This is a genomic window from Kitasatospora sp. NPDC023176 (genome assembly GCF_055560495.1).
In genome coordinates, this window is the sequence record NZ_JBVHIP010000053.1 from 1 (window position 1) to 42,511 (window position 42,511).

The 42,511-nt window shown below is 73.7% G+C and carries 39 protein-coding genes, 1 pseudogene and 1 riboswitch; of the genes and pseudogenes, 18 read left to right on the forward strand and 22 right to left on the reverse strand.

Annotated features, from left to right (window positions below; translation table 11 throughout):
• From ACZ3YL_RS39175 to ACZ3YL_RS39210, 8 genes and pseudogenes are all read right to left on the reverse strand, one after another.
• Nucleotides 1-186 (reverse strand): annotated as a pseudogene (locus ACZ3YL_RS39175) (hypothetical protein); the annotation flags it as partial.
• 170 nt (nucleotides 187-356) lie between these two features.
• Complete coding sequence (locus ACZ3YL_RS39180) at nucleotides 357-848, reverse strand: hypothetical protein (RefSeq protein WP_188304595.1); 492 nt, start codon at nucleotides 846-848, stop codon at nucleotides 357-359.
• A gap of 88 nt (nucleotides 849-936) precedes the next feature.
• Nucleotides 937-1,257, reverse strand: coding sequence for a DMT family transporter (locus tag ACZ3YL_RS39185; protein WP_188304596.1), 321 nt, complete (start codon nucleotides 1,255-1,257; stop codon nucleotides 937-939).
• Nucleotides 1,258-1,264: 7 nt separating this feature from the next.
• Entirely contained in the window at nucleotides 1,265-2,014 is a 750-nt protein-coding gene (locus tag ACZ3YL_RS39190) for an HAD family hydrolase (protein ID WP_465662357.1), read from the reverse strand.
• A 63-nt stretch (nucleotides 2,015-2,077) separates the two neighbouring features.
• Complete coding sequence (locus ACZ3YL_RS39195) at nucleotides 2,078-3,163, reverse strand: ABC transporter ATP-binding protein (RefSeq protein ID WP_188304598.1); 1,086 nt, start codon at nucleotides 3,161-3,163, stop codon at nucleotides 2,078-2,080.
• Between the two features lie 35 nt (nucleotides 3,164-3,198).
• Nucleotides 3,199-4,008 (reverse strand): ABC transporter permease, encoded by an 810-nt coding sequence (locus ACZ3YL_RS39200; RefSeq protein ID WP_411292946.1) that lies wholly within the window; start codon nucleotides 4,006-4,008, stop codon nucleotides 3,199-3,201.
• Complete coding sequence (locus tag ACZ3YL_RS39205) at nucleotides 4,008-5,030, reverse strand: ABC transporter permease (protein ID WP_465662359.1); 1,023 nt, start codon at nucleotides 5,028-5,030, stop codon at nucleotides 4,008-4,010. The genes ACZ3YL_RS39200 and ACZ3YL_RS39205 overlap by 1 nt, the downstream gene beginning before the upstream one ends.
• 6 nt (nucleotides 5,031-5,036) lie before the next feature.
• Complete coding sequence (locus tag ACZ3YL_RS39210) at nucleotides 5,037-6,206, reverse strand: ABC transporter substrate-binding protein (RefSeq protein ID WP_188304600.1); 1,170 nt, start codon at nucleotides 6,204-6,206, stop codon at nucleotides 5,037-5,039.
• Nucleotides 6,207-6,592: 386 nt separating this feature from the next.
• Here ACZ3YL_RS39210 and ACZ3YL_RS39215 point away from each other — a divergent pair, with 386 nt between their 5' ends.
• Nucleotides 6,593-7,372 carry a GntR family transcriptional regulator gene (locus tag ACZ3YL_RS39215; RefSeq protein WP_317621030.1) on the forward strand — a complete coding sequence of 260 codons (780 nt, stop codon included), beginning with the start codon at nucleotides 6,593-6,595 and terminating at the stop codon, nucleotides 7,370-7,372.
• 119 nt (nucleotides 7,373-7,491) lie between these two features.
• On the opposite strand, the gene tmpA is transcribed toward ACZ3YL_RS39215, so the two are convergent.
• Nucleotides 7,492-9,090: a 2-trimethylaminoethylphosphonate dioxygenase gene (tmpA, locus tag ACZ3YL_RS39220; RefSeq protein ID WP_465662362.1), complete on the reverse strand. Its 1,599-nt coding sequence runs from the start codon at nucleotides 9,088-9,090 to the stop codon at nucleotides 7,492-7,494.
• Nucleotides 9,091-9,660: 570 nt separating this feature from the next.
• Here tmpA and ACZ3YL_RS39225 point away from each other — a divergent pair.
• Nucleotides 9,661-11,301, forward strand: a complete 1,641-nt coding sequence (locus tag ACZ3YL_RS39225) for an APC family permease (RefSeq protein WP_188304602.1) — start codon at nucleotides 9,661-9,663, stop codon at nucleotides 11,299-11,301.
• Nucleotides 11,302-11,366: 65 nt separating this feature from the next.
• Here ACZ3YL_RS39225 and ACZ3YL_RS39230 read toward each other — a convergent pair whose 3' ends face one another.
• Together ACZ3YL_RS39230 and ACZ3YL_RS39235 are read right to left on the reverse strand one after the other, a co-directional pair.
• Nucleotides 11,367-13,475 (reverse strand): transglycosylase domain-containing protein, encoded by a 2,109-nt coding sequence (locus ACZ3YL_RS39230; RefSeq protein WP_317621032.1) that lies wholly within the window; start codon nucleotides 13,473-13,475, stop codon nucleotides 11,367-11,369.
• A gap of 265 nt (nucleotides 13,476-13,740) precedes the next feature.
• Entirely contained in the window at nucleotides 13,741-14,826 is a 1,086-nt protein-coding gene (locus ACZ3YL_RS39235; protein ID WP_465662365.1) for a pyridoxal-phosphate-dependent aminotransferase family protein, read from the reverse strand.
• Between the two features lie 175 nt (nucleotides 14,827-15,001).
• Here ACZ3YL_RS39235 and ACZ3YL_RS39240 point away from each other — a divergent pair, with 175 nt between their 5' ends.
• From ACZ3YL_RS39240 to ACZ3YL_RS39270, 7 genes are all read left to right on the forward strand, one after another.
• Nucleotides 15,002-16,093 carry an amidohydrolase family protein gene (locus ACZ3YL_RS39240; RefSeq protein ID WP_188307619.1) on the forward strand — a complete coding sequence of 364 codons (1,092 nt, stop codon included), beginning with the start codon at nucleotides 15,002-15,004 and terminating at the stop codon, nucleotides 16,091-16,093.
• 93 nt (nucleotides 16,094-16,186) lie between these two features.
• Nucleotides 16,187-16,864, forward strand: a complete 678-nt coding sequence (locus ACZ3YL_RS39245; RefSeq protein ID WP_188307620.1) for a uracil-DNA glycosylase — start codon at nucleotides 16,187-16,189, stop codon at nucleotides 16,862-16,864.
• 278 nt (nucleotides 16,865-17,142) lie between these two features.
• Nucleotides 17,143-18,084 carry an SCO1860 family LAETG-anchored protein gene (locus ACZ3YL_RS39250; RefSeq protein ID WP_465662367.1) on the forward strand — a complete coding sequence of 314 codons (942 nt, stop codon included), beginning with the start codon at nucleotides 17,143-17,145 and terminating at the stop codon, nucleotides 18,082-18,084.
• A 265-nt stretch (nucleotides 18,085-18,349) separates the two neighbouring features.
• Nucleotides 18,350-19,372, forward strand: coding sequence for a glutamine synthetase (gene glnII, locus ACZ3YL_RS39255; RefSeq protein ID WP_188306523.1), 1,023 nt, complete (start codon nucleotides 18,350-18,352; stop codon nucleotides 19,370-19,372).
• A 118-nt stretch (nucleotides 19,373-19,490) separates the two neighbouring features.
• Nucleotides 19,491-20,024 (forward strand): hypothetical protein, encoded by a 534-nt coding sequence (locus ACZ3YL_RS39260; protein ID WP_465662368.1) that lies wholly within the window; start codon nucleotides 19,491-19,493, stop codon nucleotides 20,022-20,024.
• Nucleotides 20,021-20,563, forward strand: a complete 543-nt coding sequence (locus tag ACZ3YL_RS39265; RefSeq protein WP_465662369.1) for a hypothetical protein — start codon at nucleotides 20,021-20,023, stop codon at nucleotides 20,561-20,563. The genes ACZ3YL_RS39260 and ACZ3YL_RS39265 overlap by 4 nt, the downstream gene beginning before the upstream one ends.
• Entirely contained in the window at nucleotides 20,557-21,351 is a 795-nt protein-coding gene (locus ACZ3YL_RS39270) for an MOSC domain-containing protein (protein ID WP_465662370.1), read from the forward strand. Before ACZ3YL_RS39265 ends, ACZ3YL_RS39270 begins: the two co-directional genes overlap by 7 nt.
• Here the strand turns inward: ACZ3YL_RS39270 and cobC are convergent.
• Together cobC and ACZ3YL_RS39280 are read right to left on the reverse strand one after the other, a co-directional pair.
• Entirely contained in the window at nucleotides 21,338-22,384 is a 1,047-nt protein-coding gene (gene cobC, locus ACZ3YL_RS39275) for an Rv2231c family pyridoxal phosphate-dependent protein CobC (protein ID WP_465662372.1), read from the reverse strand. The two genes, ACZ3YL_RS39270 and cobC, sit on opposite strands and share 14 nt — an antisense overlap.
• Nucleotides 22,381-23,835, reverse strand: coding sequence for a cobalamin biosynthesis protein (locus tag ACZ3YL_RS39280; protein WP_465662374.1), 1,455 nt, complete (start codon nucleotides 23,833-23,835; stop codon nucleotides 22,381-22,383). The genes cobC and ACZ3YL_RS39280 overlap by 4 nt, the downstream gene beginning before the upstream one ends.
• 242 nt (nucleotides 23,836-24,077) lie before the next feature.
• Between ACZ3YL_RS39280 and ACZ3YL_RS39285 the strand changes: the two genes are divergently transcribed.
• The 4 genes from ACZ3YL_RS39285 to ACZ3YL_RS39300 all read left to right on the forward strand — a co-directional run bounded on the left by ACZ3YL_RS39285 (nucleotide 24,078) and on the right by ACZ3YL_RS39300 (nucleotide 28,371).
• Nucleotides 24,078-25,019: an alkaline phosphatase family protein gene (locus ACZ3YL_RS39285; protein WP_465662376.1), complete on the forward strand. Its 942-nt coding sequence runs from the start codon at nucleotides 24,078-24,080 to the stop codon at nucleotides 25,017-25,019.
• Between the two features lie 5 nt (nucleotides 25,020-25,024).
• Entirely contained in the window at nucleotides 25,025-26,389 is a 1,365-nt protein-coding gene (locus ACZ3YL_RS39290; RefSeq protein WP_465662378.1) for an MFS transporter, read from the forward strand.
• A gap of 22 nt (nucleotides 26,390-26,411) precedes the next feature.
• Nucleotides 26,412-27,446 carry a TolB-like translocation protein gene (locus ACZ3YL_RS39295; RefSeq protein ID WP_317621364.1) on the forward strand — a complete coding sequence of 345 codons (1,035 nt, stop codon included), beginning with the start codon at nucleotides 26,412-26,414 and terminating at the stop codon, nucleotides 27,444-27,446.
• A 97-nt stretch (nucleotides 27,447-27,543) separates the two neighbouring features.
• Nucleotides 27,544-28,371 carry a hypothetical protein gene (locus ACZ3YL_RS39300; protein WP_465662380.1) on the forward strand — a complete coding sequence of 276 codons (828 nt, stop codon included), beginning with the start codon at nucleotides 27,544-27,546 and terminating at the stop codon, nucleotides 28,369-28,371.
• 83 nt (nucleotides 28,372-28,454) lie between these two features.
• Here ACZ3YL_RS39300 and ACZ3YL_RS39305 read toward each other — a convergent pair whose 3' ends face one another.
• Nucleotides 28,455-29,381, reverse strand: a complete 927-nt coding sequence (locus ACZ3YL_RS39305) for an EamA family transporter (protein WP_465662382.1) — start codon at nucleotides 29,379-29,381, stop codon at nucleotides 28,455-28,457.
• Nucleotides 29,382-29,530: 149 nt separating this feature from the next.
• Between ACZ3YL_RS39305 and ACZ3YL_RS39310 the strand changes: the two genes are divergently transcribed.
• Nucleotides 29,531-30,040: a MarR family winged helix-turn-helix transcriptional regulator gene (locus ACZ3YL_RS39310; RefSeq protein ID WP_188306193.1), complete on the forward strand. Its 510-nt coding sequence runs from the start codon at nucleotides 29,531-29,533 to the stop codon at nucleotides 30,038-30,040.
• A gap of 76 nt (nucleotides 30,041-30,116) precedes the next feature.
• Entirely contained in the window at nucleotides 30,117-30,569 is a 453-nt protein-coding gene (locus ACZ3YL_RS39315) for a hypothetical protein (RefSeq protein WP_465662384.1), read from the forward strand.
• 19 nt (nucleotides 30,570-30,588) lie between these two features.
• Here the strand turns inward: ACZ3YL_RS39315 and ACZ3YL_RS39320 are convergent, their stop codons facing one another.
• Nucleotides 30,589-31,245, reverse strand: coding sequence for a class I SAM-dependent methyltransferase (locus tag ACZ3YL_RS39320; RefSeq protein WP_465662386.1), 657 nt, complete (start codon nucleotides 31,243-31,245; stop codon nucleotides 30,589-30,591).
• A gap of 108 nt (nucleotides 31,246-31,353) precedes the next feature.
• On the opposite strand from ACZ3YL_RS39320, the gene ACZ3YL_RS39325 reads away from it, so the two are divergent.
• Both ACZ3YL_RS39325 and ACZ3YL_RS39330 read left to right on the forward strand, forming a co-directional pair.
• Complete coding sequence (locus ACZ3YL_RS39325; protein ID WP_465662388.1) at nucleotides 31,354-31,587, forward strand: hypothetical protein; 234 nt, start codon at nucleotides 31,354-31,356, stop codon at nucleotides 31,585-31,587.
• Nucleotides 31,588-31,633: 46 nt separating this feature from the next.
• Entirely contained in the window at nucleotides 31,634-33,328 is a 1,695-nt protein-coding gene (locus ACZ3YL_RS39330) for a serine/threonine-protein kinase (protein WP_465662390.1), read from the forward strand.
• An 11-nt stretch (nucleotides 33,329-33,339) separates the two neighbouring features.
• On the opposite strand, the gene ACZ3YL_RS39335 is transcribed toward ACZ3YL_RS39330, so the two are convergent.
• The 7 genes from ACZ3YL_RS39335 to ACZ3YL_RS39365 all read right to left on the reverse strand — a co-directional run bounded on the left by ACZ3YL_RS39335 (nucleotide 33,340) and on the right by ACZ3YL_RS39365 (nucleotide 41,112).
• Nucleotides 33,340-33,810 (reverse strand): OsmC family protein, encoded by a 471-nt coding sequence (locus ACZ3YL_RS39335; protein ID WP_188306188.1) that lies wholly within the window; start codon nucleotides 33,808-33,810, stop codon nucleotides 33,340-33,342.
• Nucleotides 33,811-33,878: 68 nt separating this feature from the next.
• The gene (locus ACZ3YL_RS39340) at nucleotides 33,879-34,421 is read right to left on the reverse strand and encodes a phosphotransferase-like protein (RefSeq protein WP_188306187.1); all 543 of its coding nucleotides are present in this window, start codon (nucleotides 34,419-34,421) and stop codon (nucleotides 33,879-33,881) included.
• A 9-nt stretch (nucleotides 34,422-34,430) separates the two neighbouring features.
• Entirely contained in the window at nucleotides 34,431-35,834 is a 1,404-nt protein-coding gene (locus ACZ3YL_RS39345) for a cobyrinate a,c-diamide synthase (RefSeq protein WP_465662392.1), read from the reverse strand.
• A gap of 4 nt (nucleotides 35,835-35,838) precedes the next feature.
• Entirely contained in the window at nucleotides 35,839-36,444 is a 606-nt protein-coding gene (gene cobO, locus ACZ3YL_RS39350; protein WP_465662394.1) for a cob(I)yrinic acid a,c-diamide adenosyltransferase, read from the reverse strand.
• A 6-nt stretch (nucleotides 36,445-36,450) separates the two neighbouring features.
• Entirely contained in the window at nucleotides 36,451-38,541 is a 2,091-nt protein-coding gene (locus tag ACZ3YL_RS39355) for a putative cobaltochelatase (protein WP_465662396.1), read from the reverse strand.
• Complete coding sequence (locus ACZ3YL_RS39360; RefSeq protein ID WP_465662398.1) at nucleotides 38,538-40,076, reverse strand: cobyric acid synthase; 1,539 nt, start codon at nucleotides 40,074-40,076, stop codon at nucleotides 38,538-38,540. Before ACZ3YL_RS39360 ends, ACZ3YL_RS39355 begins: the two co-directional genes overlap by 4 nt.
• A 73-nt stretch (nucleotides 40,077-40,149) precedes the next feature.
• On the reverse strand, nucleotides 40,150-41,112 hold the full coding sequence (locus ACZ3YL_RS39365) for a cobalamin biosynthesis protein (RefSeq protein WP_465662400.1): 963 nt from the start codon (nucleotides 41,110-41,112) through the stop codon (nucleotides 40,150-40,152).
• Between the two features lie 99 nt (nucleotides 41,113-41,211).
• Nucleotides 41,212-41,339, reverse strand: a riboswitch (cobalamin riboswitch).
• 196 nt (nucleotides 41,340-41,535) lie between these two features.
• Here ACZ3YL_RS39365 and ACZ3YL_RS39370 point away from each other — a divergent pair.
• Nucleotides 41,536-42,228, forward strand: a complete 693-nt coding sequence (locus ACZ3YL_RS39370) for a transcriptional regulator (RefSeq protein ID WP_465662402.1) — start codon at nucleotides 41,536-41,538, stop codon at nucleotides 42,226-42,228.
• The last annotated feature ends 283 nt before the right edge of the window (nucleotides 42,229-42,511 follow it).

Consider the following 42,511-nt stretch of genomic DNA (forward strand, 5'->3'; position numbering starts at 1 on the left):
CGCGAACTCGTTGCCCTGCTTGTCGCCGCCCCACGGGCTGCCGGCCTCGGTGAGGCTCTTCCTGAGCTTGTCGAGCGCCTCCTTGAGCGCCTTGCCCTGGTTCTCGAAGGTCGGCGCGGCGTCCTTCAGGTCCCCCGGCCGGAGCTTGAACTCCGGGCCGCCGGCCTTCGCCGCGTCATCTCCCATGGCGTCATCCCCCCGTTCCGTCGGTGCGTCAAAAGGCCGAGGTGGGAGACGTACGACGGAAGCGGCGGGGTTGCGGGCGGCGTGGGTGACGGGTGTCACGCTTCACGGCGGGGGGTGCCGGGACCGGCCGGGCGGGACTCCGGCCGGTGCGCTGGTGTCGCCGTGGTGGGTCAGCGGCGCCAGAAGCCGCGCTTCTTGGGGGCGGTGAGCTCGATGACGGCGGCGATGAAGAGGTCGGCGGTGGGGGCGGGGCCCTGGCCGTGGTTGAGGTGGTTCTGGGTGGTCCATTCGCCGAGGACGGTGCCGGGGGTGCCGTCGAAGGGGTTGATCGCGTGTTCCAGGGTGAGGTAGCGGACGGCGTCGGCACCCTTGGGCAGGACGGAGGCGCAGAAGTACGCCTCGGTGGTGCCGACCGGGGTGGGCAGGGTGACCAGGAGCAGGCGGTGGCCGTCGACTTCGACGTGGCGGCAGTCGAGGCCGTGGCTGGGCAGCCGGTCCTCGGGTGGGAGGGTTTCGCCGAGGCTGTCCCAGAGCTTGGTGAAGGCGGGCACCAGGCTGCCGCCGTTGGGGGCCGGGCTGGTCATCTGCGGGCCGAACTGCAGGAGGTGGCGCGAGAGTTCGCGGTGCACGAAGCGGTAGTGGTGCGGCCTGGGGTTCGTCATGGGGAACACCGTAGCGAACGGGCCGGAGCGGTGGCGCCGGTGTGTCCGACGTTCCGCTCCGGCCCGAGGTAAGAGAACTGACTGGTCGTCAGTGGCCGCCCTTGAGGTTGAGCACGATCACCCCGACGATCACCAGGGCGAGTCCGAGCCACTGCAGTCGCCCGAGCGACTCGCCGAAGGCGACCACGCCTATCCCGGCGACGGCCGCCGTGCCGGCTCCGGACCAGACCGCGTAGGCGACCGAGACCGGGATGTGCTTGAGTGCGCGGCCGAGCAGGTAGAAGGACAGCGCGTAGCCGATCCCGACTCCGAGGCTGGGCCAGAGGCGGGTGAATCCCTCGGTGAGTTTGAGGCAGCTGGTGGCGCAGACCTCGCTCAGGATGGCGAGGGTGAGCAGAACGTAGGGCATGTCGCTGTCAAACGGCCGGGGCGGTGCAGAGCTTCCCGAGCAGCGCGGGGTCGACCTGCTCCAGGCTGTCCAGCAGGGTGATCCGGTCGCCCTCGGGCATCGGGACGGCGGCGGACGGCACGGCGAGCACCGCGCAGCCGGCCGCGGCGGCGGAGGTGACCCCGGTCGGGGTGTCCTCGACGGCCACGCAGGCGGCCGGATCGAGGCCGAGCCGCTCGGCGGCGGCCAGGTAAGGGTCCGGCGCGGGCTTGGTGCGGGGGGTGTCCTCGGCGGCCAGGGTGACGGCGAACCAGTCGCGGCCGATGGACGACAGGACGAGGTCCACCACCAGGCGCGGGGAGGCGGAGACCAGCGCGGTGGGCACCCGGGCCTCGCGCAGTGCGGCCAGCAGGGCGAGCGCGCCGGGGCGGGGCACCGTCTCGGCGGCGACCTTGGCGGCGAAGGACTCGCCCAGCCGGGCGGCGAGTTCGGCCTCGGGGCGGCTGGTGCCGCTGACCTGGTGCAGGTGGGCGGCGGTGTGCTCGACGGCCTGGCCGAGCACCTCGGGGGCGTCCTGGTCGGTGAGCGGGTGGTCCAGCTCTTCGGCGAGTTCGGCGGCGGCCTTCCACCAGAGCTGCTCGGTGTCGACCAGGGTGCCGTCCATGTCGAACAGGACGGCGGCGGGGAGCGCGGACTCGGGGAGTACGGATTCGGACCGGACGGGTTCTGACCGGACGGGTTCGGACCGGACGGATTCGGACGGGACGGATTCAGGCATGGCGGTACCTTCGGTGGTTCTTCGGCGGGTGCAGAGGCGGTACGAGAATCCCAGACGGGCTTCTCAGGCGGCGCGGCGGTCCACCAGTACCGGGCGCTCCGGCAGCGTGAGCTCGGCGCGCGAGCCGGCCGGGAGGGCGGCGGCGGCCTCGGTGGGCAGGTCGGCCTTGACCTCGGTGCCGTCGTCCAGGCGGACGGTGAGCCGGGTGACGGCGCCCAGGAAGGACGCGGTGATGACCAGCGCCGGGCCGTTCTCGGCCGGGGTGAGGATGACGTTCTCCGGGCGGACCAGCACCTGCAGTTCGCCGTCGGCCGGGGCCTCGCCGTCCACCGCGTGCCGGCGGCCGAGCACCTCGACGCCGTCCGAGGTGCGGGTGCAGGGGATGCGGCTCATGGTGCCGACGAACTCGGCGACGAAGGCGGTGGCCGGCCGGCCGTACAGCTCGGACGGGGTGGCGCACTGCTCCAGCTTCCCGGCCCGCAGCACGGCGACCCGGTCGGCCATGGACAGCGCCTCCTCCTGGTCGTGGGTGACGAACAGGGTGGTGATGCCCAGTTCCTGCTGGAGGCGGCGGATCTCCTCGCGCAGCTGGAGGCGGACCTTGGCGTCCAGCGCGGACAGCGGCTCGTCGAGCAGCAGGACGCGCGGCTGGAGGGCGAGCGCGCGGGCGAGCGCGATGCGCTGCTGCTGGCCGCCGGACATCTGGTGCGGGTAGTGCTCGGCGCGGTGCGGCAGGCCGACCAGCTCCAGCAGTTCCTGGGCGCGCCTGCGGCGCTCGGCCTTGCCGGTGCCGCGCATCCGCAGCCCGAACGCGACGTTGTCCAGCGCCGTCAGGTGCGGGAAGAGGCTGTACGACTGGAACACCATGCCCGCGTCGCGCTTGTGGGCGGGGATCGAGGTGATGTCCTGGCCGTCGACCAGCACCTCGCCGGAGTCGTGCTGCTCGAAGCCGGCCAGGATGCGCAGCGCGGTGGTCTTGCCGCAGCCGGACGGGCCGAGCAGGGCGAGTAGTTCACCGGGGTGGACGGTCAGGTCCAGGCCGTCGAGGGCGGTGGTGGCGCCGAACGCGCGGCGCAGCGAGCGGAACTCGACGGTGGCGCTGCCGGGGGCGAGCGAGACGCCGTTCGCGAGGGCGGTGGCCGTGGTCATGGCTGGTAACTCCTGGAGAACAAAGGGGGGTTGGATCAGGACCGGGCGGCCTTGCGGCCACGGCCGACGGCGGACATCAGCAGCAGGACGAGCCAGACGATCAGCAGGCTGAGCATCGACACGGCGACGGACATCTGGCCGTCGCTCTTGCCGTTGGAGTTGATCCACACCGAGAAGGGGGTGAAGCCGAGGATGGAGGCGGTGGTGAACTCGCCGAGCACCAGGGCGACGGTGAGGACGGCGGCGTTCAGCAGCGAACTGCGCAGGTTCGGCAGGACGACGGTGAACACCGCGCGCAGCCAGCCGGCCCCGCAGTTGCGGGCGGCCTCGACCAGGGTGACCACGTCCACGCCGCGCAGTCCGCCGTCGATGGCCCGGTAGGCGAACGGCAGCGCCATCAGCACGTACGCGATGATCAGGACGATCGGGAAGTTCGGGTCCTGGATGGCCACGATGGTCTGGAAGAGCGGGGTGTCCTGGAGGTAGTCCGGGCCCCAGCGCAGCACGCCGATGATGCCGGTGGTGAGGGCGACGACCGGGACGACCAGCGGCATCGAGCACATGACCTCGATCACCGGGCGCAGCTTCGGCGCCCCGAGCCGGGCGGCGAGCACCGCCGGGACGAGCAGGAGCAGCAGCACCACCACGGTGACGGCGGCCAGTTCGAGGCTGAGCACCAGGCTGTCGGTGAAGCCGGGGGCGTTCAGCAACTGGGTGTAGGCCCGGAAGGTGGTGCCGCCCTTGTTGTCGTCGATGCTGAACCACAGCGAGGCGGCCATCGGCACCGCGAAGTAGATCCCGCAGATCAGCAGGACCAGGCCGCGGCCGAAACGGATGCGATCGATCAGGCGAGCCACTTGGCACTCCGGCGCTGAAGGGGCAGGTACACGGCCATCACCAGGCAGGCGACCACGATCATGTCGAGGCCGAGGGCGAGGGCGAGGTTGCCCTGGCCGACGAGCACGTTGCCGGACAGCGCGTCGCCGATCTGCATCGAGATCAGCGGCACCGAACTGCCCACCATGGCCTCGGCGGTGGCGTACGCGGCGAAGGAGGCGCCGAACAGCAGCACGAAGCCGCCGAGCAGCGAGGGCAGCAGGACGGGCAGCGCCACGTGCAGCCAGTACTGGAGTCCGGTGGCGCCGTTGTTGTACGCGGCCTCGCGCCACTGGGACTTGAGGCCCTCCAGGGCCGGCGTGATGGTGATGACCATCAGCGGGACGAGGAAGTACAGGTAGACCACGGACAGGCCGGTGAAGGTGTAGAGGTTCCAGCCGTGCTTGGTCAGGCCGAACTGGGTGGTGACCTCGCCGGCGTTGCCGAGGGTGGCGACGAACATGAAGGCCAGCGGCACGCCGCCGAAGTTGGCGAGCACGCCGGAGACGGACATCACGGCCTCGCGGAAGGCGCGGAACCGGGAGGTCGCCACGGCCTGGGCCAGCGGCAGGCCGACCACGGTGGCGATCAGCGCGGTGAGCAGGGAGAGCTTCACACTGCCCCACAGGGCCGTCCAGTAGGCGCCCTGGAGCGAGCCGGTGAGGTTGTCGGTGGTGAAGGTGCCGCCGCCGTCGGGGGCGTCCGTGGAGGTCGTGAACGCGCCGATGGCGATGGCGACGGCCGGCAGGCCGAAGCCGATCACGAAGAAGAGGATCAGGGGGAGGGCGGCGAGCCAGGCGCGGCTGCCGCCGACCCGGCGCTTGGCCGGGTTCTCGGCCGGGTTCGCGGCCGGGCGGGGGGCCTGGGCGGCCGTCGCGGTGGCGACGTCGGCCGGGCCGGTGGTGGGGGAGGCGGTGACGGGGCCGGGGGCGCCCCCGCCGCGCTGGGCGGCGGAGGCGTTGGCCGGCACCGGGGTGGGAGCCGTGGTCATCTCAGGTCAGCCCGCGATCGCCTTGGCCCAGTTCTCGGTCACGGTCTTCTTGGCCGTGTCCGTCTGGTCCTGGGTCGGGAAGGTGGTGAAGGGCTTCTCGACGGTCGGCAGCTTGGCGGCGGCCGTCGCGTCCAGGGTGCCGGCGGTCTTCATGGCGTCGAACAGGGCGGGGGTGGCGTAGCCGCCGAGGAAGCCGTTCTGGCCCTGGGTGCTGTAGAGGTACTCCTCCCACAGGCGCGCGGCGGCCGGGTGCGGGGCGTCCTTGTTGATCGCCTGGTTGTAGTACTGGGCGTAGGAGCCGTCCGAGGGGATGGCCACCTGCCAGTCGATGCCCTTGTCCTTGAACTTGTCGCTGTAGCCGGCGTTCAGGTACGACCAGTCGATGCTGATCGGGGTCTCGCCCTTCTCGATGGTCGCCGGGGTGACCTCGACCGGGTTGAAGTTGCCGGCCTGCTTGACCTTGCCGAAGAAGTCGATGCCGGGCTGGATGTTGTCCAGCGAGCCGCCGTTGGCGAGCGCGGCCGCGTAGACGGCGCCGAAGGCGGCACCGGCCTTGGTCGGGTTGCCGTTCAGGGCGACCATGCCCTTGTAGTCGGGCTTCAGCAGGTCGGCGAAGGTCTTCGGGCAGACGGACACCTTCTTGGCGTCGCAGCCGATCGACATGTAGCCGCCGTAGTCGTTGTAGCTCAGACCGTTGGCGTCCTTCATGGTGGCCGGGATCTTGTCGAAGTCGGTCACCTTGTAGGGGGCCAGCAGGCCCTGCTTGCCGGCGCTGATGGCGAACGCGGAGCCGAGGTCGACGACGTCGGGGGCGCGGTCCTGGCCCTTGCGGGAGGTGACCGCGTTGATCTCGTCCTGGCTGGAGCCGTCCGGGTTCTCGTCCTCGATGTCGATGCCGTACTTCGCCTTGAAGTCGTCCATCAGCTTGCCGTAGTTCGCCCAGTCGCGCGGCAGGGTGATGACGTGCAGCTTGCCTTCCTTCTTGGCGGCGGCGACCAGGGCGTCCATGCCGCCGAAGTCGGCGACCGAGGTGGCGGTCTTGGCGCTCTTGCCGCCCGCGGCGTCGCTGCCGGACTTCGCGGAGGAGGAGCCGGCGGAACCGCAGGCGGTGAGCGACAGCGCGGCGGCGGTCAGGACGGCCGCGAAGGCGGCGGAGCGGGCACGGTGCACGGACACGGGTCAGTCTCCTGATCGGGTGTACTGCGAGGGGGTGCTGCACGGGAGGGGGTGTCTGATCTGATCGGGGGATCGATCGTGCGAGTGGCCGTGGCGCGGATTCGTCCGGCGTCCGTCGAGGTTCCTTGCTGCATTCGTCCGGTATCCGTTCGGAACCGTCCGAGTTGACTAGCCAACTTCGCTGACGGAGGTAAGTAACCCGGAGTTCGGTGACGGGAAGGTGAACGGCCGGCCCAGAACCGGGGTCGGCTGCGGGAACGGTGGAATCCGGCCATCGGAGCGTGATCCGTTCGGTGCGATGCTCGAATCGCGCAGCGGGATAGGGTCGGGCTGTCCGCGCCGGCACGGCTGCGCAGGACACCGCCCCAGGAGGGACATTGACTGACGTGGCAGTAGAGCCCGGGCGCCCCGTGGAGCGCGAGACCGGAGCTCTGTACCGCAGGGTGGCCGCCGATCTGCGCGAGGCCATCACCACCGGCGCGTTCGGCGAAGCGGGCCGGCTGCCCGCCGAAGGCACGCTGGCCGAGCAGTACGGGGTCTCCCGCGGCACCGTCCGCCAGGCACTCGCCGTACTGCGCTCGGACGGGCTGGTCACCTCCCGCCGCGGCACCCGGCGGGTGGTGCTCGGCGGCGCCCGGGTGCAGAGCTTCTCCGAACTGCTCAGCTTCACGCACTGGGCGTACTCGATGGGCGAGGAGCCCGGCGGCATCCTGGACTCCCTGGTGCGCCGCCCGGCCGACGCCGCCGAGCGCGAGCAACTGCGCCTGGAGCCGGGCGCCGAGGTGTACGTCACCGTCCGGCTGCGCACCCTGTCCGGCACACCGGTGATGGTCGAGCGCACCATCTACCCGCCGCGGGTCGGCGAGATCGTCGCCGAGCTGCCGCCGGACGTCGTCTCGCACACCGAGGTGCTGCGCGAGCACGGCATCCTGTTCACCGACGCCGACCACACCATCGACATCGTCGCCGCCAACGCGGAGGACGCCCGGCTGCTCGGCTGCCGCCGGGGCGGCCCGCTGCTGCGCGAGCGGCGGCGGACCACCGACCCGACCGGCACCCCGGTGGAGTGGTCCCAGGACCGCTACCTGCCCGGCACGGTGGCCTTCAGTGTGCACAACTCGCTGGCCACGTCGGCGCTTTCGCGGCACGCCCGGGAGCTGGACTGAACTCCCGGGCGGGCCTGGCCTCTTGGCGGGTCCGCGCTTCAGTACCTCAGTACCTCAGTACCTCAGTACCTCAGTACCTCAGTACCTCAGGGCATCAGTTGCATCAGGGCATCGGTGCTTCAGCGCATGAGTGAGGCGAGCAGTGGGCGGTAGTGGTCGAAGTCCGGGGTCTCCAGGCCGGGCTCCTTGGCCTGCTCGTCCCAGCGGCGGACGGACACCGCGTCGACGGCGCCCGGGAGCTCGGCGAAGGCGGCGGCTTCCGGGCCGCCCATCGGGCCGCCCTGGACGGTGAGGGTGTACTCGGAGGCCTCGGAGAGCTTGGCGCGGTAGCCGGGCTCGACGGCGCACAGGTAGCGCTTGGCGGCCACGTGCAGCCGGACCGGCTCGGTGACCTCCGGGCCGAACCAGCGGGCCAGCCGGTCGGCGCCGCTGTGGCTGTGGCGGTTGTCCTGCCCCCGCATCAGATCCCTTCCGTGCAGGGAACCCCGGCCGTGCTCGTCGAAGAAGTGCCCGACGTCGTGCAGCAGGGCGGCGGCGACCAGGTGGTCCGGCGCGCCGGCCGCCTCGGCGGCGGCCGCGGCCTGCAGCATGTGCTCGGCCATGGTGACCGCCTCGCCCAGGTACTCCCCGGCGCCCTCGCCCGCGAACAGCTCGGCCAGCTCGTCCAGGGCGGCGGTGCGGCGGTGCAGTACGGCGAGGGTGCCGGCGAGGGAGTCGACGTCCGCGTAGCAGCCCTGGAGGTGGCGGTGGCCGTCCTGCTGGAACGCCGTACGGGCGTGCAGCAGCCGGGTGTTGTCGAAGATCAGGCAGTCGCCGGGGGCCAGCCGGAAGGTGAGCTGGAGCTCGGGGCGCAGGGTGATCGCGGCGAAGCGGCGGTAGGCGGTGTAGAAGGCCTGGAGGGCTTCCGACGTCCTGCGCAGGGTGCCGATCGAGCGGTTGTTGAAGCGGACCTCGCGGATCCGGCCGAGCGGGTCGACCTCGATCAGCGGGCGGTCGGCGCGCAGTTCGGTGCGGCGGTCGCGGAAGACGAAGGGGACGGGCGTGCGGGTGAGGACGGCGAAGTCCTCGGGGGCCTCGTCCCGGAGGATCGCCGCCGCCCTGAAGCCGTCGACGAGGCCGGAGTCGCCGCCGGTGGCCGAGTTCTCCAGGCAGTGCAGCAGCTGGAGGGTGGGCACCGGGTCCCGGTACGGGTTGTCGGTGTGCGGGGCGATGGCCTTGTTCGTGAACGCGAGGTTGTTCGGGTCCGGCTCGACCCGGACGTCGAACAGCTCGCCGTAGTTGGTGACCCGCACGTAGCCGAAGCTCTCGGCCACCCGCAGCACCTGGCGCTCCACCGTCGGCACCCCGCGCAGCACGGCGAAGCCGCTGCGGCGGACGGCGGCGAGGACGGCGGCCTGCTCGGCGGGGTCGGTGAGGTAGCTCTGCCAGTCGGCCTCGGGGATGCCGCGGGCGAAGTCGGCGGCCGTCCAGAGCCGCTTGTCCTGCTCGGTGCGGCCGTCTCCGTCGGGCGTTTCTTCGAGCCACGCCAGCGGGTAGCGGGAGCGGTGCCCGTCGGACCAGAGCACCTCCAGGTTGCCGTCGATCTCCTTGCTCGCGGCGACGGTGAGGTCCGGCGGCAGGTCGTCGATCCGGAACAGCTTCTGGCCGTTGCGCGGGTCCCGGCAGTCGGCGCAGGGGCAGTTGTCGCGCAGCCAGTAGGGCGGCGGTTGCTCGGTCACGGGGGTTCCTCCTCGGCGGTGCTCCCTGGTGAAGTTGTATAGCCAACTTCGTTCCGTGCGGGAGCTTGCCCGCCCCCGGTGAGTTCCGCGTGCCGGGCAGGTGAACGCCGCGGGAACTGTCCCGGGAGGGGTGGCCGAAAAAGAGCGGAGGTGGGCCTCGGCGGCGGCACGGGTGGAGAGGCGGCTGATCCGCTCCGAGGCGCCGCGCACGCGGAGGTCCCTGTGCTGGTCCGGATCCCACCGGCCCCAGCTCTCCGGGAGGAGGAAGTGCGGGCTGCGGGGGTTGACCAGGCGGATCTCGTACGGCTTGCAGGGGAGGGCGGTCGTCATCAGGCGACCTCCGGGGTGCGGGCGATGGGCGGGTGGTCGTTCGGAGGGGCAACGCTCACCCGATTGCTCCGGAAGCCTCGTACGGGCGGGACCAGGCCCGGTGTCCTTCCTCGGCGTCGTGCCGTCGGTGGCGACCGTTTGGGTGAGGGTGCAGGTCGGAGGGTGTTTCGGGGGAGGCGACGAACACGCGCTGCGGCACTGTCGGGGTGGATTTTCCCCTGACACGAGAGGTGGCCGCGCATGGCTCACAGTACGAACACGAGTCCGCCCACCGCGGGGCACAGCGGGCTGAAACGGGAGGTCGGCCTCGCCGGGCTGCTGTGGGCCTCGGTCGGGGCGATCATCGGCTCGGGCTGGCTGTTCGGGGCGCAGAAGGCGGCGGTGGCGGCGGGGCCGGCCGCTCTGCTGTCCTGGGGGATCGGGGCGGTGGCGATCATCCTGCTGGCGCTGATCCACGCCGAGCTGGGCGGGCTGTTCCCGGTCGCGGGTGGCACGGCGCGGTATCCGCACTACGCCTTCGGCGGGTTCGCGGGGATGTCGTTCGGCTGGTTCACCTGGCTGCAGGCGGCGACCATCGCGCCGATCGAGGTGCAGGCGATGATCAACTACGCCCGGCACTGGACCTGGGCGGACGGCCTCCTCAACCAGGACCTGACGCTGACCGGTTCGGGATTCGTGGTCGCGGCCGTGCTGCTCGGAGTGTTCGTCGCGATCAACTTCCTCGGCGTCCGGCTGCTGGCGCACACCAACAGTGCGGCCACGGTGTGGAAGGTCGCCATTCCGATCCTGACCATCTTCGCCCTCGGGATCCAGGACTTCCACGGTTCCAACTTCACCGTGCACGGCTTCGCACCGGACGGGTCCAAGGGTGTGCTGGCGGCGATCAGCACCAGCGGGGTGATCTTCGCGCTGCTCGGCTTCGAGCAGGCCATCCAGTGGGCGGGGGAGAGCCGTAACCCCCGCCGGGACATCCCCCGGGCCGTCCTCGGGTCGGTGGCGATCGGCACGGTCATCTACGTGATGCTCCAGGTGGTGTTCATCGGCGCCCTGCCGCCGGAGACCTTCGCGGGCGGCTGGGCCAAGCTCGACTACCCCGGGATCAGCGGTCCGTTCGCGGGCCTCGCGACGCTGATCGGCCTGGGCTGGCTGGCCACCGTCCTGTTCATCGACGCGGTGATCTCGCCCGCCGGCACCGGGCTGGTCTACATCACCTCCAGCTCCCGGGTCACCTACGGCCTCAGCCGCAACGGCTACGCGCCGCCGGCCCTCCAGTACACCGACCGCAACTCGGTGCCCTGGCTCGGACTGATCATCGCCTGGGTCGCCGGGGTGGTCTGTTTCCTGCCGTTCCCGAGCTGGCAGAAGCTGGTCGGCTTCATCACCTCGGCCGTCGTGCTGATGTACGCGGGCGCCCCGCTGGCCTTCGGGGTGCTGCGCCGGCGGCTGCCCGGGATGGAGCGTTCGTACCACCTGCCCGGCGGCTCGGTCATCTCGCCGGTCGCCTTCGCGGTGGCGAGCCTGGTCATCTACTGGTCCGGCTGGGACACCCTGTGGCGGCTGGGCCTGGCGATCCTGATCGGGTACCTGCTGCTCGGCGGGTACTCCGCGTACGCCGCCTCCAAGGGGGTGCCGAACGCGCCGCGGATGGACTTCCGGGCGGGGCAGTGGCTGCCGGTCTACCTGGTCGGGATGGGCGTCGTCTCCTGGCAGGGCACCTTCGGGGTGGGCGCCCAGGGGAACCTGCCGCTGTGGTGGGACATCGCGGTGGTGGTGGTGTTCTCGCTCTTCATCTACTACTGGGCGATGGCGGTCGCGCTGCCGGCGGAGGAGATCGAGCGCAACATCCGCGGCGTCGAGGTGGTGGACGCGGGCGGGCACTGAACAGCGGCTCCGCACCCGGCACTCCGCCCCGTCGAGCACCGGCTCGACGGGGCGGAGCCATCTGGTCAGCGCTGCTGGTCGGAGGGCGCGTTGGCCGGCGGGTTGGTGCCGTTCCCGGTGCCGGTCGCGGTGCCGGTCGCGGTGCTGTTCGGGTTGGGCTTGGGGGCCGGGTCGGGGATGTCGGCCATCGGCAGGGACTGCTTGGGCGTGCCGCGCAGGGCCTGGTTCATGGCGTCCCGCCAGATCGGGCCGGGGCCGGTGGCGCCGAACACCTCGTCGAAGTGGGTCCCGTTGATGCGGATGTCGCGCATCTCGACGCCGCCCGCCGGGCCGCCCAGCCAGACGGAGGTGGCGAGTTGCGGGGTGTAGCCGCTGAACCAGGCGGCCTTCTTGTGGTCCGAGGTGCCGGTCTTGCCGGCGATCTGCCGGTTGCCCTCCAGGTTGAGATCGGAGCCGGTGCCGTCCACGGTCACGCCGTTCAGGATGGTGTTGATCGCCTGCGCCGTGTCGTCCGAGAACACCTTGTCGCAGTGGCCGGCCGGGACGGGCACGTCCTTGCCGGCCACGGTGGTGATCTTGTTGATGGCGACGAGGTCGCAGTGGTTGCCCTCGGCGGCGAAGGTCGCGTAGACGTTCGCCATGGTCAGCGGGCTCATCTCCTCGACGCCCAGGGCCATCGAGGGGACTTCCTCCAGGGGCTTGCCGCTGGCCTTGGACGTGATGCCGAACTTGTTGACCATCTGCTTGACCGCGCAGAGGCCGATCTCCTGCTCCATCTGCACGAAGTAGGTGTTGATGGAGTGCGCCATGGCCCCCTTGAGCTGGTAAGGGCCCTTCTCGTTCGGGGACTCGTTGGGCACCACCGTCTTGGGCCGGCCGTCGTTGCGCCAGGTCCCCTCGCAGGTCTTCATGGTCGGGTACTCCAGCTTGTTCGGCGCCGAGTACTCCTGGGTCGTCGGCAGGCCCGCCTCCAGGGCCGCCGCCGCCACGATCGGCTTGAACGTGGAGCCGGGCTGGAAGCCGGTGCCGCCGCCCATCGCCAGGTCGACGTTGAGGTTGACGACGGTCTGGTTCTTGGCCGTGTCCAGGCCGTAGGGGCGGGTCTGGGCCATCGCCAGGATCTTGCCGGTGCCGGGCTCGACCATGCTCGCGGCGGCGGAGACGGAGTCGGTGACCCTCACGTTGCTGTTCACCGCGTTCTGGGCGGCGGCCTGCTTGTCCGGGTCGAGGGTGGTGTAGATGTTCAGGCCGCCCTGGTCCCAGAAGCTCTTGCGGTCCTCGCTGCTCTTGCCGAAGGCCGGGTCCTGCTTGACGACGTGGCGGACGTAGTCGCAGAAGAAGCCCATGCCGGCCTTGGCGGTGATGCAGCCGTTCTGCGGGTCCTTGTACTTCAGACCCAGCGGGGCGGCCTTCGCCTCCTTCGCCTGGTCGGCGGTGATGTGCTTGTTCTCCAGCATCTTGTCGATGACGGTGTCCCGGCGCTTCTGGGCGGCCACCGGATGCAGCTTGGGGTCGTACTGGGTCGGGTTCTGGACCAGGCCGGCCAGCGTGGCGGCCTCGGCGACGGTCAGGTCCTTGTTGCTCTTGCTGAAGTAGCGCTGGGACGCGGCCTCCACGCCGTAGGCGCCGTTCCCGTAGTAGGTGATGTTGAGGTAGTTGGTGAGGATCTGGTCCTTGGGCAGGTCCTCCTCCAGCTTGATCGCGATCTTGAGTTCCTGGATCTTGCGGCCCAGGGTCTTGCGCTGCGCCTCCTTGACCGCGTCCTTGTCGTCGCCGGCCTTCTCCACGTTCACGTTCTTCACGTACTGCTGGGTCAGGGTGGAGGCGCCCTGGGCGGCGGTGCCGGTCTCCGCGTTCTTGCCGAGCGCGCGCACGATGCCCTTGAGGTCGACGGCGCCGTGCTCGTAGAACCGGGCGTCCTCGATGTCCACCTGGGCCTGGCGCATGAACGGCGACATCTGGTCCGCCGTGATGACGGTGCGGTCGCGCTCGTAGACCTTCGCGATCAGGCCGCCCTTGGCGTCGAAGATCTGGGTGGCCTGGGTGAGCGGCGGGGTCTTGAAGTCGCCGGGAATGTCCTCGAAGCTCTCCGCCGTGGCCTTGGCGGTCAGCCCGACGCCGCCGGCGACCGGCAGGACGAGGCCCGCCAGCAGTACACCGGACAGGACGCTCACACCGAGGAAGGTCGCACCGAAGCGGGCCAGCCGGAGCGGCTTGCCACGGGCCGGGCGGGGGTCCGCATCGTCGGCGGACGTCCGTATGGGAGGGCGATGTGATTCCACATCACGTTTGATGTCGTGAGTGTGGAGAAAGGTTGCACGCGGAGTGCCCGAGGGTGCTCCGCAAGGGCGTTATGGGGCGTTGCTTCCGTTTTTCCGGAGCACCGGGGCGGCGCTTCGCCCCGCCGGCCGGTGGCTCGGCGGGGCGCGGGCCGTCGGACTACGCTCCGACGGTCGCCGCCCAGGCGGCCTCGGCGGCGGCCAGCGCGGGGGCGGCGTCGGCCTTCGTCGCCTCGGCGAGGGCGGTCAGGCAGGCGCGGACGGTGTCCAGCGAGGCCGCCCGGCCGTAGTGGTTGACCCGCAGCATCTCCGCGGCCAGCGCCCCGCCGCCGGCCTGGACCGGCAGTGCCGGGTCGAGAGCGGCGGCGAGCTCGGCGGCGTGCAGGCCGACCGCGGTGCGCAGGGTGGTGGCGACCGGGGCCGCGTGGGCGTCCTGGTGGACGTACGGGCTGAGCGTGCCGAGCGCCCGGGCGCCGGCCCGGGTGGCGGCGGAGGCGGCGCGGTGGCGGGCGATCACGGTGGGCAGGCCGTCGGCGGCGATCCGGTCCAGGCAGGCGCCGAGCGCGAGCATCTCCAACTGGGCCGGGGCGTGCGGGAGTACGGTGCGACCGGCGTCCGTCCAGCGCTCCTTCCAGTCCAGCAGGGAGAGGTAGGAGCGGCGCGGGGCGGCCGGGTTGGCGGCGATCCGCTCCCAGGCGCGCTCCGAGACGGAGACGGCGGAGACCCCGGCCGGACCGCCCATCGCCTTCTGGCCGCCGATCACGCACAGGTCGATGCCCCATTCGTCGGTGAGCAGCGGCTCGGCGGCGACCGAGGCGACCGCGTCGAGCATCAGCAGGGCGCCGTGCTCGCGCACCACGGCGGCGATCTCGGCGACCGGGTTGGTGTTGCCGGTGGCGGCCTCGGCGTGCACCAGGGAGACGAAGTCGATCTCCGGGTGGCGGTCGAGGGCCTCGGCGACCTGCTCGGCGCCGACCGCGCTGTCGAAGGGCGCCGCGAGGTCGACGACCGTCGCCCCGCAGGAGCGCAGCCAGTTGCCGAAGGTCTGCCCGTACGGGCCGGTGACGATGTTGAGGGCGGTGGAGCCGGGGTGCGCGGCGCCGCGGATTGCGGCCTCCAGCGGGAGCAGGGCCTCACCCTGGGTGACGATGACGTCGGCGCCGGTGTGCAGCAGCGCGGCCACCTGGTCCTCGATCGCCGCGAACCCGGCGGCGCTCAGCGGGGGGAGGTCGAGGAAGGGGCTCATGCGCCCGCCTCGCCGCGCTCGGCGGGGGCGTGCGCGCGTGCGCACCTTCTGATGGTTCGCTCGCTTCGCTCGCTCACAGCGGCACTGCCTTTCGCGGGGCGGGTGGTGGGTGCGGCAACGAGTCTGCCGCATTCTCGCCGCTTACACGGAACCCGCCCGTCGGTAGAGTGCGGCCATGAGTGATGGCGCGGTGCTGCACGTCCGGGGTCGGGTGCTGGTCGGTCCGGAGGAGGTCCGGGACGAACTCTGGGTGGTGGACGGCCGGGTGAGCTTCACCCGCCCGCCGACGGCCGGGGACGTCCGGACGGTCACCGGCTGGGTGCTGCCCGGCCTGGTGGACGCACACTGCCACGTCGGCCTGGACGCCCACGGCGCCGTGGACGCCGCGACCAGCGAGAAGCAGGCGATCACCGACCGTGACGCCGGCACCCTGCTGATCCGCGACGCCGGCTCGGCCGCCGACACCCGCTGGATCGACGAGCGCGAGGACCTGCCCCGGATCATCCGGGCCGGCCGGCACATCGCCCGGACCCGCCGCTACATCCGCAACTACGCCCACGAGATCGAGCCCGGCGACCTCGCCGCGTACGTCCGGGCCGAGGCCCGGCGCGGCGACGGCTGGGTGAAGCTGGTCGGCGACTGGATCGACCGCGAGCGCGGCGACCTCACCGCCTGCTGGCCCGGCGACGCGCTGGCCGAGGCGATCGCGGCGGCGCACGAGGAGGGCGCGCGGGTCACCGCGCACTGCTTCGCGGCCGAGTCGCTGCCGGACCTGCTGGCCGCCGGGATCGACTGCGTCGAGCACGCCACCGGACTGACCGAGGAGCTGATCCCGGCCTTCGCCGAGCGCGGGGTGGCCATCGTCCCGACACTGGTCAACATCGCCACCTTCCCGGAGCTGGCGTCCGGCGGGGAGGCCAAGTTCCCGGCCTGGGCGGCGCACATGCGACGGCTGCACGAGCGCCGCTACGACACCGTCGGCGCCGCGCACGACGCGGGCATCCCGGTGTTCGTCGGCACGGACGCGGGCGGCTCGCTCGCGCACGGGCTGGTCGCGGACGAGGTGGCGGAGCTGGTGAAGGCGGGGCTGAGCCCGGCCGAGGCGCTGTCGGCGGCGAGTTGGGGCGCCCGCGAGTGGCTCGGGCGGCCGGGGCTGGCGGAGGGCGCGCCGGCCGACTTCGTGGTGTACCGGGAGGACCCTCGGGCGGACGTCCGGGTGCTCGCGGACCCGCTGCTGGTGGTGCTCCGGGGGCGGCCGGTGGGGTGAGCGGGGGCCGCTGCGGCGGCGGTCGGCGGGTGGGCGTTCGCGGTGCTCATCGACGGTGACGCTCTGTCGGCATGGGCCGATAGGGTGACGCCCATGGCACCGCGTCCACTGAACGAGATCGTCGAGCCCGGCTGGGCCACCGCCCTGGAACCCGTCGCCGGGCAGGTCGCCGCCATGGGCGACTTCCTGCGCGCCGAACTGGCCGCCGGCCGCACCTACCTGCCCTCCGGCCCGAACGTGCTGCGGGCCTTCCAACAGCCCCTCGCCGACGTGCGGGTGCTGATCGTCGGGCAGGACCCGTACCCCACCCCCGGCCACGCCGTCGGGCTGAGCTTCTCGGTCGGGCCCGAGGTGCGGCCGATCCCGGCGAGCCTGATCAACATCTTCCAGGAGTACGGCACCGACCTCGGTCTGCCGCAGCCCTCCAACGGGGACCTCACGCCGTGGACCGAGCAGGGCGTGCTGCTGCTCAACCGGGCCCTGACCACCGCGCCGCGCAAGCCCGCCGCGCACCGGGGCAAGGGCTGGGAGGAGGTCACCGAGCAGGCGATCCGGGCGCTGGTGGCGCGTGGTGGTCCGCTGGTGGCGATCCTGTGGGGGCGTGACGCCCGCAACCTGCGGCCGCTGCTGGGGGACGTTCCGGCGATCGAGTCGGCGCACCCGAGTCCGTACTCGGCGAGCAGCGGGTTCTTCGGGTCGCGGCCGTTCAGCCGGGCGAACGAGCTGCTGGTGCGGCAGGGGGCGCAGCCGGTGGACTGGCGGCTGCCGTAACGGACTTGTCCCCGTAGCAGATCGAGGTCAGCGCGGAACGTCAATCTCACTCCTACGGGTGAAATGACGTTCCGTGTTGCTCTTGTCACGGATCGTTCGAGAAGACTGGCGGCTCATCGTTTCATCTGCGTGGGGGTACCGCCTTGTCTTCTCGCCTGTCCCGTCCGTCCTGTTCGTCCCGGCTGACCGGCCCGTCCGGCTCGTCCGGCCTGTCCCGCCCGTCCCGCCTGTCCGGCCCGTCCGGCCCGTCTCGCCGAATCGTTTCCGCTGTCGCCGTCGTGGTGGCGAGCACCGCGCTCACCGCCGGGCCCGTCCAGGCCGCCCCCTCGGCAGCCCCGTCTCCGGGCAAGGCGCGCGCCGTCACCGCCGAACTCGCCCTGGATGTCAGCCTGTTGAACAAGGCGGTGGACGTCCCGGTGGACATCGCGCTCAACAAGGCGGAGTCGTCGGCGCAGCGCTTGGGGTCCCCCCAGCCGGAGGCCGGGGGAGGTTCCGTGCTCACCGCCAAGGTGGCGGGCGTCGACCAGGCCGGACCGGTCGAGCTGGTCAAGGCCGACATCGGCAAGTCCGTCACCCGGGTCGACGCCAAGGGCGCCGCAGCCTCCGTCAAGCTGGTCAACGCCGATGTGCACGCCCCCGGGCTGCCCGCCACCGCGCTGCTCGGGCTGGAGGCGATGAGCGCCGAGGCCACCTGCCCGGTCGACGGGCAGCCGACCGCGGACGTGGTCGCGCCCGCCAAGCTGACCGTGCTGGGCAAGCCCGTCACCGTCGGGCTGTACGGCCCGACCAAGGTGGACGTGCCGCTGGTCGGCAGCGTGTCGGTGGAGTTCTCGAAGAAGGCCACCACCACGACCACCGCCGCCGCCTCGGCCCTGGAGGTGCAGGTGGAGGTGAACCCGCTGAACCTGAACGTCGCCAAGGTCACCGGAAAGATCACCGTCGCCTCGGTGAGCTGCGAGAAGCCCACCGGCCCCGCCGCCACCGACACCCCGACCTCCGCGCCCACCAGTGCCCCCGCCGCCCAGCCGGTCGCCGACACCAGCACCTCGCGCGCCGCGGTGCCGCAGGCCGCGGTGGAGAAGCCGGAGCGGCTCGCCAGCACCGGCGGCAGCAGCGCCACCGGCCCGCTGGCCGCCGGCGCGGCCGCCCTGGTCGCGGGCGGCGCGGCCGCCCTGTGGGCCACCCGGCGCCGCCGCGCCGCGCACGCCCGCCGCGGCTAGTCACTCCGCGGCTGGTCACTCCGCGACCGGCCTCCACGACCGGCCACTGCGCGGCTGGTTACTCCGCGACCGGCCACTGCGCGGCTGGTTACTCCGCGACCGGTCACTCCGCGGGGCGGGAGTGCCGCGCCCGGCACTCCCGCACCGTGACCGTGCCAACGCGGACGGTTGGTTCACATGCGCGTTACATGAGAGGAACAACCGGGAAACGGCGGCTTGCGACGCTACGCGGGCACCCACCACCCAGTAACGCGAGGGACAAGCCGTGGCAATCAAGGCCGAGTACATCTGGATCGACGGCACCAAGCCGACCGCGAAGCTCCGTTCCAAGACTCGGGTCCTGCCCAACGCCGACAAGATCCCGACCTGGGGCTTCGACGGTTCCTCGACCAACCAGGCCGAGGGCCACGCCTCGGACCGCGTGCTGGACCCGGTGAAGGTCGTCAAGGACCCGATCCGCGGCGGCGACAACATCCTGGTCCTCTGCGAGGTCCTGGAGACGGACGGCACCCCGCACGAGTCCAACACCCGCGCGCTGCTCCGTGAGGTGCACGAGAAGTTCGCCTCCCAGGAGTCGATCTTCGGCATCGAGCAGGAGTACACCTTCTTCAAGGGCTCCCGCCCGCTCGGCTTCCCGGAGGGCGGCTTCCCGGCCCCGCAGGGCGGCTACTACTGCGGCGTCGGCGCCGAGGAGGTCTTCGGCCGCGAGATCGTCGAGCTGCACCTGGACCGCTGCATCGACGCCGGCCTGGCCATCTGCGGCATCAACGCCGAGGTCATGCCCGGCCAGTGGGAGTTCCAGATCGGCCCGGTCGACTCCCTGACCGTCTCGGACGACCTGTGGATCGCCCGCTACCTGCTCTACCGCACCGCCGAGGAGTTCGGCATCGACGCCACCCTGGACGCCAAGCCGGCCCGTGGCGACTGGAACGGCGCGGGCGCCCACACCAACTTCTCCACCAAGGCCATGCGCGAGGGCTACGACGCCATCATCACCGCCTGCGAGTCGCTCGGCGCCTCCCAGGAGAAGGTACTGGAGCACGTCACCCAGTACGGCGCCGACATCGAGTCCCGCCTGACCGGCAAGCACGAGACCGCCCCGTGGAACGTCTACAGCTACGGCGTCTCCAACCGCGGCGCGTCGGTCCGCATCCCGTGGCAGGTCGAGGTGGAGCAGAAGGGCTACATCGAGGACCGCCGCCCGAACGCCAACATCGACCCCTACGTCGTCACCCGCCTGCTGATCAACACCTGCTGCGAGGCCCTGGAGAAGGCCGGCCAGGTCTGATCCGCCCCGAGGTAGGTGCACCCGGCAGGCCCTCCCCCACCCGGGGGAGGGCCTGCGGGCTTTCTGCCCTGGGGCAAATGGCTGGTCAATCCCGGTCGTCAGCCGGACAATTCACGGCATGACCCGACAGCCGCTGCTCCTTCTCGACGTGGACGGACCCCTCAACCCCTTCGCCGCGCCGAGGCTCCGGCGGCCGGACGGCTACCGCACCCATGACCTGATGCCCAGCTGGTGGGCCGAGCGGCAGGCCCGGCGCACCGACGGCGAGGCGAAGCCGCTGCGGGTGTGGCTGAACCCGGCGCACGGGCCGGAGTTGCTGGCGCTGCCGTACGAACTGGTGTGGGCCACCACCTGGATGGACGAGGCGAACGCCCTGATCGGCCCCAATCTCGGGCTGCCCGAACTCCCGTACATCGCCTGGACGGACCTCTTCGGCGAGGATCCGGACGGGCTGCACTGGAAGACCAGGGACGTGGTGGCCTGGGCGGACGGGCGGCCGTTCGTCTGGGTGGACGACGAACTCGGGTCGCAGGACGCCGAGTGGATCGCCGCCCACCACCCGGGCCCGGCGCTCACCCTGCACGTCAACCCCCGCAAGGGCATGCTCGCCAGGGACTTCGCGGCGCTGCGGGAGTGGGCGGCCGCCGCATGACCGGCCGGCCGCTGCTCCTGATCGACGTGGACGGACCGCTCAACCCCTACGCCGCACCGGACACCGCCTGCCCCGACGGCTACGGCACCCACCGGCTGCTGCCCGAGTCCTGGGTGGCGCGGCACGCTCCCCGGCCGCGGGAGGAGGTCGAGCCGCTGCGGGTGTGGCTGAACCCGGCGCACGGGCCGGAGTTGCTGGCGCTGCCGTACGAACTGGTGTGGGCCACCACCTGGATGGACGAGGCGAACACCCTGATCGGCCCGCGCATCGGGCTGCCCGAACTCCCGTACATCCGCTGGACGAACCTGTTCGGCGAGGACCCGGACGGGCTGCACTGGAAGACCAGGGATCTGGTCGCCTGGGCGGACGGGCGGCCGTTCGTCTGGCTGGACGACGAGCTCGGGCCGCAGGACATCGAGTGGATCGCGGCGCACCACCCGGCCGAGGCGCTGCCGCTCTGGGTGGACCCTCGGGCGGGACTGCGGGAGCTGCACTTCGCGGCGCTGCGGGAGTGGGCGGAGGAGGAGTCGGAGTGCTGATCGGCAGGGTCGAGCGGTTGCACCGGTATCCGGTCAAGTCGCTCCTGGGGGAGGAGCTTTCGGCGGCGGAGGTGTCCACGCGGGGCCTGGCGGGGGACCGCGAGCGCGCCCTGCTGGACGTGGAGACCGGGCGGGTGGCCAGCGCCAAGAACCCCCATCGGTGGGCCGGACTGCTCGCCTACTCGGCGACGACCGCGGCGGACGGCCGGGTGGCCGTCACCGGGCCGGACGGGCGCGCCGCGGGCGAGGCGGAGCTGTCCGAGGCCTTCGGCCGCACGCTGGCCCTGATCGCCGAGCGCCCGCCCGGTGCGACGGTCGAGCGGGCCGTGCCGGAGGAGGTGCTGGCGCGCGGGATCGAGGCGGAAGTCCCGGTGACGGTCAATGAGTTGGGGCGGGCCGCGGCGGAGGGCGGGTTCTTCGACTTCGCCCCGCTGCACCTGATCACCAGCTCCACGCTGCTCGCCGTCGGCGCCGAGGCGGAGCGCTACCGGCCGAACCTGGTGATCCGCACCGAGGGCGAGGGATTCGTCGAGAACGCCTGGGTGGGGCGGGAGGTGACCGTCGGGGAGGCCCTGCGGCTGCGCATCGTGGCACCCACCCCGCGCTGCGCCGTCCCCACCCTGCGGCACGGCCCGCTGCCCCGTCGGACGGAGGCGCTGCGCGGACCGGCCGAACGCAACCGGCTGGTCCCGCTGGAGGGCATGCCGGCGCTGCCCTGCGCGGGGGTGTACGCCCAGGTGCTGGCGCCGGGGAGGATCCGGGCCGGCGACGCGGTCAGGCTGAACTGAGCACCGTCTCCAGCGCGTTGAGGAAGCGGTCGGTGGTCCCCTCGTCCCGGACGGCGATCCGAAGCCAGTCCTCGCCGAGGCCGGGGAAGGTGTCCCCGCGCCGGACGGCGAAGCCGTGCTCGCGCAGCCGCTCGCGGACCGCCGCCGCGCCCGGCAGTCGGACCAGGACGAAGGAGGCAGCCGGCGCCCCGTACACCCGCAGCGTCGGGAAGGCGGTCAGGCCCTTCAGCAAGTAGGCGCGCCACAGGGCGAGTTCGGCGGCGGCCCGGTCCGCCTCGGCCAGTGCCGACGGGCCGCTGCAGGCCTCGGCGGCGGCCAGCGCCGGGGTGGAGACCGGCCAGAGCGGCTGGGCGGCGCCGAGGGCGGCGATCAGTGGCGCCGGTCCGAGGGCGTAGCCGATCCGGAGCCCGGCCAGGCCCCAGGTCTTGGTGAGGCTGCGCAGGACGACGACCTGTCCGGGCAGGCCGCGGGCGGCGGCGAGGGACTCCCGTTCGCCGGGCACGGTGTCCATGAACGCCTCGTCCACCACCAGGGTGCGACCGGGCCGGGCGAGCGCGGCGACGGCCTCGGCGGGGTGCAGGACGGATGTCGGGTTGGTCGGGTTGCCGAGGACGACCAGGTCCGCTTCCTCGGGGACGGAGCCGAGGCGGAAGCCGTCCTCGGGGGCGAGCAGCACCCGGTGCACCCGGTGTCCGGCGTCCCGCAGCGCGGCCTCCGGCTCGGTGAACTGGGGGTGCACCATGATGATGTGACGTGCCGTCAGGACGCGGGCGAGCAGGACGAAAGCCTCGGCCGCCCCCGAGGTGAGCAGCACCTCCTCGACCGGGCGCCCGTGCCGGGCGGCCACCGCGGCGCGGGCGGCGCCCTGGTCGGGGTAGGCGGCGAGGGTGCCGAGGGTGGCGGCGAGGTGCTCGCGCAGCCAGACCGGGGGAGTGCCGGTGCGGACGTTGACGGCGAGGTCGACCAGCTCGCGCCCGTCGGCCCGCACCTCGGCGTCGCCGTGGTGGCGCAGGTCGGGTTCGTGGGTGGTCATGCCGGTGCTCCATCGCCGGGCAGAGCGGGCTCGACTGTGCAAGCGGGCTCGCCCGTCCGAGCGGGTTCGCCGGGCAGAGCGGGCTCGCCTGCCCGGGCGGGTTCGCCGGGCAGGCCGGGCACCCGGTGGACGTCGTACGGGCCGGGCGGCACGGCGAGGTCCGTGCCGTCGCCGAGGGCGACCAGGGCGACGGCGTGCCCGTGGGCGGCCAGGGTGACGGCCGCCCCGGTGTGGTCGACGAGCTGTCCGGCGTGGTCCGTCGCCACTCCGGCCCAGTCCAGCGCCTCGCCGCGGGTGTTCCGTAGGGTGCCGGGCGCCGGCACCGCGATCTGCCGGGTCCCCGGCCGGAGCAGCGCGGCCACCGCCTCGACGGCCTCCGGCCGGCCCACCACCGCCGAGGCGCGGCGCAGTTCGGCCAGTGCGCGCGGTACCAGCAGGTCGTGCGCCCCCGGCCCGAGGCCGATCAGCGCCAGTCGTCCACGCACCGCGGTCCTGGCGATCGCCACCGTGGCCGTCGCCGACTTCCGCTTGGCGACGACGAGTCGACCGCCGTTCGTACTGGCCAGCGCCGCCGCCTCGGCGACGCTGGCGGTGCCGACCGCCGTGCCGACGGCCTCGGACGGGTTCGGCACCGCCAGCCGGGCCAGTTCCTCCGCCGGGTGCTCGTCCACCGGCACGTTCAGGCAGCGCGCGGCCCAGCGCACCGCCGGGTGGTCCGCCCTGCCCGCCAGCGTGGCGATCCGGGCGATGGCCGAGCGCAGGTAGCCGGTCTCCTTGAGCACGTCCATCAACAGCCGCATGGCGTCGGCCGATTCGGCGCCACTGCGCGCGCCGATGCCGACCACCAGGGTGCGCGGGACGACCAGGAGGTCGCTGCCGTCCGGGTCCTCCTGGTCGGTGATCCGCAGTGCGGGGGCGTCCTCGGGCGCGTCCGGCCGGATGTTGGGGGGGAGCGCGGGCAGCGGGTACGGCACCTCACCGACCAGCCGGACCGGCCGACCCTCCGCCGCGGCCCGGTCGACCTCGCGTGCGCCGGGGCGGTAGAGGCGCGTGGCGTACGGGGTCAGCACGTCGAGCGGGGCCTCGGGGCTCGGCAGCGGGCCGGTGAGTACCGGGGTGACCCCGAGGGCGGCCGCCACCTCCCCGGCCAGTTCCTCGGCCGAGTCGGTGTGGGTCAGCGGGATCACCCAGCGCCGGCCCGGGTCCACGCAGAGCACCTCGGCCCCGCGCGGGACCTCGACCCGGCCGTCGCCCAGCAGTCCGACGACGGCGGCGAGCGAGCCGACGGCGATCACCTGGCGGTGCTGGTGGAGCGCGAAGTGCATCGCCTCCGGGCCCTGGAAGCAGTTGCCGCGCGAGGCCCGGTAGACGTGGGTGCTCTCCGGCCAGAGGGCGTTCAGTTCGTCGGCCAGCGGGCGGCCCGGCCCGTAGATGGCGACCAGTCCGATCACGTTCCCGTACTCCTTGCCGCTTCCGGCCCCGCGCGCGCGGGGCCCCGTGATCCCACCACGCAAGGCCGAAACGGGTCAATCGCGGCGCGTGTGACGTCCGCCGCCGGCCGCGGTTGCTCCGTACGGACACCGCCTCGCAGCTGTTCTTCTGTTCTTCACTTCTCTTGTGCGGTACACGACACGCCGCGATCCTACTGTTCTCGGCGCTCCCGCCCGGGAAGCCCCGACCCACGGAGGACCCCATGGCCTTCGCACGACTCCGCACCCCCGGCACCCCCACCCCCGCCGCCGGTCCGCGCCCCGCCCGTCGCCGCAGGCTCCGCCCGATCACCGCCCTCGCCACCGGCCTCGGCCTGGTCGCCGGCTCGCTCGGCCTGTGGGCCGCGGGCGGCAGCGCGGCCGCCGACACCGCGGCCGGCCTGCCCAGCCCCGACCACGTCATCGTCGTCATGCTGGAGAACCACGCGTACTCGCAGGTCATCGGCAGCTCCAAGGCGCCGTACATCAACGGCACGCTGGCCGTCGGCGGCGCGACGCTGACCCAGTCCTACGCGCTCACCCACCCCAGCCAGCCCAACTACTACATGCTGTTCTCCGGCAGCGCCCAGGGCGTCACGGACGACAGCTGCGTGGACGTCGGCGCGCTCCAGCAGCCCAACCTGGCCTCCGAACTGCTCGCCGCCAACCAGACCTGGGCCAGCTACAACGAGGGCCTGCCCTCCGCCGGCGCCACCGACTGCAGCAGCGGCAGCTACGCCCAGAAGCACAACCCGTGGTTCGGCTTCGGCAACGTGCCCACCTCCAGCGCCTACGGCATGGACGCCTTCCCGACCGACTTCACCACCCTGCCCAAGGTCTCCTTCGTCGTCCCCGACCTCTGCGACGACATGCACGACTGTTCGGTCGGCACCGGCGACTCCTGGCTGAAGAACAACCTCGACGCGTACGCGCAGTGGGCCAAGAGCAACAACAGCCTGCTGGTGGTGACCTTCGACGAGGACAACCGGCTCGCCGGCAACCGCATCCCGACCCTCGTCTACGGTGCCCACGTCGCCCCCGGCAGCTCCACCGCCACCACCTACAACCACTACGACGTGCTGCACACCCTGGAGGACCTGGCCGGCGTCAACGCCCACGCCGGCAACTCCGCCAACGCCTCCGACATCACCGGCATCTGGAACTGACGCCCGTGTACGTCGCGGACTCCCGCAGCTCGAAGGCCCCCGTCGCACCGGCCACCGGCCAGGTGCGGCGGGGCGCCGCCCTGCGCTCAGTGCCGGGGGCGGTCCTCGCCCTCGGCGCCGTCAGCATGGTCACCGACATCTCCTCCGAGATGGTCAACGCCGTGCTGCCGCTCTACCTGCTCACCGGACTCGGCCTCTCCCCGCTCGGCTTCGGCCTGCTCGACGGCATCCAGAACGGCTTCAGCGCCCTGGTCCGGCTCGCCGGCGGCCACCTCGCCGACCGCCGCGGCCGCGACGGGGCCGCCCGGCACAAGAGCGTCGCGGCCATCGGCTACGGGCTCTCCGCGCTGTGCCGGCCGCTGCTGCTGTTCGTCCACACCGTGCCGCTGATCGGCGCCGTCATCGCCGCCGACCGCACCGGCAAGGGCCTGCGCACCGCGCCCCGGGACGCCATGATCTCGCTGGCCACCGAACCCGCCCACCGCGGACGGGCGTTCGGCGTGCACCGGGCGATGGACACGGCCGGCGCCCTGCTCGGCCCGCTCACCGCTTTCCTGGTGCTGCGGCTGGCCGGCGGCCCGCTGCTCGCCGACGGCGGCGAACGGCACGGCTACGACGCGGTGTTCACCGTCAGCGCCTGCGTCGCCGCGCTGGGCGTGCTGATCCTGCTGCTGTTCGTGCCCAACCGGCAGACCGGTGACGAACCGTCGACCACCGTGCCCACACTGCGCAGCAGCCTCACCCTGCTGCGCCTGCCCGGACTGCGCCGGCTCACCCTGTGCGCCGTGCTGCTCGGGCTCACCACCGTCAGCGACTCCTTCCTCTACCTGCTGATCCAGCGCCGGCTCGGCCTGTCCGTCAACCTGTTCCCGCTGCTGCCGCTCGGCACCGCCGCCGCCTTCCTGCTGCTCGCCGTCCCGCTCGGCTCGCTCGCCGACCGGATCGGACGGCGCCGGCTCTTCCTGCTCGGACACGGCGTCCTGCTGCTCGCGTACGGGCTGCTGCTCTCGCCGCTGCGCGGACTGCCCGCGGTGATCTGCGTGCTGCTGCTGCACGGCACCTTCTACGCCGCCACCGACGGCGTGCTCGCCGCCGCGGCGGCCGACGCGGTACCCGCCGAGCAGCGCGGCGCCGGGCTCGCCCTGGTCGGCACCGGGCAGGCGCTGGCCCGGTTCGCCTGCTCGCTGCTGTTCGGCGCGCTGTGGAGCGCGGTCGGCGGCCCGGGCGCGCTGGCCTGGTCGGCGGGGGCGCTGGCGCTGTGCGTGGCCGGCGCGGCGGTGGTGCTGCGCGCCCCGGAGCCCGCCGCCCCGGAGCCCGCCGCCGTGGGGCCCGCTGCCGTGGGGCCCGCTGCCGTCGAGGAGAGACCGTGAACCCGGAGAGCCTGGAGAGTCCGTGAACCTGCAGAACAACCGCAGCCGGGTGATCGTGCTGCTGCTCGCCGTCCTGGTGCTCGGCGCGGTCGGCACCGGCGCCGTCCTCTACGCCGCCGACCGCACCGCCGAGCGCGACCGCCCCCAGGCGGGCGGGCCGGCCGTCGAACCCGGCCCGGTCTCGCTCCAAGTGCCCTCGAAGGGCCGTCAGTTGCTGTTCCGCAACATGGCCTGGGGCCCGCACCGGGACGAGATCACCACTGTCCCCGCCGACCACCCCGACGGCCCGCGCACCGCCTCCGGCACCCAGTGCCTGCGCTTCCACGCCGCCGCCGGCACCGGCATCTGCCTCCAGGCCCAGCACGGCGCGCTGGACGACACCTACCGCGCCGTCGTCCTGGACGACCACCTGCGCGAACGGCGTTCCTTCCCCGCCGCCGGCATCCCCACCCGCGCCCGGGTCTCCCCCTCCGGACACCTCGCCGCCTGGACGGTCTTCGTCAGCGGCGACTCCTACGCGGGCAGCGACTTCTCCACCCGCAGCTCGATCGTGGACGTCCGGGACTGGAACCTGCGGGAGAACCTGGAGGACTTCGCCGTCATCAAGGACGGCCACCCGTACCAGGCGCACGACATCAACATCTGGGGCGTCACCTTCGCCGACGACACCACCTTCTACGCCACCCTCGCCACCTCCGGGCAGACCCACCTGGTCCGCGGCGACCTCGCCGCCCGCACTCTCACCACCGTCCACGACAACGTCGAGTGCCCCTCGCTCTCCCCCGACGGCACCCGCATCGCGTACAAGAAGCGCGTCCCCGGCCTGTCGCCGGACGCCCCCTGGCGGCTGTACGTCCTCGACCTGGCGACCGGGACGGAGACCGCCACCGCCGAGCAGCGCAACATCGACGACCAGGCGCTGTGGTCCGACGACGGGACGCTGCTCTACGCCCTCCCCGGGGACTACGGCGCCGACCTGTGGGCCGTCCCGGCGGACGGCTCCGGCGCCGCGCGGCCGGTCACCAAGGCCGCCGTCGCCCCCGCCTACCTGGGCTGAGGAACTCTCCGCTAGCGTCCCACGTCGAGCAGAGTGTGACGTCCCGGCCGAACGTGCCGGCCGGACGTCCTGATCGAAGCGGGGGAGCGAGCGAACCGTGGACGGCATTCCACCCGAGCGGATGGTCACCGACTCCTGGCCGGCCCTGCACGGCCGACCCGTCCTGCGGCGCACCGTCGCCGTCGGACTGGTGCTGTGCGTGTCCGCCGGCGCGGCCCTGGTGGTGCGCGGCGTCAACGCGCTCACCGTCGGCCGGGTCGGCCGGGAGACCGACCGCGACCGCGCCGAACGCCTGGCCGGCCTCCACCCCTCCCAGCACCCCGGCGCCGGCCGCTACTACGTCCCGGTCGGCGCCGTCTACACCCGCACCTCCGACGGCGCGCCCGTCGCCTACCTCCACTACCGGCTCGGCGGCGGCAGGGAGCCCGGCCTCGGCGACTTCCTGCACACCTACGACCTCCCCGAGCCCGGACCCGCCGCCCCGCTGCCGCCGGACCTCGCCGCCGCCCTCGGGGGCGACGAGCCGGCCGAGGCCCCCGAGCTGCCGGAAGGGGCGGCCGGGCCCGGGACGACGGCCTCGGCGTCCGCCTCCGCCTCGGAGGCCGGCGAAGCAGGGGCCGCGGCCACCTCCGCGCCGGTGGCCATCGCCGCGGAACCGACCCCGAGCGATGCCGACCCGGACGCCGACGACGGGGCCGGGGAGCCGACCGTGGAGGGCGGGGCGGGGGGCGCCGCGAGCGTGGCCGAGGGCGGCGGGCCCGGCCCGAGCGCCAGCCCGACTCCGACCCCGACCCCGACCTGGACGCCCACCGCGACCCCGTCGGCCGTCCCCGGCCACGCTCCCAGCGCCCGCCGGATCTACGTCGCCACCATCCCGGGCGGCCTGCCGGGCGCCGCCGACATCTACATCCGCGCCACCGGCTGAGCCGTACGGCGCGGCTCCGCCCGTCGCGCCCGTGCCGCTGCCCCGTCCGGTCGGTGGCCGGGCGGGGCAGTCGCGGAGGGTCGTCAGTGGGCGGTCACCGGCTGGGGCACGGGCGCCTGGGCCGCGGGTGCCGGGTCGGCCACCGGGGCGGCCCGTCGGGCCGGGGCTTGGCCGACCAGCATGGCGCCGAGTGCCAGCAGCAGTCCCAGCACCTGCCACGCGGTGAGGGTCTGGCCGAGCACGACCAGGCCGCCGACCGTGGCCACCACCGGGTTGATCAGTCCCAGGAACGAGGCCGGCCCGGCGCCGAGCCGCTCGATGCCACGGAACCACAGCACGTACCCGAGTGCGGTGCTGAGCAGTCCGAGGTAGGCGAAGCCCGCCAGGTTGGAGGCGCTCAGGGCCGGCGGCGCGCCCTCGACCAGCGCCGCGAGCGGGACCAGGAACACCGAGCCGGCGAGCAGCTGCCAGGCCGTGAGGTCGACCATGGTGGCGCCCTCGGGGCGGCCCCAGCGGCGGGTGAGGACGGTGCCCATGGCCATCAGCCCGATCGCGGTGACCATCGCGGCGATCCCGACGCCGTCCAGCGTCGCGCCGCTCTTGAGCACCAGCAGCGCGACTCCGGCGACCCCGGCCAGTCCGGCGAGCAGGGCCCGGCGCCCGGGCCGGACCCGGAGCACGCCGATCGAGAACCCGGCGACCAGCAGGGGCTGGATCGCCCCGATGGTGGCCGCGACGCCGCCGGGCAGGCGGTAGGCGCCGACGAAGGTGAGCGGGAAGAACAGCCCGATGTTGAGCATCCCGAGCACCGCCGCGCGCCCCCACCAGCGCCCCTTGGGCAGCTTGCGCCCGATCAGCAGCAGGAGCAGTCCGGCGGGCAGCGCCCGCAGTGCGGCGAGCAGCAGTGGGCGGCCTTCGGGCAGCAGCTGGGTGGTGACCAGGTAGGTGGTGCCCCAGGCGGCCGGGGCGAGTGCGGCGGTGACGGCGATTCCTGCGCGCTTGCGGTCCATGGTGATCCCGATCCCCTCAACGTTGACTATCTGAACGTTGAGATATTTCTACGCCCGAGATCGGCGAACGTCAAGTATGTGAATGTTAAGATATCTGCGACCGGCGGCCGGTGGACGGCCGCCACGAGCCACGAGGGAGATGACCGGCCATGCAGCAGCGCGACACCGTCGACGACATCGCCGAGCAGTGGGCCAGGAACCGCCCCGACCTGCCGCTGGAGGCCATGGCCCTGATCGGCCGGCTGCGGCGGCTCAACGCCCGGGTCGACAACGCCCTGCGCGAGTACTTCCTCACCTGCGGTCTGGACTCCTCCGAGTTCGACGTCCTGGCCACCCTCCGCCGCTCCGGCGAACCCTACGAACTCAACGCCCGCGCCCTGCTCAAGTCCGCCATGGTCACCTCCGGCGCCATCACCAACCGCGTCGACAAGCTCTCCGCCAAGGGCCTGGTCGAACGCAACCCCTGCCCGACCGACCGCCGCGCCGTCCTCGTCCGCCTCACCCCGGCCGGCAAGGAACTCATCGACGCCGCCCTGCCCGGCCACATCCGCAACGAGGAGCACATCCTCACCGCCCTCGACGCCGACGAGCGCGCCCAACTCGACACCCTGCTGCGCAAACTCCTCGTCGCCCACGGCGACACCGAACCGCTCGGCTGACGACGGGGTCGTTCGCGTGACCACTACCTCCCGGCCGCGTTAACCCATCGGGACGACGCACCGGAGGAGTGGCCCGATGAAGCACAAGACCCCCAGGGAGATCGCCGTCGACGACCAGTTGCGGGCCGCCGGGGCGGAGGGCGCCCAGTGGCTCGCCGCCGCCGGGTGGGGCCCGCCGGTCACGGTGCCGCTGCAGAACGCCGCCCCGTGGCAGCGCGAGACAAGGGAACGGATGCTCGCCTCGCAGGAGGACGAGTCCTGCACCTGGTGCGACCACCTGCTCCACGGCGGACCGCAGCCCGTCGTCGTCCACGCCGAGCACCCGACCTACCTGGTCTGCCGCGCCTGCTCGACCACCGCCCGCCCCCACCGCCGCTGCCTGGACTGCGGCAGGCCCGCCCGCTCCCTCTCCCCGCTGGACGGCCGCGAGGACGTCTGCATGGGCACCGTGGCGATCTACACCCGCCTCCGCTGCGCCGCCTGCTTCCGCGGCTACCCGCTCGGCGGGACCTTCGGCAGCGGTTCGTAGCGCCCCCTCGCGGCCCGGCTCACCGCTCGGCGACCAGCGCATAGCGCTCGTCGTGCACCGGGCCGCCCCACAGTGCCGCGTCCCCGTCGAGCGGCTCGACGCGCAGGTCCGTTACCAACGGGCTCACCGCCGCGGCGAGTTCGTCCGCGCCCACACCGCCGCCCCAGGGCAGGTGCTCCGCCCCGGCGACGTACGGTGCCCACGGCTCGCCCGCCTCGCGCCACCGCCCCTCGATCAGCACCAGCCGCCCGCCGGGCCGCAACAGCCGCACCCAGCCGCGCAACGCCCGCTCCGGGTCGGGCAGCGTCCAGACCACATGACGCGACAGCACCACGTCGAAGCCGCCCGCCCGCACCGGCGGCGCCCCCGCGTCCCCCACCAGGAACCGCCCCGCCAGCCCGGCCGCCGCCAGCTTCGCCCGGGCCCGCGCGACCATCCGCGGCGCCACGTCCACCCCCGTCACCCGGTGCCCGCCCGCCGCCACCAGCTCCGCCAACGAGCCCGTCCCGCAACCGACATCGAGCACATCCACCGGCTCGGCCGGCAACCATCCCCGCACCCGCCGCGCCCACGCCTCCCGCGTCGGCGCGGCCCGCAACCCGTGATCCGGCTCCTCGTCGAAGCTCGACGCGGCCGCGTCCCAGTAGTCGGCGATGGCCCGCCCGGAGTCAGTCATGCCGCCCACTCTCCCACCCGGCACCGACACGCCGGGGCTCAGTCCAGCGCGGGCACGCCCACCCTGAACGCCCGGCAGGCGGCGGCGAGCGCCCGCGCCGGGTCGGTGGTGCCCGGGCGGCCGGTTCCGGCCGGTTCCGGCCGGTTCGTCGGCGTCGTCGTCCTGCTGGTCCGGGCCGGCTCCGCTGCCCCGGAGGCGGACCCCCACCGGCCGATCCGCCGGTGCGACGGCAGGCTGTTCGACGCGACCGCGGGCAGCGGGCACCGGCACCTGCCGATGCCGAGGGAGTCGGGCGGGGAGATCGACCGCTACCTCACCGCCCTGTCGGGGGCAGACGCCTGACGGGCTCCCCCCTATACTCCGTGTGCTCGATCAGCCAGGGGGAAGCATGCTGAGCTCGTTGGACGTGGCCGTACTGATCATGATCGTCGCCACCGTGCTGGTGCGGTCGGCGACCCTGCCGGTGCTGGTGCGCGCCCAAACGGCGACGCGCCGACGGGCGTTGGCGGCCACGGGTGCGGACGCGACCGCGGGCGCGCCGGGCGGCGTCGGCGCGACCGTCGGCGAGCTGACGGTGGGCGCGCTGGGTGCTGCGGCGGCGTACGTCTACACGGCCGCCGGTTTCTTCGCCTCCCACGTCCACTGGGTGCTGAGCCAGCCGTTCGACGAGCTCAACGCGCGGTACGTGGCCGCGTCGAGGCCCATGTCGCTCGGCGTGGCGCGGGCCTGGTACATCGGCATCTTCGTCACCTGCCTGCTGCTCTGGCTGCTGTTCTGCTACCTGACCCAGCGCAACCTGCTGACCGCCGGCCTGCCGAGCGAGGCGTGGTCGTCCGGCCCGACCCGGGCCCGGATCATCGGTCTGCTCGTGGTCCGTGCGGCGCTCGGCGCGTTCCTGCTGCCGGTCGGCCTGGTCATCGCCGCATCGGTGTACCAGCTCGTCGCCCTGCTCGCGAGCCGCAAGCCCAGGGCGGTCGGCGGGGCGGCGGCGGGGGCGTCGGCGGCCCAGGCGTTCCAGGCGGCGCCGGCCGGGCAGAACCCGTACGCGCCCACGGCCGCGCAGAACCCGTACGCGCAGAACCCGTACGCGCAGACGCCGCCGGCCCCGCCGCAGCCCCCGTACGTCCCGCCGCAGTTCACCCCGCCGGCCCAGCCCACCCCGCCGGTGGTGTCGGCCCCGCCGGTCGGCAGCCCGCTCAGCGCCCACGAGCCCCGGACGATCGGCGGCTACCAGCTCCTCGGCCGGATCGGCTCCGGCGGCATGGGCACGGTCTACCTCGCCCAGCGCCAGGGCTCCGCCACCCAGGTCGCGCTGAAGACCATCAACCTCGAACTCCTCGCCGACGGCGACCTGTTGCGCCGCTTCCAGCGCGAGTCCGAGGTGCTCGCCATGGTCCCGGGTACCTACACCGCCCGGGTGCTCGACACCGGTGTGGACGCCGGACGCCCCTACCTGGCCATGGAGTTGCTGGACGGCCGCCCGCTCGACGCCCACCTGCGCGAGCAGGGGCCGATCCGCTCCGCCGAGGCGCTGCGCGCCCTGGCGCTGGCGCTGGCCGTGGCCCTGTCGGGGGTGCACCGGCTCGGGCTGGTCCACCGGGACCTCAAGCCCGCCAACATCATGCTGACCACGGCCGGTCCGCGCCTGCTGGACTTCGGCATCGCGGCGATCGTGGACGGCACCCGGCTGACCGCCACCGGCGGCGGGCCGGGCACCCTGACGTACATGGCGCCGGAGCAGTTCGGCGACGAGCGGGTCGGCGCGGCGGCCGACGTGTGGGCCTGGGCGTGCTGCGTGGTGTGCGCGGCGTACGGGGTCAGCCCGTTCGCGGCGACCAACACGGGCGCGGTGATCCGCCGGATCGTCGACACCGGGCCCGAGCCGGCCGCACTCGCGGCGGTCGAGGCCCTCGACCCGACGCTCGCCGCCGTGGTCCGCCGCGCCCTGGCCGTCGACCCGGCCCAGCGCCCGGCGGACGGCACCGGCCTGCTGGCGGCGCTCGCGGCGGCCCAGCCGACGGCGCCGGACCCGGCGGCCGTCCACGACCAGATCACCCGGGGCTGGCAGACCCTCACCCTCTGACCGGCCGGGTGCTACGGCGCGACCGTCACCTCGGCCTCGTGCCGCACCGGGAAGTCGACCGAGTTGGCGATGAAGCAGCCCCGGTTCGCCGCCGCGTGCAGGGCGAGGGCCGGCTCCACCATCCCCGGCTCGGCGACCTGGACCCGCGGGCGCAGCACCGCCGAGGTGAAGCTCCCGCCCGCCGGGGTCACGGTCATCGTGCCCGTCGGCCGGTCGACGTACGAGGTGACCACCACGCCGTTCACCGCGCACTGGTGCAGGTACGAGAGCAGGTGGCACTGGGAGAGCGCGACCAGCAGCAGCTGCTCCGGGTTCCAGCGGGCCGGGTCGCCGCGGAAGGCGGGGTCGGCTGAGCCGGGGATGCCCGGCAGACCCTCGGCGGACACCTCGACGTCGCGGGCGTAGGCGCGGTAGTCGCTGGTGCCGGTTCCCCGGTTGCCGGTCCACTCGATCTCGGCGGTGTACTCGTGCTGCCTGGCCATGGGCGTGCCTCCGTGGGAAAGGTGGGTGCTGTCGGACAGTCAACCGCAGAAGGGCGGCCGTGCGGGGCTCATCGCGGCGCCGTGACGCGCGCGAGGACGAGCGCGGCGCAGTCGTCCGCCGAGGCGCGCGAGCTGTCGACGACCAGGTCGTAGGCGACGCCCTCGTGCACCGCCGAGGCCTGGGCGGCGGCCATCCCGGCGACCCGGTCGCCGCGGGCGGCCTCGCGGGCGGCGGCCACCGCCGGGTCGCAGCGCACGCCGACCCAGAGCACGTCCAGTCCCTCCAGGGCCGCGCGCCACCGCTGCTGCGAGCCGGCTCCGCCGAGGAACACCTCGTCCACCAGGACCGGGGCCCCGGCCCGGGCCATCGCCGCCACGCCGACCGTCCAGGCGGCGTCCAGCCGGGCGAAGGCCGGCCCGACCGCCACCGTGCCGTCCCCGTCGGTCAGGCCGCCGATGCCCTCGCCGCCGTCGAGCAGCCACGGCGGCAGCGCGTCCACCATGGTGTCCGCGCCGAGGTGCAGCCAGGGCTCCGGCAGCAGTTCCTGGAGGCGCCGGGCGATGCTCGACTTGCCGGAGCTGGAGCCGCCGTTGAGAACGATCACATCCATCTGAGCATCCTAGGAATCAGCGCCGCGCCCCGTCCCGGCATCAAAGGCCGCCGCGGCGCCCGCGAACGAGGTGGCCAGCGACGGTGCCCCGGCCCAGTGCAGGTGCAGGTAGGAGGCGTGCACGTTCCCGGCGGCGAAGCCCTCGGTGCGTGGCCCGGTGGGCAGGCGCCAGCCCCAGGCGGGGTGTTCGCCGGCGCCGGGTTCGCAGACCGTGCGGTGGAACTCGTGTCCGCGCAGCCGGGTGCCGGCCGGGCCGAGCGGGGAGTCGTGCAGGGCGACGGCCTCGCGGTAGCCGAGGGTGAGCCGTTCGGTCATCCGGGCGGTGGTGTCGAGCGCGCCGCACATCGGCAGGCCGTCCAACTCCCGTCCCAGGTAGAGCAGTCCGGCGCACTCGGCGGCGATCGGCCCACCCGCGGCGGCGAACGCGGCGATCGCGTCGCGCAGCGCGGCGTTCCCGCTCAACTCCCGTACGTACAGCTCCGGGAAGCCGCCGCCGATGACCAGCCCGGCGGTTCCCTCCGGCAGTGCCGAGGCGTGCAGCGGGTCGAACGGGACGACCTCCGCGCCTGCCGCGCCGAGCAGTTCGGCGTTCTCGGCGTACGAGAAGGAGAACGCGGCGCCACCGGCCACCGCGATCCGGGGCCGCCCGGCGACCGGCGCCACCTCCGTCGAGGGGTCCCACGGCTCGGCGTCCAACCCGGGTGCCGTGCGGGCGAGTTCCAGCAGGGCGTCCAGATCGACCGAAGCCGCGACGAGGGAGCCCATGTCCGCGACGGCCTTCAGCGCCTCCGCCGAGCGCTCCACCGCCGGGATCAGCCCGAGGTGCCGGGAGGGTGTGGCCACCGCCGCCGAGCGGCGCAGCGCGCCCAGGACGGGCACGCCGGAGCCCTCCTCCAGGGCCTCGCGCAGGAGTTGCTCGTGCCGGTCGGAGGCGACCCGGTTGAGGATCACCCCGGCGAGCCGCACCTGCGGGTCCCAGGAGGCGAAGCCGTGCACCAGCGCGGCCACCGAGCGGGACTGCGAACTGCCGTCCACCACCAGCACCACCGGTGCCCGCAGCAGCTTGGCGACGTGTGCGGTGGACGCCAACTCCCCACGCCCGGAGGCCCCGTCGAACAGGCCCATGACGCCCTCGACCACCGCGACGTCCGCCCCCGCCGCGCCGTGCAGGAACAGCGGCGCGATCCGCTCCGGCCCGCACATGAAGGCGTCCAGGTTGCGGCCCGGGCGCCCGGCGGCGAGTGCGTGGTAGCCCGGGTCGATGTAGTCGGGGCCGACCTTGTGCGGCGACACCACCAGCCCGCGCGCGGTGAGCGCCGCGATCAGGCCGGTGGCGACGGTGGTCTTGCCGGCGCCCGAGGAGGGCGCGGCGACGACGATGCGGGGGACGTCGCTCCCCGGGCTGCTGCTCACGAGGTCACCACTCGATGCCGCGCTGGCCCTTGCGGCCGGCGTCCATGGGGTGCTTGACCTTGGTCATCTCGGTGACCAGGTCGGCGACTTCGGTCAGCGCCTCGGGCGCGTACCGGCCCGTGATGACGACGTGCTGGCTGCCCGGACGGTCCTTGAGCACGGCCACCACCTCCTCCGGGTCGATCCACCCCCAGTGCATCGGGTAGGTGAACTCGTCCAGCACGTAGAAGCGGTAGGTCTCGGCCGCGAGGTCGCGCTTGACCTGCTCCCAGCCCTCCTTGGCCGCCTCCTCGCTGGTCATCTCCTGCTCGGCGGAGCGCTGGATCCAGGACCAGCCGGAGCCCATCTTGTGCCAGTCGACGGTGCCGCCCTCGCCGGAGGCGCCGAGCACGCGCAGCGCGTTCTCCTCGCCGACCTTCCACTTGGCGGACTTCACGAACTGGAACACCCCGACCGACCAGCCCTGGTTCCAGGCCCGCAGCGCCATGCCGAAGGCGGCCGTGGACTTGCCCTTCCCGGGGCCGGTGTGCACGGCGGTGATCGGCTGGGTACGGCGCTGGCGGGTGGTCAGGCCGTCGTCGGGAACGCTCTCGGGGACACCCTTGGGCATGTCGGCTCAGGCCGCCTTTCGCATCGAAGTGGTCGTACTCGCCGCGCGGTTCGCGCGGACCAGCGAGGCCACACCCTCCGCGCGCAGCTCGTCCAGGCTGACGGCGCTGGCGCCGAGCAGCCCGGCGAGGGTGCGGGCCAGGCCCAGCCGGACCGGCCCGGACTCGCAGTCCAGCACCACGCTCGCGGTGCCCTGGGCGGCGAACAGCGTGGCCGCGCGCTGGGAGCGGGCGAGCGCGTCGCGGCCGCCGGTGGCCCGGCCGTCGGTCACCACGACCAGCAGCGGGCGCCGGTTCGGGTCGCGCAGCCGCTCCACCCGCAGCACCTCGTGGGCGCGCAGCAGGCCGGCGGCCAGCGGGGTGCGGCCGCCGGTGGGCAGGGTCTCCAGCCGGGCGGCGCCGACCTCCACCGAGGAGGTGGGCGGCAGCGCCAGTTCGGCGTCCGCGCCACGGAAGGTGATCATGCCGATCTTGTCCCGGCGCTGGTAGGCGTCCATCAGCAGCGACAGCACCGCGCCCTTGACGGCGGTCATCCGCTGCCGGGCGGCCATCGAGCCGGAGGCGTCCACCACGAACAGCACCAGGTTGGACTCCCGTCCCTGGCGCACCTGTTCGCGGAAGTCGTCCTTGCGCAGCACCAGTGCCCGGCCGGCCCGCCCGCGCGCCGCCTGGTGCGGGGCGGCGGCCTGGAGGGTCGCGGTCAGGTGCAGCCGGCTCAGCGCGCCCTGCGGGCGGCGGGCCCGGACGGTGTGCCCGCCGGTGGTCTCGGCGGGGGAGCGGCGGCCCTGGGCGCCGTGGCCGGTGCCCTGCACGGTGAACAGCCGGGTCCGGTACGGGTCCCCGGCCGCGACCGGCGCCGACTCCCGTGCGGGGGAGGGGTGTTGGGCCGGTACGGGCTGCGGTGCGGGGGCCTCGGTGTCCGTGCTGGAGGCTTCGGGGGCGGGGGCCTCCGGGATGCCGCCGTCGGCGGGCTCGGGCGCACCGCCACCGTCCGGACCACCGCCGCCGTCACCGTCGTCCTCCGGGCCGTCGTCGCCCGGACCGCCGTCGCCCGGACCGTCGCCCTCCGGCTCCGGGTCCTCCGGCTGGGCGTGCTCCTCCAGCGTCCGGTCCAGCTGCTCCTCGTCCAGCCCCGGGGCGTCGAAGGGGTTGCGCCGCCGCCGGTGCGGCAGGGCCAGCTGGGCGGCCTTGCGGACGTCCTCCTCCAGCACCTCCGTGCGCCCCGCCCAGGCGGCCAGCGCGACCGCGGTGCGGGCCATCACGATGTCCGCGCGCAGCCCGTCCACCTCGAACGCGGCGCACACGGCGGTAATCTGACGCAGCGCCACTTCGGTCAGTTCCACCTCGGGTAGCAACTCCCGCGCGGTGGTGATGTGTTCGGCGAGCGCCCGTTCCTCCTCGGCGAACCGGGCGGCGAACGAGGCCGGGTCCGCGTCGTAGGCGAGCCGGCGCCGGACCACCTCGGCCCGCTCGGCCGGGTCCCGGGTGGCGGCGATCTCGACGGTCAGGCCGAAGCGGTCGAGCAGCTGCGGCCGCAGTTCGCCCTCCTCCGGGTTCATCGTGCCGACCAGCAGGAACCGCGCCGCGTGCCGCACCGACACGCCCTCGCGCTCGACGTACGAGCGGCCCATCGCGGCGGCGTCCAGCAGCAGGTCCACCACGTGGTCCTGGAGCAGGTTCACCTCGTCGATGTACAGCACGCCGCGGTGCGCCTTGGCGAGCAGCCCCGGCTCGTACGCCTTGACGCCCTCGGCCAGCGCGCGTTCCAGGTCGAGCGAGCCGACGATCCGGTCCTCGGCCACGCCGACGGGCAACTCGACCAGCTGGGAGGGCCGTTCGTGACGGCAGAAGGAGGCGTGCGGACCGTCCGGGCACTGCGGGTCCGGCGCGGCCGGGTCGCAGGCGAAGCGGCAGTCGTCCACGACGGCGATGGCGGGCAGCAGCCCGGCCAGCGCGCGCACCATGGTCGACTTCGCGGTGCCCTTCTCACCGCGCACCAGCACGCCGCCCACGGCCGGGGAGACCGCGTTCAGCAGCAGCCCGAGCCGCAGGTCGGCCATGCCGACGATCGCGGTGAACGGATAGCGGACGTCACTCATGCGTCACTCCCAGGTGCCCCGGGCGGGAGGAACGGCAGCGTTCCGGCCGCCGGCACCCCGCCCTCGATCAGCTTCCACAGCGCGTCGGTGTCCGCGTGTTCCTCGATCAGGTCGCCCAGCCGGTCCAGCCGGGCCTCGCGCGCCGCGGCGAACGAGGTGTCCGGCGCCGGCACGAACGCCCGGCCGGCCGACTCGGCGACCTCGCGCAGGAGTTCGCGACGGAAGCCGTCGTTCTCCAGCACGCCGTGCCAGGTGGTGCCCCAGACCGAGCCGATCCGGCAGCCGTCCAGGCTCTGCCCGTGGTCATCGGAGATGAACGCGGTACCGCCGTCGACCGTCACCACCCCGTGGTGGATCTCGTAGCCCTCCACCCGCTGCCCGTACGCCTCGCCCACCGGCCGCGCCAGCACCTTCTCGACGCCGAAGCGCACCCGGGTCGGCAGCAGCCCGAGGCCGTCGACGACGCCCGCCCCGGACTCCACCTCGTCCTCGATCGAGCGCGCCAGCATCTGGTAGCCGCCGCAGACCCCGAGGATCGGCAGCCCGGCCGCCGCCCGCGCCCTCAGCACCGGCGCCAGGCCGCGCTCGCGCAGCCAGGCGAGGTCCGCGACGGTGGCCCGGGTGCCGGGCAGCACCACCAGGTCGGCGTCGGCCAGCTCCTCCGGCCGGGTCGCCCAGCGCACCAGCACACCGGGCTCCTGGGCCAGCGCGTCCAGGTCGGTGAAGTTGGACAGCCGGGGGAAGCGCACCACGGCCACCCGCAGCACGTCCGCCCCCAGCGGCCCGGGCCCGTCCGCCCGGTCCACCACGGTGGACAGGTCCAGCGAGTCCTCGGCGTCCAGCCACAGGCCCGGCAGCATCGGCAGGGTGCCCAGCACCGGACGGCCGGTCAGCTCGTGCAGCATCTCCAGCCCGGGCGCCAGCAGCCGGGCGTCGCCGCGGAACTTGTTGACGAACCAGCCCGCCACATGACGCTGGTCCTCCGCCGACAGCAGCGCCAGCGTGCCGTACATCGCCGCGAAGACCCCGCCGCGGTCGATGTCCCCGACCACCACCACGGGCAGCGCGGCGGCCGTGGCCAGGCCCATGTTGGCGATGTCCCGGTCGCGCAGGTTGATCTCGGCGGGCGAACCGGCGCCCTCGCACACCACCACGTCATAGCGGCCGCGCAGGTCCGCCAGGCACTCCAGGGCGCGCTCCAGCAGGACGGGCTTGCGCTCCCGGTAGTCCAGCGCGCCCACCTCGGCGACCGGCCGGCCGAGCAGCACCACCTGGCTGCGGCCGTCCGCGCCGGGCTTCAGCAGCACCGGGTTCATCGCCGCCTCCGGCGCCACCCGGGCGGCCTGCGCCTGCATCGCCTGGGCGCGGCCGATCTCGGCGCCGTCCGCGGTGACGAAGGAGTTCAGCGACATGTTCTGCGCCTTGAACGGGGCCACCCGCACGCCCTGGCGGACCAGCCAACGGCAGATCCCGGCCGTCACCACGCTCTTGCCCGCGTCCGAGGTCGTCCCCGCGACCAGCAGTGCGTTGCTCATGCCCCCGCCTCGCCGTGCTCGGCAGGTGCTCCGCACCACGCGCACCTCTCGACGGTTCGCTCGCTGCGCTCGCTCACTTGCCCCTCCTCCTCCGGAACGCCCGGATCACCAGATGCCCCGCGACGGACGTACCCAGCGCCAGCGCGCCCACCCGCCGGGACAGCGTGCAGGCCCGCTCGATGTCGTCCACCGTCACCGGCCGCAACTCCGCGCCCAGCACCGGCCGGTGCTCCACCCGCTCCCCGTACTGCAGGGTCCCGCCGAGGCGCACGCCCACCGCCCCCGCGAAGGCCGACTCGGCCTGGCCCGCGTTGGGGCTCGGGTGCGCGGAGCCGTCCCGGCGCCAGACCCGCCAGGCGGTCCGGGGTTCGGGCGCGGCGGCCACCGTGAGCAGCGCCGTCAGCCGGGCGCCGGGCCAGCCCGCCAGGTCGTCCAGCCGGGCCGAGGCCCAGCCGAACCGGGTGTAGCGGGGCGAGCGATGGCCGACCATGGCGTCCAGGGTGTTCACCGCGCGGAAGGCCAGCAGGCCCGGTGTGCCCGCCAGGGCGCCCCAGGCCAGCGCGTTCACCACGGCGTCGGCGGTGTTCTCGGCCACCGACTCGACCACCGCCCGGGCGATCTGCTGCTCGTCCAGCGCGCTCGGATCCCGCCCGCACAGGTGCGGCAGCCGCTCCCGGGCGGCCGTCAGGTCGCCCGCGGCGAGCGAGCGTCCGATGGTGCGCGCCTCCCGCGTCAGCGAGGTGCCGCCGAGCACCGTCCAGGTCGCCGCGGCCGCCAGCGCGGCCCGGCCCAGCGGACGCCGCCCGACCGTACGGTCCAGGGCGAGCGCGCCGACCGCGACCGTGCCCACGCACAGCGCGGTGTACCCGGCCCCGGCGGCCCGGTGGTCGCGCCACAGGCGCCGCTCCAGCCGGGTCGCGGCGCTGCCGAACAGCGCGACGGGGTGGCCGCGGCGCGGGTCGGCGAAACGGGCGTCGGCGGCATAGCCCGCGACGGCGCCCAGCGCGAAGGCGGCGGCGCGGGTCAGCCCGCGCACGGCGGCGGGCAGCTCAGGGTCCGGCGGGGCGGGGCAGCCTGCATCGCGTGGGTGTCCTCACTCAGGGTCCGCGCCCTGGATCGACGTACCGGGGGCGAGAGTCTCCTGGCTTCCGGGTCGGACGCACCCCCGGGCCTTCCAGCGGCTTCTGACGGCCCACCGTGGCGTGTTCGAGCGTGCTCCCCGGTGACAGTGGCGGGACCGCGCCGGACTCGCACCGGCTTCCTCTCCATGCCTCCGTTTGGCCCCAGGATCCCATCACGCGCCCGAACCGGGAGTCAACCGAGGTCACGGAGGGGTTGGTCACACGGCGGGCCGCCGTCCGGCCTGTGCGATCGCCCAGCGCTGGGGAGGGCCGACCGGCCCCGCTTCGTGCGTTCGGCGGCTGGGGCAGCGCCGAGGACCGCACCTACGTTCGGTGCCATGCGCCGCAGAGAGTCACCCGCCGCCGCCCCCGCCCCGGTGCCGTTCTCGCCGGGGGCCGCCCGCGCCCACCGGGCCGGCCTCGGGCTGACCCCCGAGCAGGTCGCCGAGGGCATGGCCGCGCACGGCGTACGGCTGCTCCCCGGGCACGTCCTCGCCTGGGAGAGCGGCGCGCTGCGGCCCGGCGAGGCCGAGTTCATCGCACTGGCCCGCGCCCTCTGGTGCCCGGCCGACCAGTTGATGGACGGCCGGCCGGTGAGCCTGCGCGACCACCGGCTCGCCCGGGAACTCGGCCCGGATGCCGTCGCCGAACGGGTCGGCATGCCGCTGCCCGCCTACCGGCAGGCCGAACTGACCGGCCACTGGGACGGCGACCCGGACCAGACCCACGCCCTCGCCCAGGTGCTCGCCCTGCGGCTGACCGAACTGGTCGAGGCCACCGGCCGCCGCGAAGCGCTCGACCGGCTGCTCCGCCAGTGCGTGGCCGGCCGCTGGCAGCCCCACCTGCGCCCGCTCGCCCGACTCGTCCCCGTCCCCGAACCCGACCTCGCCGCCGTCCTCCCCCTCCTCCAGCAGGAACACCACGTCCCCACCCACTGGGGCGCCACCACCCAGCCCCGCACCCCCACCCCACCCCTCACCCCCCGCTTCTGGCACCTCCTCAGCACCCGCCACCCCGCCATCCCCGTCTGACCCGGCTACCCCCCACCCACCTCAGCGGGCGCGCCGGACGAAAGCCCGCGCGCCCGCAACAAACCCCACCCCTCACCCACCCCCGCCACCCCCACCCATCCCCCCAAGCCGCACCCACCCACCCCCAGCACCCCTCACCCACCCCCTCACCCGACCAGGCGAGAGGGACGCGCTGCGGGAGGGGCGGTGCAGGGGGTGGCTGCGGAGAGGGGCGTGACGGGTGATTTTCAGACTGCCAACGGCGCCCAACCCCCCACCCACAGAGTCGGCAGTCCGAAAATCA

Bases quoted from the DNA above. Each gene is read 5' to 3' on its own strand.
- ACZ3YL_RS39180 (WP_188304595.1), bottom strand. From the start codon at position 848: ATGACGAACCCCAGGCCGCACCACTACCGCTTCGTGCACCGCGAACTC.
- ACZ3YL_RS39185 (WP_188304596.1), bottom strand. From the start codon at position 1,257: ATGCCCTACGTTCTGCTCACCCTCGCCATCCTGAGCGAGGTCTGCGCC.
- ACZ3YL_RS39190 (WP_465662357.1), bottom strand. From the start codon at position 2,014: ATGCCTGAATCCGTCCCGTCCGAATCCGTCCGGTCCGAACCCGTCCGG.
- ACZ3YL_RS39195 (WP_188304598.1), bottom strand. From the start codon at position 3,163: ATGACCACGGCCACCGCCCTCGCGAACGGCGTCTCGCTCGCCCCCGGC.
- ACZ3YL_RS39205 (WP_465662359.1), bottom strand. From the start codon at position 5,030: ATGACCACGGCTCCCACCCCGGTGCCGGCCAACGCCTCCGCCGCCCAG.
- ACZ3YL_RS39225 (WP_188304602.1), top strand. From the start codon at position 9,661: ATGGCTCACAGTACGAACACGAGTCCGCCCACCGCGGGGCACAGCGGG.
- ACZ3YL_RS39235 (WP_465662365.1), bottom strand. From the start codon at position 14,826: ATGAGCCCCTTCCTCGACCTCCCCCCGCTGAGCGCCGCCGGGTTCGCG.
- ACZ3YL_RS39240 (WP_188307619.1), top strand. From the start codon at position 15,002: ATGAGTGATGGCGCGGTGCTGCACGTCCGGGGTCGGGTGCTGGTCGGT.
- ACZ3YL_RS39245 (WP_188307620.1), top strand. From the start codon at position 16,187: ATGGCACCGCGTCCACTGAACGAGATCGTCGAGCCCGGCTGGGCCACC.
- ACZ3YL_RS39260 (WP_465662368.1), top strand. From the start codon at position 19,491: ATGACCCGACAGCCGCTGCTCCTTCTCGACGTGGACGGACCCCTCAAC.
- ACZ3YL_RS39265 (WP_465662369.1), top strand. From the start codon at position 20,021: ATGACCGGCCGGCCGCTGCTCCTGATCGACGTGGACGGACCGCTCAAC.
- cobC (WP_465662372.1), bottom strand. From the start codon at position 22,384: ATGACCACCCACGAACCCGACCTGCGCCACCACGGCGACGCCGAGGTG.
- ACZ3YL_RS39285 (WP_465662376.1), top strand. From the start codon at position 24,078: ATGGCCTTCGCACGACTCCGCACCCCCGGCACCCCCACCCCCGCCGCC.
- ACZ3YL_RS39305 (WP_465662382.1), bottom strand. From the start codon at position 29,381: ATGGACCGCAAGCGCGCAGGAATCGCCGTCACCGCCGCACTCGCCCCG.
- ACZ3YL_RS39310 (WP_188306193.1), top strand. From the start codon at position 29,531: ATGCAGCAGCGCGACACCGTCGACGACATCGCCGAGCAGTGGGCCAGG.
- ACZ3YL_RS39315 (WP_465662384.1), top strand. From the start codon at position 30,117: ATGAAGCACAAGACCCCCAGGGAGATCGCCGTCGACGACCAGTTGCGG.
- ACZ3YL_RS39320 (WP_465662386.1), bottom strand. From the start codon at position 31,245: ATGACTGACTCCGGGCGGGCCATCGCCGACTACTGGGACGCGGCCGCG.
- ACZ3YL_RS39330 (WP_465662390.1), top strand. From the start codon at position 31,634: ATGCTGAGCTCGTTGGACGTGGCCGTACTGATCATGATCGTCGCCACC.
- ACZ3YL_RS39335 (WP_188306188.1), bottom strand. From the start codon at position 33,810: ATGGCCAGGCAGCACGAGTACACCGCCGAGATCGAGTGGACCGGCAAC.
- ACZ3YL_RS39340 (WP_188306187.1), bottom strand. From the start codon at position 34,421: ATGGATGTGATCGTTCTCAACGGCGGCTCCAGCTCCGGCAAGTCGAGC.
- cobO (WP_465662394.1), bottom strand. From the start codon at position 36,444: ATGCCCAAGGGTGTCCCCGAGAGCGTTCCCGACGACGGCCTGACCACC.
- ACZ3YL_RS39355 (WP_465662396.1), bottom strand. From the start codon at position 38,541: ATGAGTGACGTCCGCTATCCGTTCACCGCGATCGTCGGCATGGCCGAC.
- ACZ3YL_RS39360 (WP_465662398.1), bottom strand. From the start codon at position 40,076: ATGAGCAACGCACTGCTGGTCGCGGGGACGACCTCGGACGCGGGCAAG.
- ACZ3YL_RS39370 (WP_465662402.1), top strand. From the start codon at position 41,536: ATGCGCCGCAGAGAGTCACCCGCCGCCGCCCCCGCCCCGGTGCCGTTC.